This is a genomic window from Neiella litorisoli (assembly GCF_014773395.1).
Lineage (GTDB): Bacteria > Pseudomonadota > Gammaproteobacteria > Enterobacterales > Neiellaceae > Neiella > Neiella litorisoli.
In genome coordinates, this window is the sequence record NZ_JACXAF010000001.1 from 1 (window position 1) to 57,671 (window position 57,671).

A 57,671-nucleotide genomic window follows, 5' to 3' on the forward strand; every position below is an offset into this window, starting at 1 on the left:
AAAAAAGTAATGTGGAGATCAGATCGAAGTTCACGGAAAAAGTTCAAAAAAATCCCCGCCAATTGCTTAGCGGGGATTTGTGTATAAGAGACAGCCGAAACTCGGTGGCTTTGTTATTTCTGCCGCTGCAGATAAGCGTCATTCCATTGATTGGCATTACAAGTTGCTGGCATGACCCAATTGATTCCAAGCTTCTTGCAATTGCAGGCTGGAATTACGCAACGCTGGGTCACGGTGCAAGCCGAGAATTTTAATTAGCGAATAATCAGCGCCTCCTTGTAGCTGCCCAGCCGAAAACCAAACTTCAGTTTGGCTGCCAGCCAGCACTCGCTGCGGTAAGCGCCGCATGTAAGTATGCTTGCCTTTGCGGAGCCCGACAAAAGGGGCGTAGGTATCAATTCGGCCAGTCGCCACTTCTACCCACTGCAATCGGCGCAACAGGGTTTCTTCGGCATTAATATCTTTGGTGACGTCGTTTTGCAGCAGTGGCATATAACCCAAATGTTGCCGCATTGATTCTAACAATAAGCACACTTCGCGTTGCGGCAGCGCTGGGATACTAACCGGTGTCACACCAAAGCGAAGTTGCCAATCGGTTTTAGTGTGTAGTTGAGCAATCCGCCCACAGAGCAAGAAAAACGCGAGCACATCACCGTCATTGACCGAAAAAGAAAAGCTAATTTGTGGCGAGGACAACCCGTCCCACTCAACGACGCCGCCATTCCAACACTCAAACAATGTAATCATGGTGTCACCCATATGCTTTGTCAGTTCCATGACAAACTCTCCATCCATACAAACCAGAAGCTCACCGGCCTTTTAACTGTAGCTAAGATCTCCATAAACACTACAGCGACCCTACAATTTGTGGGGCAAATTAGTCGAAACATGGACAACTTCATATTCTGACAAAAGTCGTAGGAAAAATAGCCAATTTATGCTGTCGTAAAACCGTCATCTGGCTTTGCTAACGTTGTCTCGACCAAGCTAAGAGTAATCAACATGGAAACAGCAATACAAGTCGAAGTAGAGCGCCGCGGTAGTAGCGCTGAGGTACGCTTAACTAAGGCCCAGCAAGTCAGCTTCGAAGCCATGCATAAATTGGGCTGGGATCTGTGGTTTGTTCGCATGACACAGCGCGGTCCGCTGGCCGTTTTGTGTCGTGGCGAAGCTTTATGTACGGTCGATCACATCGGCAACGCCAGCTTCACACCGGCGATCAGTTTACGCGGCAAAAACTAGTGGCTGTTATTCGGTCAAGCTCGATCCACCGGAAACGCGACCACTTGCGAAATATCACCCGCGCCAATCTTCAGCATCAATAGCCGGTCGACTCCCAGCGCCACGCCTGAGCACTCCGGTAAGCCATGATCTAGCGCGGCAAGGAATCGCTCATCGATTGGCGCCTGCGGCAAGCCGTTAGCGGCACGCCAAGCACAATCTTGCTCAAAGCGGCGACGCTGTTCGGCGGCATCTTGCAGCTCGCGAAAGCCATTAGCCAATTCAATACCTTTGAAATACAATTCGAAGCGATCAGCAACTCGCGGATCCGCTGTATTTAACTGCGCCAGCGCGGCCTGAGATGCCGGAAAACCAAACACAAAAACAGGCCTGTGCTGGCCAATTTGTGGCTCAATGACCATGCTAAACAAAAGCTGCAATAGGGTATCTTTATCGGTTTCACGCACGGCTAAATCGCGACAACTATCGGGCGCCACCTGCTGGAGCTGAGTCACGCTGGCAACCAATGGATCAATCCCTAAACAGTCCATAAAGGCTTGCTGGTAACTGATCCGATCGCAATCCTCGCAAGCCAAAATCAGCTGCATCAGCTCACTCATTTCGGTCATCAGCTGGTGATGGTCAAAGTCAGGGCGATACCATTCGAGCATGGTAAATTCTGAGTTATGAAAGCGGCCTAGCTCCTCATTGCGAAACGCCTTACTGAGCTGGTAAATGGCTCCGACATCAGCACACAGCAAACGCTTCATGTGAAATTCAGGCGAGGTCGATAAAAACAGCGGTAATTGCGCGGGCTGTCCGGGCGCCGCCAAATGGGTAACAAATGGCTGCAGGTGAATATCGGTCACCGATGCTTGAGACATCGCGGGGGTGTCCACTTCCAACACATCGCGCTCGGCAAAAAACTGGCGAATGCTGGCCAACATTTTGGCGCGCGCGACCAATGCGTCACGGCTGGCAGTAGGGCGCCAATCTTGTGGTACTGATTTTGTCATGCTCAACTACTAACGATTAAATTCCAGCGACCATGGCAATCGGCGCAGTCGAACGACTGAGCACCGCATAACGCCTTGGCGGCAACATCACTTCAAGATAGCGGCCATGACTTTGCACTTGCCTTGGGTGTCCCAATACCAAATGCCAATTTAAGTCGCCATCAAGTTTGACTGAGCGCGGCAGCTTACCGCGATTAATCAGCACTTGCACTTGCTGGTCGGGCAATTCGCGGCGAAACCCGAGCACATCGGCCGGTAAGTCGCGATCGAAACTCAGCCGCCCCGTTCGCAGCGGCTGGAATTTATGACGCAATTGCACCACGGATCGGACAAATTCAAGCATGCCTTGATCGACAAGCTCCGGCTGATGCCAAGGGTAGGCCCCGCGGCAGTAGGGATCATCTTTGCCCGTCATGGCAATTTCGTCGCCATAGTAGATGCAAGGTGCACCGGGCATGGTCATTTGAAATAAAAATGCTTGCTGTAAGGCATAGCGATCTTCTCGCAGAATCCACAGCGGCCGCGCCATATCATGGCTTCCGAGCAAGTTAAATTGGACCTGAGTGACCTGCCAGTCTTGGGCCGCAACCATGTCTTCAATCGCGCTAATAAAGCTTTTGGTGTCAATCGCTTGCAGCGGCAAATTGTTTTTATGGTAGTCATCGCGCAAGGCCTGATGACCAAAATAGCTCAGCGTTAAACTACAAAATTCATAGTTCATGGTGGCGTCAAACATATCGCCTTGCAGCCAATGGGTGGCGCGTTGCCAGATCTCACCACAAATATAAGCATTGGGATTGATTGCTTTTACCCGCCGCCGGAACTCGCGCCAGAACTCATCATCATCGATTTCGCCAGGGACGTCCAAACGCCAGCCATCAATACCAAATTTGAGCCAGTATTCGGCAACATCAAAGATGTATTGGCGCACACCGGGATTCTGAATATTGAACTTAGGTAGCGCCGGCAGCCCCCACCACGACTGGTAGTTGGGCGGATTCGATTCATCGGCATGATACGGGCGCAGCGGCCAATCATCGATGAGAAACCAGTCTAAATAGGGCGAATCTTTGCCATTTTCCAGAATATGATGAAATGCCCAGAAGCCGCGACTGGCATGATTAAAGACGCCATCGAGCACCACTTTAATGCCGCGCACATGGGCTTGGTCAAGCAAAGCGCGAAGCGCTTTATTGCCGCCGAGTAGCGGATCAACTTCAAAGTAATCGTAGGTGTGATACCGATGATTGCTGGCAGAGCTGAAGATTGGATTGAGGTAGATAGCATTGATACCGAGCTCGGCCAAGTAATCCAGCCGATCACAAATGCCGTAGAGATCGCCGCCTTGGTATCCCTGCTCGCCGGGGCAAGAACCCCAAGGCTTTAACTTAATGCCTGCGGGTAAATGGTCGCCGCCGAAGCGTGCAAACCGGTCAGGAAAAATCTGATAGAAAACCGCGTGTTTGACCCATTCTGGCGTCTCAATCATAAACTGCCTCGCATTCCGTTAGCGGTTAGCAGTAGCTTAATTGGTGATGACCAAAGGCCGATAAGCGTTGGAGAAGTTAGCGGCCCGCTAATGCTGTGATTTGTTCAACATAGTCAGCGACGGCAAGTTTGTCAGCCTCGCTCACTGTTGCAAAACGTTCGGCCAGTTGTTGGGTGGTTTGCAAAAGTTGCAACATTGCTTCTTTTTGTTCTGCGGTCATGTTGGGATCATTTTTTATGTCAGCAATTTCCTTGCTAAAGTCCTCTTTTACCGATGCCTGTTGGATGGCACCGTAAGCCAACATGATTTGTTCACCAACCTGCGACCACTGAGGAGCCGAGTTAAAGCCATATTTGGCCAACACATCGAGCATACTCTTGTAGAGCGCAGTGTTGGTGACGTCTTGATTACCATCGCTAAAGAACGCTTGTGCATCCAATGCCAGCAGCTCATCCTGATGCGCCGCAGACCATTGTTGGATCGCCTGATAACTCGCCAGCCATTGGCTCACTTGGTTTTTCGACAAATCGGCAGCACTAAGCTGAAAACTCACCACAAAACACAAAGTAGCGACTAACTGAACAAATCTCGACATGCTCTTTCCTTTGGTAACCCAAGCTGCGCCTGCAACGGCGCAACTCTTCTTTCTGATCGAATAGCGCTGCTCGAACAGCTTTATTTGACCCGAGAAACGTATTCTGCGCTTCGCGTATCAACTTTGATCACTTCACCAATTTGAATGAACAAGGGCACGCGAACAACGGCGCCAGTGCTCAATGTTGCAGGCTTACCGCCAGTACCGGCAGTGTCACCTTTCAAGCCTGGATCGGTTTCAGTCACTTCCAGCTCGACAAAGTTTGGTGGCGTCACTGAAATCGGTGAACCGTTCCACAATGTCAGGGTGCAAACATCTTGCTCGACCAACCACTTTTCATTGTCGCCAATGGCTTTCTCATCGGCCGCCAATTGCTCAAAGGTGTCATTATTCATGAAGTGCCAGAATTCGCCGTCATTGTAGAGGTACGCCAGCTCCACATCCATTACATCGGCCGCTTCCACGGTTTCACCTGACTTAAAGGTTTTTTCCAGCACCTTGCCAGAAATAAGCTTACGGATCTTAACGCGGTTAAACGCCTGACCCTTTCCAGGTTTGACAAATTCATTCTCGATGATGGAGCAAGGTTCGCCATCCAACATTAACTTCATGCCAGAGCGAAACTCATTGGTGCTAAACGTAGCCATGGATACCTCAAATCAGGTTCAAAACGAAAACGCGCCAATCATACAAGAAATCTAGGCTGCTGGCAGCTATTGGCTTGCATTAGTCGAATATCAGTTTTAAGGTTCGCGTCATGAAATCAAGCCAACACTCCGACATCGCCAGCCAACCACCGTGGCAATGGCAACTCAAGCATGCCATCAACAGCCCACAGCAATTACTCCAGCGCCTTAACTTAAGTGAATCAGAGGTCGGCAAGGGTGACGCCAGAAAGCTTTTTCCGCTGCGGGTGCCACATGCTTTTGTCGACAAGATGGCCATTGGCGATGCCAACGATCCACTGTTCAAACAAATCTGGCCTGCCGAGGCCGAGTTTCAGCAAGTTGATGGCTACCTAACCGATCCGCTGCAAGAACACGATGCCGCGGTTCCTGGCTTGATCCACAAATATGAAAATCGGGTGCTGTTGTTGGTTCGGGGCGGCTGCGCGGTCAATTGTCGTTATTGTTTCCGGCGTCACTTTCCTTATGGTGACAACAAACCAACCGAGCATCATTGGCAAGCAGCGCTTGATTACATTGCCCAGCGCCCAGCGATTAAAGAAGTGATTTTTAGCGGTGGCGACCCGCTAATGGCAAATGATCAGCAGTTAAGTGAGTTAATTGCCAAAATCGAACAAATCGACCATGTCACGCGACTGCGGATCCACACCCGATTGCCAGTGATGATCCCCGAGCGGTTGACGCGAGAATTGTGCACTCGACTCGCCAGTTCGCGCCTGAAACCAGTCATCGTGCTGCATATCAATCATGCTAACGAAGTGGACCAACGTTTATGCGATGCCCTTCACCCTTACCAACAAGCGGGAATTTGGTTGCTCAATCAAGCCGTATTGTTGGCTGGTATTAATGACCGTGTTGAAGCCCTGTGTGAGTTGAGCGAAGCTTTGTTTGACGCCGGCATTCAACCCTATTACTTGCATGCCTTTGATCCGGTCGCCAATACCGCTCATTTTGATGTCAGCGACCAAAAAGCACAGCAGCTGATGCGCGACTTACTGCCTCGGCTACCCGGCTTCTTAGTGCCAAAACTAGTTCGTGAAATTGCCGGCGAGTCGAGCAAAACCCCTTTAGATATTAGGAGCACCGAATGACCACCACCAATCAAGAACAAGTGATTGCTCGTCTGCAGGAGGAGTTAAAAGCGCTGTATCGGAAATGCGTCGATGCCGACCAGAAATTGAGTCAGTTTCGTACCCAGGGCATGGCCAAATTCACCGCCTTGTTCGGCACTGATTCGCCATTTGATGTGCAAGCTAAAACCTTTAGCGACTACCTTGCTGAAGCGGCGGCCGATCTGGATGCATTAACCAAGCTTCCCGAACAACCGGCCCAGCAGTGGCAAGATCACCTCAACCAATTATTAATCAAGTTGCAAGCAATCCACCAACTGCTGGCGCGCTTTAAAACCATCTAACTACTGATTTAAAAGATGGTTTTAGTGCTGCCAGTTTGTCACATTAAAGGCTTCTGGCAGCCAATCACGTAACTTACCCGAGACATCACCAACAAAGCATACGCGGCTGCGATCTTCGACTTTTGCCAGCGCCAACTTGATCTCGTCAATCAAGGCCTCACGGCTATCTGACCCCAGCACAAACATCTCAATCCCCTCACGGGTTTCGGCATCAATGCGGCTTAGCGCATCGAGGGCACCAACACCCACGGGCGTCAGCTCTACTTTGTTGTCAACAACATTGCCACCAGACCAGCAGCAGTACAGTTGCTTATTGTCGAATTTGGTTTCAAACACCATGTACGACACCTGACCTGATTCTGGGTTGTCCATGCCTAGTATGTCCAACACAGCTTCAGTACATTCGGTGCTGGCGGTGTTATCAATCAGCTCACTTGAAATCATAATTTTCTCCGATTGTTGAGGTGTCAAAAAATCACCACAAGGCAACCCAAACAAGATCTGTACCAACCTCCAACAATTGCTAATTTCGGGCCGCCAAAGCAAGGCCGCGATCAACCTCTCAAAGCACTATATCAAGGTCGTTTCCGCTATCGATTTAGTCCTTAGCATGTCATTCTATGGACCGGATTATTCAAGCAAGGAATCACTCAATGACCACACCTTTTCGTTGGGGCCTAATCGGCCCAGGCCGCATCGCCCACCGTTTTGCCAAAGGATTGCAGCATCCAGAGTGTGGGGTTTTACACGCCGTTGCGAGCCGCAATGAACAGCGCGCCATTGAGTTTGCCGCCGAATACCAAGCGCCCCGCCACTACAGCAACTATGACGACTTGCTGGCAGACCCTGAAATTGACGGCATTTACATCGCAACGCCGCATAATTTTCATTTTGACACGGCCAAAGCCTGCCTTGAGGCCGGTAAACCTGTGCTGTGCGAAAAACCATTGACGGTCAGCGCGAAACAAACCGAGGAGCTAATCACGCTTTCCAAGCAACATCAGACCTTTTTGATGGAAGCGCTATGGACTCGGATGTTGCCGGTCTATCAACAGGTTCGACAATGGCTCAACGCCGAATTAATTGGTGATGTTCGACTCGTGCAAAGCAACTTCGGTTTCTGCATTGAGCGCAATCCTAACGATCGTTTACTCAACCCAGACTTAGCTGGCGGCGTGTTGCTCGACATGGGCGTCTATAACCTATCGATGAGCGACTGGGTGTTTGGTCGCGGCCCTGAGCAAGCTCAGGCAACCGGCTTAATTGGGGATACTGGGGTTGACGAACTCATGGCGGTTAACCTCGATTATGGCAACCAACAATATGCTCAGTTCGTTTGCAACTTCATCAGCAAAACAGAAAATCACCTGACCATCTACGGCAGCAAAGGCCATATCAAAGTTGAGCAGATGTTCTGGGATACCGGCTGCGCATCGGTCGTAGTGGGCGAGCAACAAATCGATTCGTTTGATGAGCCTTTTGCCGCAAGTGGCTTTGAATATCAAACCATGGAAGCGGAACGCTGCATTCGCCAAGGCTTGCTGGAATCGCCAGAAATTCCACACCAAACCACATTGCGTACCATGAAGCTGATGGATCAATTGCGCCAACAGGTGGGCCTAGTCTAAGCCGAAGGTTAAGTCTTAAGTTGCAGCGACTCACGCCGGATTAACTCAAAATCAATGACGTGGCGATTACTCGCTCGCCGCTTGCTACGCTCGTCATTGAGTTTACCGGAACGGATCAGTTCAATCGCGGCTTCTGCCATTTCAGCAATAGGTTGGCGAATGGTGGTTAACGGTGGCCATAGCGTCGACGCCAATTCGACATCATCAAAGCCAACCACAGAGACATCGTCCGGCACGCTCAAGCCATGGATATGAGCAGCCGAGGTGACCGCCGCCGCCATGTCATCATTACTGGCAAAAATGGCGGTCGGCCGGTTCGCCAGCCCCAGCAACTTGGTTGCGGCTTGCAGACCCGATTTATAGGTGAAGTAGCCTTGCTCGATATACTCAGGAGGAAAGTTAATACGATTTGAGCGCAGCGCATCCAAAAAGCCCTGATAACGCAACCGGCTAGCGCCCTGATTGGGATGCCCAATGATAAAGCCTATGTCACGATGCCCTGCTTCAATGATCTCATTGGTCATTTCGTACGCCGCTTGATAGTCATCCATACAGACATAGGGCGACGCTTCCAAGTCAACATCGGGCGCAATGCGGACAAAAGGAGTACCGCTTTGCTTGAGGGTTTCGAGCACTTCTGGTACATCGCACAGCGGCGGCAACAGAATCACGCCATCAACGCGAGTGCTATTAACAAAATCTCGAGTTATCCGGACTTTGTCTTTCAGCTCCCCTTGGCATTCATCCACCACCAGATGATAGCCAGAAGCTCGGCAGCGCTTTAGCGCCCCCAACAAAAACTGGCTGACATAGCCTTGGCTTGGGTTATCGTAGAGTAAACCAATGAAATAGCTTTTCGAGCCAGCCAATTGGCGAGCAGAGATATTAGGCCGGTAGTTAAGATCTTGCACTGCCGCCATCACTTTGGCTCGGGTCGAATCACTAACCTTACTGTCATGATTCAATACCCGAGAAACGGTCATCTTCGAGACTCCCGCTCGCTCGGCAACATGCTGGATAGTAATATTCTTCTGCTCAGACTTCATAACAACCACTAGTCCTTTCGATAATGCAATTTCAAGTCAGGTTCATGTTATCGATAACAGAGAAAACCAGACTAAAACGATTTCATCTCAAACTGGCGACAAGAATAACGCGAAATCGACATGGAGCAACACAACTATTTCATAGCAAATCGCAATATTCTTACAAAACCACAGCCAATTTCCGCTAATTCTGGCTCGCCATCATAAATTGAAAATCAAACTCGAGTTTCGCCAAAATCGAGTCAGTACCATCATCGATGACTAATGTGACAACGAAATGGTGGTATTGGACATGAAGTGGTTATCTATATCTTGCGCATGGCTAAAGCAAGGAATTGTTTTAACACTAACTTTATTTGTTACCGGATTTGTTACCGGCGCCTTCGCCACAGATACAATCCGCTATCTGCCGGTCAAAGAACCCAAAGACAAATACCCTTTTGAACTGGTTCAATTTGTCCTTTCGAAGCTCGATAAAAGCTATGATTACACCGCGGTTGAGTTTGAACAGATGTCCGTCAATCGGCAGATTTCCGAGCTGAACAGCGGTCAGATTTCTTTCGTTAACTTTGCAACCAACGAAGATATTGAATCGCAATTGCGGCCAATTCGCATCCCTATTTTAAAAGGCTTGCTCGGCCATCGGATCTTCATTATCCGCAATGGCGATCAACATCGCTTCGCCAACATCAATTCGCTGACCGAACTCAAGCAATTATCAGCAGGCCAAGGCCGTTTTTGGTCAGACACTAACGTACTCAAAAGCGCCGGTCTGACAACGGTTGATCCAGTGAAATATTTTAGTTTGTTCCATATGCTCGAAGGGGGCCGTTTTGATTATTTTCCCCGCGCAGTCCACGAACCCTTCTCTGAAATCGCCTCTCGCCCAGAGCTAAACCTAGCGGTGGAGCCCAAACTGATGTTGGTTTACCCGCTACCCATGTACATTTTTGTGTCAAAAAACAACGAACAGTTGGCTCAGGATATTGAACAAGGATTTGAAATGGCGATTGCCGATGGCTCGTTCGATCAATGGTTCTTCGCTCACCCGTTGATTCAGGATGTGCTAGATAAGGTCAAGATTGCAGAGCGCACAGTTCTGCGCATTAATAACCCACACTTACCGGCGGCAACACCGTTACACCGAAAAGAACTCTGGCTAGATACCGAGACGCTGTAACATCTGGGCGTAACAACAAACAAAAAAGGGGGCATCTCAGATGCCCCCCCAAATTCATCATGAAACTGAAGTTTCTTGCGCTTATTTGCAAAGCACCTTGTTGACGACGTTTTCCAGATACTCTTGCTTACCAGAAACGTGTTTCGGATCGATTTCGTTGTCGAGGGCATATTTAGCAATGCTCTCTAGCGACTGATCACCTGCCAGAATGCTCTTGCCAAAATCTTGGCTCCAACCGGCGTAGCGGTCTGCAACATTCTGACCCAGCACGTCGTTATCCAACAATTCGGCAGCGCGCTCAAGTGAGTATGCCAACGTATCCATCGCTCCCACATGACCGTGGAAGAAGTCTGCTTTATCAACTGATTGACGACGCAGTTTGGTATCAAACATGCAGCCCCCCGTGGTGAAGCCACCCGCTTTTAGGATGTCATACAGAACTGGAGTCCACTCTTCAACGCTGTTAGGGAACTGATCCGTATCCCAACCCAACTGGTAGTCACCACGGTTGGCATCAATAGAACCAAACAGACCCAGAGAAATCGCAGTGGCAATTTCGTGCTGGAATGAGTGAGTCGCCAGCGTTGCATGGTTCACTTCGATGTTTACTTTGATTTCATTTTCCAAGCCAAACTGCTTGAGGAAGCCGTAAACAGTCGCAGTGTCATAGTCGTACTGATGCTTAGTTGGCTCAGCTGGCTTAGGCTCAATCAACAGCGTGCCGTCGAAGCCAATCTTGTGCTTGTGCTCAACAACCATTTGCATGAAACGACCCAACTGCTCACGCTCTTGGCGCAAGTCAGTGTTCAGCAGTGTTTCGTAACCTTCACGACCGCCCCACAGCACGTAGTTTGCACCACCAAGATCTTTGGTTGCATTCATCGCGGTGAATACTTGCGTTGCCGCATAAGCAAAGACTTCTGGATTCGGGTTAGACGCAGCGCCGCTCATGTAACGAGGATGAGAGAAGGCGTTGGCCGTACCCCACATCAATTTCATGCCGGTTTCTTCTTGTTTCTTGGCCAAGTAATCCATCATCACGGCCATGTTGGCGCTGTACTCTTTGATGGAGTTGCCTGCCGGCGTTACGTCAACGTCGTGGAATGAGTAGTAAGGCACGCCCAATTTGGTGAAGAATTCAAAGGCTACATCGGCTTTCGCTTTGGCCATTTCTATTTCGTCGCCAGGTTGCAACCAAGGACGATCGAAGGTGCCAGCGCCAAAAATATCAAAGCCGTTCCAGCAGAAGTTGTGCCAGTAACACGCTGCAAAACGCAGGTGTTCTTTCATGGTGCGGCCTGCAACGACTTTGTTTTCGTCGTAAAAGCGGAACGCTAATGGGTTTTCAGTCTCCGGACCTTCGTATTGGATTTTGCCAATACCTTCAAAATATTCGCTCATGATTAACTCCAGGTAGTTTGGGTCCAAAGTCTTTGGACGCGTTTCGTGAGGCTATATTGGTTGGCGGGACTGGTTCTCGCAATTACGTTATTTGCAGGCATTGTTGTGTAATTTTTTATTTTTGTGTTGAGTTCACAAAAATGTTCTCAAAGCCCTCTGTGATAGGCGTTTCATGGATTTAATCCATAATGAATATTCGTAAAATCAGCTTCGAAGTTTGGCAAATAACATAATCCGATAAGAAGGCTGACTTTGGCTAACTCTCCTAAATAGCTCGGTGCACTGATTGAAAAGTCAGGCTTCAGCGAGTATCGGTGCGTTAGGCAGCAGGGACGCTGCCTGCCGAGCGCCCCATGGATGGGCTCGCAGCGTCAGCGATAATTGTTGAGGGCTGGCTTTAGCTTTCGCTCATAACCGGAACCCATCGAGCAGCCAAAGCGATGAAAACAAGACGCCGTTAAATCTTCCCTGATGGCTCTACTGCCGCTTCCCTGCGGCAGAAGCTTGTATTCCTAACTTTGACAACTCTCCTAAACAGCTCCATGAACTGATTGAAAAGTCAGAATTCAGCAAGTATCGGTGCGTCAGGCTGCAAGGACACTGCCTGCCGAGCGCCCCATGGATGGGCTTTCAGCGTCAGCGATAATTGCTGAGGGCTGGCTTTAGCTTTCGCTCATAGCCGGAACCTATCGAGCAGCTCGGTGAACGGTTTGAAAAGTCAGGCTTCAGCGAGTATCGGTGCGTCAGGCAGCAAGGACGCTGCCTGCCGAGCGCCCCATGGATGGGCTTGTAGCGTCAGCGATAATTGCTGAGGGCTGGCTTACCAACCCGCTAAGTCACAACAAAAAAGCCCAGCGTCAGCTGGGCAAATAGAGGAAGAGCATCAAACTCTAAAACAGATCCTGTACTCGCGCATACAACGTCTTGAAGGTCCCTCGGCGGGCTTGATAGGTGGCCACATCCGCCGCCACAGGTTGATGGGTTTCCACCAGTTCTGGTACGGGACAAATCTCTTCAATCGGCGTCTCTGGATTCATCGCCAATCGCGCCAAACGAGCAGCACCGAGCGCCGGACCAACATCGCCACCTTTACGGTAGACCAGATTCTGCTCCAAAATGCTCGCCAACATTTGGCGCCACCCAGGGCTACGAGCACCACCGCCAATCAAGCTGACTTCTTGCGGTTTCACACCACTGGCATGAAGCGCATCAAAGCCATCAGCAAACGCAAAACCGACGCCCTCAAGCACAGCTCGAGTCATCGCCGCACGGTCAGTTTCGTGAGTTAAACCAAAGAACATGCCCTTGGCATTGGGATTATTGTGTGGTGTACGCTCACCCGACAAATAAGGCAGGAAGAACGGATCATCGGCTTTCGGGCTAAAGCGGTCCAGCTCATCAAGCATTTCTGGCACCCCAGTCTTACCGGTTGCGTTATCCAACCAAGCCAAACAAGATGCCGCACTGAGATGTACCGACATCAAATGCCAAGTTTTCGGAAGCGCATGACAAAAAGCATGAACCGCTGAATCAGGGTTCGCGCTGAAACCATCGCTCACGGCAAAGTAAACACCGGAGGTACCAAGCGACAACATCGCTTGCCCCGGCTGGGTCAAGCCAACACCAACGGCACCAGCAGCATTGTCACCACCACCGGCAATGACCGCTACTTTGGCCAAGCCCCAGCGTTGTGCTAACTCATCGCTCAGATGACCAGTGATTTCACTACCTTCATACAGCGCAGGCATGTGCTCACGGGTCAAGCCACAAGCGTCCAGCATGGCGTCGCTCCAATCTCGGGTCGCCACATCCATCCAACTGGTGCCCGCAGAATCCGACATATCAGAAGCGAAGTCGCCGGTCAGTTTGAATCTTAGGTAGTCTTTTGGCAGCAGTACCTTATCGATTTTGGCAAAAATACTGGCCTCATGGCGCTGTACCCACAACAATTTCGGTGCGGTAAAACCAGGCATCACAATGTTGCCGGTGATCTCCCGAGCATTGGGCACTGCCTTTTCGATTAGCTCACATTCTTCAGCACAGCGGCCATCATTCCACAGAATTGCTGGGCGCAGCACATCACCGTTTTTGTCTAACAAAGTCGCACCGTGCATCTGACCACTCATGCCAATGGCTGTCACCTGACTTAAGTGACCACCGGCTTTTAATGCATCCACGGCTTGTACGGTGGCGTCCCACCAATCTTGAGGGTTTTGTTCCGACCACAGTGGATAAGGACGAGAAATCGGCAAGCTAACGGTTTCTGAAGCGACCACCTGATCCTGATCATTCAGAACCACCACTTTCACCCCGGACGTGCCTAGGTCGATGCCAATGTACATGCTGTTCTCCTTTGAGAAATCTGTTCACTTGATTGGGTTCGCAGCGCATTAGCATTGGTGTATCACCAAGACACAACTGCGGTTTTATGGTTGGCAATCGTGGTTGGCAATGGCTTTTTAATCAATGATGAAATTTATTAGTCCCTATTCTCGTTTTTGGTCATTGTGAATTGTCTCACATTGATTTCAACGCTAGCGTACAGCTCCATGTGCCCGTTAACATTGGGCTGTAACATTGCCTGCAGTCACAGCAAGAGGTCGACAGTGTTCTCAAAGCGATATGGCATTACTTTGCTTTTCAACGCCAATAAAGTGTATGACCGCCAAGTCATCGAAGGGATTGGCGAATACTTACAAGCCTCGCAAGCCGATTGGGATATCTTCTTTGAGGATGACTTTCGCTGTCGCATTGATCGCATTCGCGATTGGATGGGTGATGGCATTATTGCCGACTACGATGATCCTGAAATCGTCGCTGCCACCAAAGATCTCGACATTCCCGTGATTGGCGTCGGCGGCTCTTACCATGATCCCAGTAAGTACCCGAATATGCCGTATGTGGCGACCGATAATGCTGGGCTAGTGAAAGCCGCTTATGAGCATCTAAGAGAAAAAGGCCTTGAGCAGTTTGCCTTTTATGGCTTGCCGGAATCGCCACAAATGCGCTGGGCACAAGAGCGCGAATTAGCCTTTAAAGAGCTAGTGCAAGCCGACGGCTACAATGGCGAAGTCTACCGCGGTACGCTCACTACACCAGAGAACTGGCGTTATGCCATGAATCGCATTGCCGATTGGCTACAGCGCTTGCCTCACCCGATCGGCATCATTGCAGTCACCGATGCCCGCGCTCGTCATCTGCTGCAAGTATGTGAGCGCCTCGGCTTGATCGTGCCGGATAAAGTTGCTGTCATCGGCATCGACAACGAAGATTTAGCGCGCTACCTGACCCGAGTGCCGCTGAGTTCGGTCAATCAAGGCTGCAAAAACATGGGCTATGAAGCGGCCAAGTTGCTCCATCGCGAGTTGCAAGACAAGCCGGTGAAACGATCGCGCATCTTGATCCCACCGCAAGGCGTGGTCGAGCGCCAATCAACCGATTTCAAAGCACTGAAAGACGCCTATGTGATTCAAGCCATGCACTTTATTCGTCACAACGCCTGTAAAGGAATTAAAGTCGATCAAGTGCTCGATTTTGTTGGCATTTCTCGCTCAAACCTAGAAAAACGGTTTCGCGATGAGCGCGGCCATTCCATCCACACTGAAATCCATGAATCGAAGCTCCAGCGCGCCCAGCAACTGCTCCGTAGCTCAGAATTGCCAACCGCCGAAATTGCCAGCTTATGTGGTTATCCGTCGTTACAATATATGTATGCAGTGTTCAAAAAAGATCTGGGCCAGACTCCCAAGGAATATCGCAACAATCGCAGTGATGGCACTTTAGATCCGGACGATACCCAAGACGAAGTATTACTCGCTGATGATGGCTAAACGAAGCTGAACCTGCGCTGAATCAATTGGTTAATCAAATTGAACAAAGGCTAAACTCAGTCTAACCTTTAGCTATCAAACGGTTAAGGTTAAGGGGTTCAGAATGTTAAAGCAGGTTCGTACAGTGATTGTTGCTAGCGTGTTGTCACTGACGTCATTCGCTGCTCTCAGCGCATCCGTAACGCTGAAAGATGGTCGTGTTATTGAAGGCAATGTGGTCTCCCAGCAGGGCGATCAACTAGTGATCGACAGCAATGGCATTGAAATCAAATTGCCAAAATCACAAGTGCAAAGCATTGACATGACCGGCACGGCAACCCCAGCTGTCGCTCCAGCCACAGCGCCTGCACAACCGCAAGCGGCCGCCCCGGCTCCGCAAGCGCAACAACCGGCAATGGTTCCAGCTGGCACCTCGTTTACCATTCGCACCACGCAAACCCTGTCGACTCGTCAGAATGGCAATGGCCAACGCTTTAGTGGCGTACTGGAGGCTGATTTGGTAGCGAGCAACGGCACCGTAATGGCGCCACGTGGCTCGCAGGTCTATGGTCGCGTGGTCAACTCCCAGAGTTCAGGTCGAATGACTGGCACCGCGTCGATGTCGCTGGAAGTCACAGAAATTATGGTCAACAACCAAATGAAAGCCGTGGTCACACAAACCTTAAATGCGACATCGGGTCAAAGTGAAGGGCGTCGGACGCTGGGTCGAACCGCAGGCGCAGCAGCAATTGGTGGTTTGATTGACGGTAGTGACGGCGCTAAAACCGGTGCAAAAGTTGGTTTGGGCGCATCGTTGCTGACTCGCGGTAACGCGGTTGAGATCCCAAATGGCACCCTGATGGACTTTCAACTGCGCGCGCCATTCCAAGGTTTATAAAACCTCACTTTGGTAGTAACTGCCGAACTAACGCTCGAGTTGGTTCGGCGGCTTCACTGGGCATCACCGCCCAATACCAGCAATAACACATCACTCGATACAAACAACATGCTTGGTCTAACTGAGCTTTGGTCACGCTGGCGCCATACCGCTGTTCGAACGAGGCTTTCAGCTCAGGCCAATCGCTTGCCGAGACTAAACCGCTCCGTTGCAAACTGGCTAATTCCAGCGGCATTTCACTCAGCGCCAAGTATTCAAAGTCAACCAGATAGGCCCGCTCTGGGGTCATTAACACATTACCCCGATGCCAATCGAGAAAAGACGGAATAACCGGCCAGCAATAGCGGCTTAGTTGCGCCAGCGCTTGCTCGCCAAGCTCAACTATTTGCTCAAACTCAACTTGCAGCCCGGCCAGTTGCGCGCCAATTCGTTGAGAAATGGCCTTCCTCGCTTGGGTTTTGTAAACCGCTAAACGTTGTTGTTGATCCATGGTCCGGCAGACCGGCAGCGTTGCCACACCTTGGGTCAGCTCAATCAGTTGCTGCACCGATGGCTGCAGCGCAGGTTGTTCAGTCACATACTCCGATAGAAAAAAACGCTGCTGTTGATCAACATAGTAGAGTTCAGGAGTAAGTCCTTGCTCACTGGCTGCCACAAGGCAAGCATGCTCATGTTGACGATCAACCCAAGGTTTACTCTGGGGCCGGTCGATCCGCAAATAACGAGTTGTGCCATCAGTTAGAATGAGCTGAAAACTGCGGTGACTTAACCCTTGCTGCAATGGCCGACAACTGCGCAGCGGGCTAAGATAGGCCTGCGCCACGCAGTCTTCTGGCGTGAGTAATTCAGGCAAGCTGGGCACGAGCTGGTTGCCATAAACGGGTTCGCCACAGCCAATAACTAACCGCGGCGAGCACCACATAACCAACAAACAGCAGGCTGGTTAGCATCAAGCCTTTTTCCATGTAAAGGTAAATCGAAGCAATATCAATCACCACCCAATACAGCCAGTTTTCCAGCACCTTATAAGCGAGCATAAAGGTGGTAACAACGGCAAAGCAGGTGGTGGCGGCATCGAGGTATGGCATGGCCGCATGAGTATAGGTGGCCATGACATAGCCGACTACTAGCGAAGCCACCGCTGTAGCGAGAATCACAACGAGGTGGCGGCTCAAAGTCCAGCTATGGACTTCAACCCCCTCATTATCGAGCTTGCCACCCCAGCGCCATTGCCAATAGCCATAAACGGCCATGACCATGTAAAACACATTGAGCACCGACTCCATCAACAGCGCGACATGCCAGAACAGCAAGGTGTAAATCAGGGTGCTGACAAAAGCCGCCGGCCAGCACCACAGGCTGGCTCGCATCGCCAGCAGCAAGTAAGCAATGGCCAACACCACCGCAACCGCTTCCCACGCGGTCATTACCGACAATTCGCCGAGGGCAGTGCTCAAGGCGTCACTCATTCATTTGCTCCTGCGGTATGGCCGCCCTTGCCAAAGTGATCTTGATAATCCAATTCGCGCTCACCAGGCAAGAATTTGCAGACGAATACGGCTTGACCAAAGTGCTCATGGGCCGCTTTCATTTCCTTGCTGAGCATGGCCATCACTTCATCATGGGGACCACAAATCTGGGTCGCCAAGGCATTGGTTTTGCGCTTGATGTTGGGGTACGTCGCCAAGCGCTCAATAAACCAAGTGATTGGTGTAATGAAATCATCTTTCAGTGGATACATCGAAATATCAACGGTCAACATGAGCATTCTCCATTTAGTCGAGATCAACAGTCAGGGTTAAACCAACCTGACGAGGATCGCCGTAGCGTACGTACTGCTTAGCAGCCCAGTCCAGATCCGGCTCATTACCGAAGTAGAAGCCACGTACACCGTATTCTTCGTCAGTCAGGTTACGCCCCCACAATGCGACGCTCCAGTGCTCCGCTTCATAGCCAACGCGAGCGTTGAACAAGATGTAATCATCACTTTTAGAGTCGTGCGAATCTGAGTAATAGAATTCGCCTTTGCCATTGGCATTGACGTTGGCAAACCAGCCCTGCTCGGTCAAGTAGGTTGCCCCTAAGCTGTAAGTTGTTTTTGGCGCATGGGCCAAATCACGGTCGCTCAAATCAATGGTTTCATCGGCATCAACTTGATATTGGTAATTGTCATACTCTGCGCTGAGCAAACCCAAACTACCATATAAGGTCAAACCATCAGTGGCTTGCCAATTGAGGTCCCACTCCAAACCGTAACTGGTAGAGCTGGTGGCATTGGTGGTGAACAACCAAAAATCGCCGGAACCCGGCTCTTGTCGCGAGCCCTCAACCTGCTGATCTTGGCGGTCCATGTAAAACACCGCAAGATTACTAATCAAGCTGTTGTTCAGCAGTAAACTCTTGAGACCAATTTCGTAGTTGTACAGGGTCTCTTTATCAAACTCTTTTTCATCGGCTAAATCATCCGGTAGTGCCATATTGAAGCCACCGGCCTTGTAGCCTCGCGCCGCTTTGGCATAGCCCTGATGTTGAGCAGAAAAGTCTTTGTGAAGCGCAATATGGCCGCCCCACATGGTTTCTGACGGATCAAATTCTTCGCCGGCGGAATCACTATAATCGGCATCGCGGTATTCAATGCGAGCACCTAGCGATAACTGATAGCCATCACCCAAGTCGCTATCGAGCTGGGCAAACGCAGCCAAGTTTGTCGCTTCGTATTCTGAGTCAAACAATTCGCGCCATGCCGGGCCGCCGTTGTATTGCTGGTCGACGGTCAGATCATTGGACTCATCAAGGTTCATGGCGTAAACACCCACCAACCAATGACTGGTGTCGGCAAAGATTCGGCCTTGTTCAGTGGAGGTGAGGCGAACTTCCTGAGTCCAAGTTTTGCGATTGCCGTCTTTGTCCCACCAGTAATCGTAAACACAAGGCTCAGTACCGATGACATTCCAATTTTCATCGTAGGCCGCACACGCTTTGCTGGCCCAATATTCAGGGTTGGCCCAGTCGCCATCATAGGCATGTCGGTGGTCACTATCGGCATAACTGGTAATGCTGGTGACATCGAACGCGTTGGCATGGCGGAACGTCATTTTCAACGAAGCGGCAGTGGTGGTTTGGGAATCTTCACCTGGCTTATCGGACAGCGTGTCGAAGCCGTTATTATCCAACGTCCAGGCGTCATAACCATTGTCAAAATCAGCATGGAGCAGGGTTAGATCGATGGTTGTGTCTTCATCAGTCAGCCAACGCAGTTTGGCACGTGCGGTCAGTTCGTCACGCTCGTTGGTGTCATCTTTGCCGAGGTATTTGTTATCGCGATAGCCATTTTGCTGCAACTGCTGCAATACCACTCGATATTGCACCGAACCACTGTCATTGACGGCGCCAGCGCTGTAGCCGGCGAACTCTTTTAGATCATCATCACCAACTGATAGTTTGGCGCCATGTTCGGCAATATCGGTTGGATCTTTGGTTTTGACGTAAATCAGTCCGGCCAATGCATTGGCACCATACTTGGTCCCTTGCGGCCCACGCAGTACTTCAACTTGCTCAACATCGAACATGCTGGCGGTCATCCCCAAACCAGACAAATCGATGTCATCAACAATAAAGCCAACAGATGAGTTCGGCGCACCTTGATATTCGGCTTGTTCGCCAACACCACGGATTTGGAAGTAACGAGGCCGAGATGTGCCACCAGCCCAGTTGAGGTTGGCGATGCTATTGAGTACATCTTCGAAGTGATTGGCGCCTTCATCTTCCAGCTGAATGGCGTCAATGACGCTGATGCTGCCGGGCAACTGCTCGACGGCACTGGCGCGGAAGTCGGAATGAACGACGATGCGCTCGGTCGGGTCTTGGGCATCAGCATGGGCAGAAGGTAATGCGGAAGCGGCTGCAAGAGCGAGGACTAAGGTTTTAGTTTTGAATTGGTTATCGCAGTGTGTCATGGGATCTCATTATGGTTATTGAGATCCGGTAGGAGCTGAACAATCGTCAGCCTGCAGTAAGAACGTGTGGGAACAAGTCGTTCGTGTCACAGCCATTCCTCCGCCGGTACCAACCGGATCAGGTTCAAAGGGTCCATCAAACGATGTCTCAGTTGCGGTGTCTTGCCACAACGCCCCTTGGCTTTTCGAGCATTATACGCAGTTACGTAACTGGAAGCGATTTTAGTCACAGATGTTAAAAAAGAATTGGTTTTGCTTGCAAAATGGACAGCAAAGCCAGCCATTAGCAATTATCGCTGACGCTGCAAGCCCATCCTTGGGACGCTCGGCAGACAGCTTCCCTGCTGTCTGACGCACCGATACTCGCCGATGCCTAGCTTTTCGACTACTCGGTGGACTTGCAAAGAGAGCGGTCAAAGCAACGAACACAAGCTTCTGCCGCAGGGAAGCGGCAGTAGAGCCTCCATGGAAGGATTTACGGCGTCTTGTTTTCGTTGCTTTGGCTGCTCGACAACAACGGACGAGTCTGAGTTAGAAGCAGCTAATTCGCCTTGATGACCAAAATGGACAGCAAAGCCAGCCATTAGCAATTATCGCTGACGCTGCAAGCCCATCCTTGGGACGCTCGGCAGCCAACATCCTTGCTGGCTGACGCACCGATACTCGCCGATGCCTAGCTTTTCGACTACCCGGTGGACTTGCAAAGAGAGCGGTCAAAGCAACGAACACAAGCTTCTGCCGCAGGGAAGCGGCAGTAGAGCCTCCATGGAAGGATTTACGGCGTCTTGTTTTCGTTGCTTTGGCTGCTCGACAACAACGGACGAGTCTGAGTTAGAAGCAGCTAATTCGCCTTGATGACCAAAATGGACAGCAAAGCCAACCATTGGCAATTATCGCTGACGCTGCAAGCCCATCCATGGGGCGCTCGGCAGACAGCTTCCTTGCTGTCTGACGCACCGATACTCGCCAATGCCTAGCTTTTTAGACTATCCAGTGGACTTGCAAAGAGAGCGGTCAAAGCAACGAACACAAGCTTCTGCCGCAGGGACGCGGCAGTAGAGCCCACATGGAAGTGTTTACGGCGTCTTGTTTTCGTTGCTTTGGCTGCTCAGCAGCAACCGAAGAATCTGAGTTAGAACTAGCTAGTTCTTCTTAATCTCAGAGAAAGCCAGCCTTCGACAATTATCGCTGACGCTGCAAGCCCATCCATGGGGCGCTCGGCAGACAGCTTCCCTGCTGTCTGACGCACCGATACGCGCCGATGCCTAGCTTCCCAACAGTTCACGGGGCAACTCGACAACAACAGACAAGTCTGAATGGGAACCAGCAAGCTCACCTTACTTGCTCAAATGGCCAGCTTCCAAGCAGTTCACGGGGCTTTGCAAAGCAAAATTTTCAGCGTACACTTGTTCGCTCAACTAACGAGGAACGCCACTGTGTCCAATACTGCTGCCTACTCAACTGCTGAAGAATGGCTCAATAGCCTGACTCACCTCATCGGATTTGGCCTCAGCATTGCGGCGTTAGTGCTCATGGTTATGGTATCGGCCGAGCAACAAGACACGTGGCGCATTGTCGCCAGCAGCATTTATGGTGCCTCGTTAATCGTCTTGTTTGCAGCATCCAGTTGCTACCACGCAGTCCCTTGGCCACGAATTAAAAAGCACCTCAAAGCATTCGATCATTGCGCCATTTATCTACTCATCGCCGGCTCCTATACCCCGTTCATGCTCATAAGTATGCGAGGAACATTGGGCTGGTCGATTTTCGCTGCCGTGTGGGCCATGGCCATTATCGGTATCACCCTAAAGCTCGGATGGCCGAATCGCTTCAAAGCACTTCGAGTGATTAGCTACCTAGTGATGGGTTGGCTTGTGGTTATCGCCATCAAGCCGCTATCTGCAGCGCTGGGCGAGCAAGGTATGTGGTGGTTAGCGGCTGGCGGCCTTTGCTATAGCGTTGGCGTCATTTTCTATTTGCTGAAAAAGCTGCCGTTTACCCACGCGATCTGGCATCTGTTTGTGGTTGCAGGTGGTCTCTGCCACTTCTTTTCCGTGTGGTGGCATGTATTGCCGATGCCCGAACTCAACGAACTAGCAGGGCTTTAGCTTCACTCCTGCTGGCTATTTCATCATCATGTAGATCAACTGGATGATGAGAGAAATAAATACCAGCGGCATGATCCACTTGCTCATTGAGCGTGCTTGTTCCATCGACTTTTCTTTGCCGGTGCGCTCGGTCAGCTTAATCACAATAAACAAGCCCACCGCGAGCAACGCCAAAATCGTCAGTAACGCCATGCTATTCCTCCAACCACGGTAATTCAGGCAATTGCTTTAAACTGTTGGAGTAACGCTCCAGATCAAAAGTGCCGTTATGTTCAGCGATGGCGGTAAATTCCACGCTCAGTGCACAGCTTATGAGCTCCAGTGCTTGCTCGCGACTATGGCCCGTCATCATCAACCGCATCAGGGTTTCTTTGACGATGAGTGGCTCTCCATCTGCGATTTGATTCTCGACGACTTCCAGTAAATCTACGGCATTAAATTCAGTTGTCATGGGGTATTAAAAGCATCGGATTGATAACCGCAGTTTGAGCAATTTAGCTGCCGGATGCCAGTTCTTTTAGTTATCCGGATCGGCCCAATGAAAATCACAAAAATGAAAGCCAATGCACCACCAAGGATCAAATTCAGTGCCGGTTAAATCGATCCGTTTGCACCGAATGATCGCACCAAAGAAGTGCTTCGCCCTATTATTGCCTTATAAATACAACATTAAAAAATTCACAAAACCTTTCAAATAACCTGCCCAACAAGCTGATTTAAATAGATTTAAACCATTATTTAACAAATGGGCATGGAGCCTGCATTGTCGTGTCCATAACAAAAAAGACCAGACCGAGAAGAAGTAATGACCGACGTTGCCAGCCCAAAAGCAGCGCATTTCGCGACTCCGGATCAGAGTAAAACTGGTTCGGCAGAGACCAAACAAGCCGTTGGCGTCTATGACCCAATATCGGCTCAGATGGCTCGTCGTGTGTTGGTGATTGGTTCTGGACCTGCCGGCGTTCGTTTCGCCCATGAAATGCTCAAGCGCGAGCCCAATGCAGAATTAACCCTATTCGGTAATGAGCCTTACGCACCCTACAACCGCGTACTGCTTTCAGCTCTGTTATCTGGCGATGCCAGCTATCACGATATTCAAACCAGCTTGCCCGATCAGGAAAAACACGTTGGTTTTCGGCAGCTGATCGCCACCATCACCCATATCGATCGCGAACAGAAAGTCGTCACCGATAATCAAGGTGTCCGCTATAACTACGACCAACTGGTTATCGCCACAGGTTCTCGCCCCCACATCCCTAACATTCCCGGCGTACAACAAGCAGGCGTTTACACTTTTCGCAATTTAAAGGACGCCGAAGCGCTATCAGCTCGAGTCTCACGTTGCCGTCATGTAGTCGTGGTCGGCGGCGGTTTATTGGGCCTTGAAGCTGCCCGCGGCATGCTTAAATTCAACACTAAAGTGACGCTGGTGCAGCAAGCGACACGCTTGATGAATCGCCAGTTAGATGACGACGCAGCGACCCAACTCAGAACAAAAGTCGAAGATCTCGGCATTCATGTCGTCACCGAATCTGGCGTTCGCGTCATTCATGGCGATGAAGGCCGAGTCACCGCCGTTACCACTCGGACTGGTGAGCAAATTGAATGCGACACCGTACTGCTGTGTACTGGTGTGTCACCCAACACTCGGCTGGCCATTCACGCCAACCTGAAAGTAGCGCGAGCAATCGTGGTCAATGATCAGCTGCAAACCAGCGATCCGGATATTTACGCCATCGGCGAATGTAGCGAGCACCAAGGTCAAGTCTATGGCTTGGTCAATCCCGGTTTTGAACAAGCCGCGATTGCGGCGGATGTCATCAGTGGCGGCGCTTCAGCTTACCTGGGCTCGCTCGAAGTCAGTCGTTTGAAGGTGGTTGGCGAACAGGTCTGCTCAATGGGAGAAGTGGCAGAACTGCCTGAGCGTCCGTTCCAATCTGAATTGGTTTACCGCAATAAAGCACAAGGGATCTACCGTAAATTGGTGGTCCACAAAGGCAAGCTGGTTGGCGCCATTGGCATCGGCGAATGGCCTGAATCTCGCCGTATTCAAGAAGCATTTAAGCAACAACGAACCATTAGCAAGTGGCAGCAGTTGTGGTTCCGACTTGGTGGCAAACTGTGGTCAGAATCCGATACCGATGATGTCAAAGCGTGGCCAGCTGACGCCATGGTGTGCCAATGCAACAACATTAGCCAAGGCCAATTGGTCGAAGCCGTCGCCGCGGGGGCAGATTCAATTGCCGCGCTGCAAGCCACAACCGCCGCTGGCACTGTCTGTGGCTCATGTAAACCATTACTGAATCAGCTGATTGGCAGCAATGAACCTGCCGCAAAAGAAAAAGGCTGGCTGACGCTCATGGTCATGTCGCTGGCCGCCGTATTCGTGGTGTTAGCCATGTCGCTGATGCCAGCCCTAACCGTGGCCGACTCAGTGGTGGAGCGAGGCTGGTTTGAAGGAATTTGGAACGACAAGTTCTGGAAGCAAGTCACCGGTTTTACCCTGCTCGGGCTATCCGTTATTGGCCTGTTGATGTCACTGCGTAAGCGACTGGGCTGGACCAAGATGGGCGACTTTGCCTACTGGCGCCTGCTCCATGGCGTACTCGGTGCAGCCTGCGCCGGACTGCTCATCGCCCACACCGGATTTCATCTTGGCGCCAACCTTAATCAGCTATTGATGATCAACTTTTTAGCCGTGTTGGTGTTAGGTGCCAGCGCTGGTGCCGTGGTGGCGTTCAGTCATCAGTTTAATCCAATGAAAAGTGCAGCAATTCGACAGTTTTGGACTTGGCTCCACACGCTGGTGACCTGGCCATTGCCGATTCTGCTGAGCATTCACATTTTAACGGTGTATTACTTCTGATGAGCATGAAAAAGTTACTCTGGCCATTGTGGATTTTACTCACCCTGCTCATCGGTGGGTACTACAGCTATGTGCTGTTCGCCAGTGAAGACAAAGCGGCCTTGCTAATTGGTGATGCTACCCATGGTCACTACCAAATCGAATTAGAATGCGACAGCTGCCATACCGACGCATTTGGCGGAACCGAAGTGCTGCAAGATGCCTGTACCAGCTGCCATGCTGCTGAGTTAGAAGACGCCCACGACTCCCACCCGAAAAAGAAATTTACCGATCCGCGCGAAGCCTATCGCTTGGAAATTATTGACGCCCGTTACTGTGTCAGCTGCCACACCGAGCACCAAGAAGAACAAACGCGTGCCATGGGTGTTACCTTGCCGGATGACTATTGTTGGCACTGTCACCAAGATGTCGGCGACGAGCGCGAAAGCCATAAAGACTTAGCATTCGACAGCTGCGCTTCAGCCGGGTGTCACAACTATCACGACAACCGCGCGCTGTTTGAAGATTTTCTGGTGGATAACGCACATCAGCCTTGGTTATTAACTCAAGGTGAGCAATTACCGTCGCTGGATATTCGCAACGCTGCCAAGCTGTACGCCAATAAAGAAGTGGCCATCGATCCGCAGCAAGATGCCAAACATATGGCCAATCATCCAGCTGAGACTGAGCATTGGCAAGATACCGCCCACGCCAATGCTGGCATCAGCTGCACCGGATGTCATGCTCCAACCGATAGCGCCCAACAAGGCGATGCCGATTGGATTAGCAAGCCTGGTATTGAGGTGTGTGCGTCTTGCCACCAGCCGGAGTTTGATGGCTTTAGTGCCGGTAAACACGGCATGCGCTTAGCCGCAGGTGCCGCCACCGCCATTAGTCCAGCTGAAGTGCAATCTGACTTAGTCTTTGACCAAGACAACCTGCACTTGCAGCAAGGCTGTAACAGTTGTCACCAGCCACATCAATACGACACCGATTTTGCCGCCACCGAAGCGTGCTTGACGTGTCACCAAGATGAGCACTCGCTGGCTTTTGAAGCCTCTCCTCACGGCCAGCTTTGGCAGCAAGCAACCGCCGGCGATCTGCCGGTCGAGCAAGCGGTCAGCTGCGCCAGCTGCCACATGCCTCGTATCGCCAAGAAAAAGCGCGGCGAGCAAGTGGTCAGCGTGCAACATAACCAGAACTATTACCTACGACCTAACGAGAAAATGATTCGTCCGATATGCATGCAATGTCACTCACTTGAGTTTTCCATTGATGCCTTGGCGGACCCCGATTTAATCAGAACTAACTTCGCTGATAAACCTGGCATTCACATTAAATCCATCGACTGGGCGCTGAAACGAGCAGAAAGATAACAGCCACAAAACCAGTTAATTAAACGCTTATTCAACTTATTTGAACTACGTAAATTAAAAAGGGCAGAGAGATGATCAAAAAAGTAATCGCAACAGCAGCCGTTGCTGCAACCGCCGCTACCTTGATCGGCTGTGGAGAAGAGAAAGCCGCTGGTATCGATCCCAAAATCTACACCGATTCATTGTTTGCAGTGATGAAAGCTGACCGGACCAACTACACCAAGCTCATCATCAAGCGCTTGGGCCCAGCCGGTGCTGGCGCCATCAAGCCAGACGAGCACTGGAAAGAATATGACAATGGCGCGCTGTTGCCTGCGCAGATGTTCCGTGCCGGTGCCGAAGCGGTTGCCGAAATGACCGATGACTTTACTTACTCGCTGCAGTCGATCTGGCCAATCAATGCCCAGAACGCACCGAAATCACCAGTCGAGAAAGAAGGCTTGGAGTACATCGCCGCCAATCCGGGTGAGAACTTCTACGGCACCGAAACGCTGGGTGATGTCACATACTTCACCGCGGTTTATCCAGACGTTGCGGTATCCGACGCCTGCACCTCATGTCACAACGAACACAAAGATTCGCCACGTACCGACTTTAAAGTGGGTGAAGTGATGGGCGGCGTTGTGATTCGTGTGCCGTTGTAAGCCAATCCCCCATTACGCAAACATGGAGGCAACACTATGAATCATACCCATAGCCGCAGCCATCAGTTTGCTCTCAGTGCCACTGTGATCTCAGCAGTGGCGCTGATGGCAGCCTGCTCGGAACAACCTCCGGAGCCATCAGCCGGTGAACTGGTTTACAAAGGAACCTGCAAGGTTTGTCACGCCCAAGGCATTAATGGCGCGCCGATTGTAGGTAACAAAAAAATGTGGGGGCCGCGCATTGAGCAAGGTATCCCAACCCTAGTCGAACACGCTTCCAATGGTTATGGCCTGATGCCAGCCAAAGGTGGCAACACAGACTTAACCACCGAGCAAATTACCGCCGCGGTGGAATACATGGTCTCTCAAGTTGAGAAATAGAGCGGCCGACGACACAACAAGGAATTGATTATGTTTGGTTTATTCAAGAAAAAAGAGAAAGCAGCACCTTCGCCAGAAGAAAAAGCAGCATCGGTATTCGACAAATTAGGCGGTGCCGCTGCGATTGATGCCGCGGTCGATATTTTTTATCGTAAGGTGCTGGCCGATGATCGCATTAGCCACTTTTTCGATACCATTGATATGGAAGCCCAGCACGTGAAGCAAAAGGCTTTCCTGACCATGGCCTTTGGTGGTCCCAACAACTACAGCGGCAAAGACATGCGCGAAGCACACAAGCACATGAATTTGACCGAAGAACACTTCAACGCTGTGGCCGAGAACTTAGTTGGCACCTTGCAAGAATTGGGCGTCAGTCAGGAAGACATTGATAGCGTGGTGACGATTGCCGTTAGTGTTAAAGATGATGTCCTCAACAAATAATTGGTTGGCCAAGCTCTTTGCTAAGAAGAGCGCCAACACCATTCGATTTGCCGATAGTGAAGTCGCATTGCAGGACGGCGAATCCGTACTGGATGGCCTGCTTCGAGCGGGTCATTCAGTTCCTTACGGCTGCCGCGGCGGTAGCTGTCAAAGCTGTATGATGCAGTGCACGGACGGCGACGTTCCGCCTCAGGCGCAACAAGGCCTGACAGCCGCCCAGCAGGAGTTAGGCTACTTTCTCGCATGTAGCTGCCACCCGAGTGAATCGATGTCGGTAGCACTCAAGCCGGCAGCAGAAAAAATCATTGCGCCTGTGATCGACAAAGCGCAGTTAACAGCCAATGTCGTTCGCTTGCGGATCAAAGCGCCGCTCAATTATCGCGCAGGCCAGTTTATTAATCTATTTCGCAATGGCGCGGTATCGCGCAGCTATTCATTAGCCAGCGTTGTTGGCGTCGACGATTATATCGAATTGCACATTAAGCGAGTCGAAGGCGGCAAGCTCAGCCCTTGGGCTTACGATGATCTGAGTGTTGGCGATGAAGTGGCGATAGAAGGGCCGAATGGCCAGTGTTTTTACACCCCAGGCGATGCCCAGCAACCCATGTTGCTGACCGGTTTAGGCACGGGATTAGCGCCGTTATACGGCATCGTTCGTGATGCATTGGTAAACCACCAGCACCAAGGGCCAATTCAATTGGTAGTCGGCAGCAAACACAGCGATCAACTGTATTTATTCGACGAGTTGAAAGCCCTCAGCGACAATTACCCTAATCTGAGCGTGTCGTTTGTCGCTCAGCAAAGTACCAATCCTGCAGTCACTGAAGCCGATATCTATCAGTACTGTAAAGAGCTGGTGCCCGACGGCAAGGGCTATAAAGTGTTTCTCTGTGGCGCAGAGTCGTTCGTCAAAAAAATGAAGAAGCAATGCTTCTTGGCGGGCACCAACATGGCCGACATCGCCGCCGATGCCTTTGTACCCAGCGGCAGTTAACGCCAACCGCTGGTCTGTTTCAGTTCGTCGTTATTCGATAGGGAGCTGATCATCCGCTCCCCATTCTGTCCACGAACCATCATACAAACACAAATTCTGATAACCCACCTGCGCCGCAGCGAGCAGTACAATGCAAGCGGTGATCCCCGAACCACAAGAAGCAATCAACGGCTGCTGTTTGCTGTTTAGTTGATCATCGAAAATCACTTCGAGCTCAGCCAGGGGCTTCATCTGCCGCTCATGTAATAGTTCAGCAAAATGAATATTGACTGAGCCAGGAATATGGCCGGAACGAAGCCCTGCTCTAGGTTCTGGCGCAGAGCCTTGGTAGCGCCCAGCAGAGCGAGCATCCACCACCATTGAGTCACTATCGGTCAATTGCGCCAACACCGCCGCCGCGTCGCAGACTCGCTGGGGCTGATAGGCGGCTTGCAGCGTGCCTTGATTGGAGTCGAGTAAATAAGTCGTGGTCGTCGCTCGTTTCTCGGCCAACCACTTGGGTAAGCCACCGTTAAGCACATACACGCGGTCAACGCCCATGACCTTCAGCAGCCACCAAGCTCTTGGCGCACTGTAAATGCCCTGATTGTCATACACCACCACAATGGATTCGGCACTTAGCCCGACTCGCTTGGCAAATGCATTGAACTGAGCTGGCGTAGGTAAAGCATGCAGTTGAGAAGAGCTGAGATCGCACAGCTCCTGTTCCACATCCAGCTTGTAGCTATTTGGGATCAGCGGTTGCTGATCGTATTCAATGGCTTCAATACCAACCACAGTCGCCATACTGGCATCAAACAACACCAAGTCATCGTCTTGTAGATGTTCACTCAGCCATTCGGTGGTCACTAGCGATGACCTCTTGGCCTCCTTGCTCACTTTGTTCATCAGTTGTTTGCCGCTTGGTGTACCACCCGCTGTGGGAACGGGATTTCAATGTTTGCCTGATTAATGGCATCAAGTACTGCTTTATTTATGGCGTATTTGCGCTCAAAAAAGTTCAGGCTTGGTACCCAAACCCGATAGCCAATGACAATGGCGCTATCATCGAAGCGGTCGATCCCCACCGCGACTTTGACATCATCCAAATCACCACAGGCGCTTTCAATCGCCTGGGTCACCGTGGTAATCGCTAAGTCCATATCACTTTGATACGCCACTCCGACTTCCGCCTCAATAACTCGGCTAGCATCCGAGTTATGGACAATCTCACCAACGATGTGCTTGTTGGGGATCATGATCTCCTCGCCATCTTCGTTTTCCAGCAAGGTATGGGCGAGCTTAATGTCTTTCACTACGCCGTAAACGCCTTGTACTCGGATGGTATTGCCAATGGCGAACAAGCGCGTGAGGATAATCGTCAGGCCGGCAGCATAATTTGAGAGCAAGCCCTGAAAGGCTAAACCAGCACCCAGCGACGCCGCACCAATTGCCGCAATAAATGGGGTAATGGCAATGCCGAGCTGGTTGAGCACCATCACCAACACCATCACCACGACAATAATCTTCACCAGATTACTGAGGAAATTGGCGAGAGTGACATCAACTTGATGGCGCAGGCAGAGATTATTCACCCAGCTGGCAATGGCACCCGCAATCCACAAGCCAATCAGCAGCAGCACCACTGCACCGAGCAGTTGGAAGCTGTAGTTCACCAAAAAATCGACAATCAGATCGTAATACTTTTGTACTTCAGCAATATTCTCGTCCACACCATTCCCTCACGATGCATTGTTAGCTGTTTAAGTTAATTCAGGTTCTGCTTATGCGACAGTGGCTAAACTGAATCAACCCGCTACTTGCTTACTGCTGGCCAAATCATTTTGCATTTCTTGCGCTAATTGCTTCACTTTAGGAATGAAGTTCATCATGAGCTGCTGAGAAATTGCGGCCGAGTCCTGCATGATCAATGGCATCTTTTTCACTGTGCTTTGGCCAATGTCAGACTCGTAAAATGTAATTAATCCTTGAATCTCTTCCTCAGTAAAGCGGTTGGCATAAATTTCGATCATCGGCGATCTTAGCTTGTCCCAACTCATCTCTTCTTGCAGCAAATTCGCTAATTTACGCATGTATTTATCGAACGCCGGTTGTTGTTCTTCGGTCAGCTCTAGCTGCTTCGACATGCCACTAAAAATAGTGGTCATTTGCGCATGCATGGCATCCATCATTTTAGGGACTTCAGTAAGCTCCATTAGCCGCTCGACGGATTCGGCTGAGGCTTTGTCACTTGCATGGACATTGAGTGACAACAACAACGTGAATAACAAAATTATCGATTTTTTCATTTTCATTCCTTGAGAATATGATGTGTTCTTTTGCGACAAACCTAGCCGCAATTGGTTTTGCGCAGGATACGCCTATAGTTCGAGCAAAAACTTCAACGCTTCAGAAGACTTAGAGGGTACCATTTCGGTTATCTCATAACTGGCAAGCTGCTCACGATAAAACGGGTCTTGAGCAAGAATTTGTTCTAAATCAGCTTTACCCTTTACGGTTGCGAGAATGACCCCGCCGGTCCGCGGCTCTTTCCGTCCGGACAGTTGAAAGTGGCCCAACCGGTATTGCTCATCTAAAAAAGCGATGTGCTGTGGTATCAATCTATCCACCTCTTCTAGAGGCTTGCAATAGGTTATAGAAACAATAAACAAAGCAACTCCTTTTTGGTAAGGGGCTCGAAAGAACATAGCAGCATTTGCAAACTAGTCACCTTTTCCCTCGGCCATCAACGAGCGTTTGCTTGGTGCTGGCGCTGAACAAGTGTTCAATTGGGAATTTATGCCACATACAATGGTCTTTAGTTTGTGGTTAGCTTTTTTGCTTTGCGGATAGGAATAAAACATTGGATTCAGTCACTCAAATCGCCCTTGGCGCCGCAGTTGGCGGTCTGGTTGCTCACAAACAGTTGGGTTGGCGCGCTTACCTAATTGGCGCTGGCCTCGGCACCTTGCCCGATTTAGACGTACTAATCCAATACGACAACGCCGTTGATAATGTCACCCGTCACCGTGGTTTCAGTCACTCATTGTTTGTCCTAACCGCTATCACGCCAATACTTGCTTGGCTATGCCAGCGCTGGGCGAAATGGCGCCAACATTCGCTCAGTTGGCCAAGGACCATGCTGCTGATTTGGCTGGGGCTTATCACCCATCCATTGCTCGATTCGTTTACCAGTTATGGCACCCAGCTGTGGTGGCCGCTAGCGCCGCCGCCCACCTCTTGGTCGAGCATATTTATCATTGATCCGCTTTACACCTTGCCACTGTTGATCGGGGCAATTGTTGCTATGTCTCGGCGCAAGCGGCATTCACCTGTTCGTGGCTATGGCAGCAACCTTATCGGATTCATCATTGCCAGCAGCTATTTGGCGGCTGGCTTTGGTTTGTCCAAATACGTTCAGCAGAAAGCCGCAGCGGCAATGACAGCGCAGCACATCGAAGGCCGAATATTCGTCAGTCCAACTCCGTTTAACATCGCTTTGTGGCGCATCGTTGCGGTCGACAATAACTATTGGTATAGCGCCTATGTTAGCGTGTTTGATGATGACAAAACGCTCAGTTTAAGCCGCCAGCAGCCGTTGCATCACGATCAAGGAGCGCAGATGGCTGATGTCCAACGCCTAGCATGGTTCACCCACGGTTTTTATCAAGTCGACGCTATCGACAATCAACTGGTGGTGACCGACTTGCGTTTGGGGGTTGAACCCGTGATGCCATTTCGCTTTGTTGTCGCCGAACGTCCGTCAGAGCAGCAAGAGTGGCAACCGGTGCGTTCTGAGCAATTGACCACACAGAGGCCTCGGCGCGATCAGCTAAGTTGGGTGTGGCTGCGAATGCGCAGTCAAACCCAACTATCGCCCCACGAATTTATTCAACAACAAGGCGCAGAGTTCACCGAATAAAGCAGGGGATGCATTACAAATACGCAGATTTACAATCCACAGCGAGCTTGATCACGGCCCAAATTTCCCCCGAGTCAGTTAAGGGAATTGAATCAAGTTGAATCGTATCCTTTCCGCGCAAAGTGCAAGCGAGTTGTTTGACTCCAGTTCATAAGACGATTAGCGTCGCTGATTGGGATCACTTATAATCGCTTGCAGGTAGGAGACAAAATATGGCCAGAACAGCGACTAAAAGCGACAAAGTCGTGGAGCGAAGATTTACCACGAAGCCAGCTAACTTCAAAATAAGTCTTCAATATGAAGGTATCCAAGTGCGTAGTGATAACGTCGGCAAATCGATTAGTGAGCTAAAGCTCAAGTATGCCCGATAAGTATGGTGTTGAGCAGGATCATTACTGCTATCAAGGCTCAGATGTTCTGATTAACTTGCTCAATATAACTGACCCGACCGAACTATCAGAAGCTGAAGCTGCATTCTCTCTCGCCCGATACGAAGCCTACGAGTCACAAGGTTTAGCCCTAGAAGACTTCGATTTAGCACATCTACAAAAACTACATCACCACCTCTTTCAAGATCTGTACACATGGGCAGGCAATATTCGAACTGTCGATATTTCTAAAGGCGAAACTCGGTTTTGTAATTGCCAATTAATTGAAAAAAATGCCTCAAAACTACTCTCTCAAATTCCCTTGCTAGTTAACCTGACTAGCACCTCGGAGCAAATAAAATTGCTTGCAGAATTGTTTTGCGAGCTCAATGTTATCCATCCATTTAGAGAAGGTAACGGCCGTGCTCAGCGATTCTTCTTTGAGGAGTTAGCGTTTACGCTTGGCTTGTCGGTCATATGGCCAGACATTTCGAAAGAGAAATGGGTTGAGGCCAATGTGCATGGCTTTTACGGTAATTTGAAGCCGCTAGAAAACATATTTTCTGAAGCGATATCCGAACTCGACTGACTTTCAGATCAAATACAGAAACTGATTAGTAGCCCTGAGGGCCATAGCCGCAAGAGCCCAAGGGGCTCTTGCGCCAACTTACTCCAACCCTTCTGATTTGTAGATCTCGCCATCTTTCATCACGAAAGTGACGTTTTCCAACAACTTGATTTGCTCCAGCGGGTCGCCGTCGACAGCCACCAGATCCGCCAGCTTGCCCGCTTCCACCGAGCCTAATTGATCATCGATTCGAAGTAGCTTGGCTGCGTTGAGTGTTGCGCTCTCTATTGCAGCCATGGCTGGCATGCCAGCTTCCACCATGTAGCTAAACTCGCGCGCATTCAGGCCGTGGGGGAACACCCCAGCATCGGTGCCGTAGGCAATCTTAATTTTGTTGCGATAGGCTTTGGCGAAGGTATCTTGAATCTGTGGCCCAACAGCCGCAGCTTTGGGCTGCACGACTGGTGGATAGTAACCGTCAATGGCGGCTTTTTCGGCCACCCATTTGCCTGCGGTAATGGTTGGCACATACCAAGTGCCATGCTTGCGCATCAGCTTCATCGCTTCTTTGTCCATGTAGGTGCCGTGCTCGACGGAATCGACACCAGCTCGAATCGCGCGCTTCATTCCTTCTGCACCGTGAGCATGAACAGCCACAACAAAGTTATAGTCCTTCGCTGCTGCCATAATCGCTTCGAGCTCAGCGTCGGTAAATTGCGGATTTTCACCACTTTTGGCGAGACTCAGTACACCGCCAGTGACGGTCAACTTAATCACATCAACACCGTTTTTATAACGTTGGCGAATCGCTTTATAGGCATCCTCGGGGCCATTGATCACCCCTTGCTTTGGTCCGGGGTCGCCCTGCAACGCAAAATTACGACCATTGGTTGGATCAGCATGTCCCCCCGTTGTCGCAATGCTTTTGCCGGCGGTGTAAACCCTTGGGCCGATGACCCAGCCCTTGTTGATGGCGTCGCGCAAACTGGTGGTTAGGCCTGGCGAGAAATCGCCTAAATCACGCACTGTGGTGAAGCCCGCCATCAGGGTATCTTTAGCATAACCGACCGAGCGAAAAGCATAGTCGGGCGGATTCATGACAAATTGTTCACGGTAAAAGGAGCGGCTGATAATGCCCGACAAATGAGTATGCATGTCCATCAAGCCCGGTAATACCGTCTTGTCTTTGAGATCCAATAGCTGCTCATCGTCGGTTGGGCTCTGGTAGCCACGCTCGACCGCCGTGATTCGATTGCCTTCGATGCGGATCGACACCTCTCGTTGAGGGCGCTCCCCAGTGCCATCGATTAATGTTCCGGCATGAATCAAATAGTTGTCTGCCCACACTACATTTGCCAGTAGTGCCAGCACAATTGCGATCGCACGCATAGCCACATTCCATCTGTTAGAGAATTCTCTGTCAGACTAGCGCTAAATAGGCTGAATGGACAAACTTGTAATGCCAGCCGCTGCAGTTTTGCGCGGCGGCTCGCTAAATCATTGTTTCGTAGAGTTGTTGTCGGCTATCGCCAAGACAGCGATTGACCTCAATAGAGACATGAACCAAAGCGGGATGCTTGGGTAGGCGGTCCTTGTAGACCTGAGGGGGCAACGGATCGTGAACCACAATAGCCAATACCAACGCATAGCGATTGGGGCCAATCAGCCACAAGTGAAGGTCTGCCACCCGAGCATCGTCCACTTCTTCAATGCCTTGGCGAATTTGCTCGCGCAACAATTTATCGCCCTGACAATCAAGCAGCACCGAACTGGTTGCTCGAATCAAACCAACTGACCACCACGCCACCAGCAGCGCGCCAATGATCCCCATGACAGGGTCCATCCACACTAGGCCGAACCATTTGGCAGCGAACAGCGCGACAATCGCCAAAATCGAAGTCAGCGCATCTGCCATAACGTGTAAGTAGGCCGATTTGAGGTTGTGATCGTGCTTGTGGCTGTGGTCATCATGGTCATGTTGGTGTTCGTGATGATGATGATCGTGATGACCATGACTATCATGATGGTGATGGTGGTCATGACCATCTTTACCCAAAATCCACACGCAAATACCGTTGACCAACAGACCAACCACAGCAACGATTATCGCTTCGTTAAAGTGAATTTGGGTTGGATTAATCAGCCGGTCGATACTTTCCCACGCCATCATAAGGGCGAAAATAGCCAATAAAATAGCGCTGGCAAAACCGCCCAACGCATTGACCTTGCCGGTGCCAAATGAAAAGCGGCTATCAGCGGCGTGGCGACGAGCATAAATATAGGCAAACGCGGTAATAGAGAGGGCAGCAGCATGAGAGCCCATGTGCAGACCATCGGCCAGCAGCGCCATTGAGCCAAACAGAATGCCGGTGGAGATCTCTACCACCATCATCACCGCAGTAATGGCAATGACGATCAAAGTCCTTGTTTCGCCTGACCGCTTTTTTTGCTGGTCAAAGCTATGGTCGTGAAGCCAAGGACTCAGATCTTCTGTATGCATGGGCTAACTATCCGCTAGATGGCGCTCAAACAAAATCAGCGCTACAAAAATTTAACGATTGAGAGGAGATATTAATCCAGGATCAGTATGTGACCAAGATCTAATTTACTTAGAAATGAAACGATTTGATTTTTCTTCTGCCGCCAACACCGCTTTCGCCGCGGAATAACTGGACACACAATAGGGCACGAGGTAAGTCAACAACACTTGCCAGAGCTGGCCTAAGTATACGTGACCACTCAGAATTGCTGGACCATGATTAATCACAACAAGCAACGAACCAACAACCAGTGACACTTTTACTGCGGTTGCCACAATCGAAGGCCGCATGGCCGTCATCACCAACTTGACCACTGTTGTCATTCCCCAATCTAATGAGCCTCGGGTTATTAAACCACGAAATGACAATCAGTGAACAACGCTACCACCTTGCATCAGTGGCAGCGTACTCGCTGCTCGCAGCTATTTTAACTCGCCGAAACGTCGTTGATACAAGCTTTCATTGACTGCGCGAGCTGCATCAACCAGCGGTTTGTAAGGCGTGTCGGTGACGCTGACAAATCCAACATTATAGTTTTCGCCATCGTAGGCTCGCCCGCTGACCGGAGAGTCGGTGTACTGAAACCAATGAGCACCAACGAAGTACGGATTATCAATCACAGTGTGCATGTAATCGACAAACATTTGGCCACGGTCATGTTGCGACCAAGCATGAACTAAGCCCGGATTAAATACACCCGCATCCATTCCGCCCATGTGGAACTCACCAATAATGCTCGGCATGTCCAACTCATCAAGGAAGGTCCAGTGATCAGGGTGCAGCACTTCTTTGTAGTAGTTGTAACTCATCACATCGACGTGCTTAGCCGCAGCGCGGCGGATTTCAGGCGTCATTCCCCAATCGGCAAACCGCACGCCCATGTACATGTGGTTCGGCAGATAGTCATCCAAGGTATCAGCAACAACAGCGAAGTAAGCACTTGCATAGTGCTCAAGCATCAGACTGAAATCTTGCTCCTGCGCGGCATTGAATTGGTTTAGCTCAACGCCGCCGGCAAACTCATCCCAAGAGGCCAAATTGATTTGCCAGCTGTCATTGAGCTGCTCAATGGTCTGGTACTTTGCCTGCATTAGCTTAACGAACTCCGCCTTGGTCGGGCTCTCCTCGGCAGCGCGCGCTAGAGTGTTGATCACCACACCAAACTGGCTGTCGACCGAACCCATCGCACCCCAGCTCTTTTCGTTGTCGATAAACACGCCCACACACCACGGGTTGTTTTGCACTTCAGCTGCAACCACTTCAATGGTCGCTTTCGCTCGTTCGGCGAATAATGGATCAAACGGGTCTGGCAGCGGACTCCAATAGTCGTTGCCGCTACTCACGGTTTTGAAATCACCAATGATCCAGCCATTGGCGAAATAAGGGATTTTATTGAGCTGATAGAAACTTGGGTCAATCCAGTTACCGAATGAGGTAAAGCCCCAATCGAGCATGCGATTGACAGTGACTTCGCGCCAGTCATCCATAAATGACTCAGGGCTGGATTCGCCATACTTACGTTCCAAGTTCGCCCGATAGAAGCTATAGGTTTCGCCCTTTTCTACCGCACCGGAGTGAACTGAGCGACGGTAACCAAAATGATTGCCGAGCGGGTCATCATAACTTGGTAACCACTGAAACATTTGGCTTCTGATGGCCGAACTTTCATAGCGAGTGTGGCGAATACTTGGCGGCACAGGGTTAAGGCCTAGAGAGTCCTCCGGTGTCACCCCTTGCGCATCGGTAATGCTGCTGCGATCAAAGTCATATCCGGTAATGGTTGAGGTATTGGCTAATCGCACATTGGCAATGCCAGTGGAGAAGAACAAGTGACCGTCGGGATCAACCAATGCCCACTTACCGTCAACCTTTTCAGTGCGGAAATAACCCGTCGCTTTTAGCTGGGGGCCATCGGCCCAACCACCAAAGCGTGAGCGGCCCGCAAGTGGCGTGGTCCGCAAAGCGGCGCGTTCCGCTTTGCCTAACTCGACTAATTGCTCATCACTATGGATCTTGCCATCAAATTCACGTTTGGCGTTTTGGCCATAACGGTCGATGATAGCCACCAGATAGTCAGGATCGGCTTTGGGCGTTAGTAGCAGTTCCACATCATCAATCAATAGTTGGCGATCACCCGCAATGCCTTGCACCCAAAAGCGAACTTCGCTGATTTGCGACAAATCGAGTTGCTTCTGGCCCCAACGCCAGATAAACGCCACATCATCACTAGGCCAACTTGGTGGATTGGAGCGAATGCCCGATTCCACCGCCAAATCCTGACCTTGCAACTCAATGTAATAGCGACTATTTGATTGTGCCGGAATAGCAATGCTGCGGGTATGAACGCCACCATTGGCATCGCGCACTTGGCCAAAGATATGCACACTGCGCGATTGCGGATTGGCAATACCCATATACAGCGCACGATTGGCTTCGCCAGACCAGTCTTGTGGTTGTGGCGGCAGCCAGCTAAATCCTGCCTCTTTATGGGTCGCCGCCTGCAAGGTAATAGCCAATTGTCGATTACTGGCTTGGCTTTGATCGGTCACCAATTCGGCTTGGGCATGATTCAATTGCCAATTTGAATTGAGATTCGGCGCATTAAAGTCATCAACAGTAACCAGCAGATTGCTTGATTCAGCTGCCTCTTGGCTAGACGGCTGCGAGGGCGTGGATTCTGGCGCACAACCACTGAGCAACAAAGCGGCAATGACGCTTGATGAAACCGCCGTACGGCTAAAAATATCTCTCATTCGGCTTTTCTGGGGTAGGTCCATCGGTCAGTATCCTTCAAACAATATTGACTACTGTTAACAATAAAACAAAAACAACATAGTGGCGGATTCACTGAACCAATCAAGTCAATCAGAGCAAATTGCTGGATTGGTCATGCCATTTTTTGATATAGCCAACACTTTTTAACCGAACAAGATTTAATCAGGCGACGAACTATCATGGCTTGAAGTTATGCCGCCAATCGATGGCGACTTGATCCACAACAAGCCCAGTTTGGTCACTCTCCATACAATGCCGCCCCATGCAAGCAGACCAGTACTACTTCACCTTTGGCCGTTACCTGAAACAAACTTGGGGCCGCAAGATCCGTAAGCTTTCGCTTCACGGTAGTTTTACTTGCCCCAATCGCGACGGCACCTTGGGCCGCGGCGGCTGTACGTTCTGCAACGTCTCATCATTTGTGGATGAGCAAGCCAATGGCCAAAAAATATCGGTGCAATTAGAGCAACGTCGCCGCGAACTAACTCGCAAAGCCGATGCCTATTTGGCCTATTTTCAGGCCTACACCAGTACCTATGGTGAAGTTGAACAGCTGCGTCGCCTCTATAACGCGGCACTGCAAGAGCAGGATGTGATTGGCCTAAGCGTCGGTACTCGCCCAGACTGCGTACCCGACGAAGTACTGCAACTATTGGCCAGCTATCAACAACAGGGCCAAGAAGTGTGGTTGGAGTTAGGCTTGCAAACCGCCCATACCAATACGTTAAAACGAATTAATCGCGGCCATGATTTCAGTGCCTATGCCGATGCAGTGAAACGAGCCAGAGTTTTGGGGTTAAAAGTGTGCTGCCATTTGATTATGGGGCTTCCCGGCGAAACTCAAAGTCATGCTGAGCAAAGCCTTGAGCAAGTGCTGGAAGCTGGCGTGGATGGTTTGAAACTACATCCGCTGCATATTGTCACCGGCAGCACCATGGCCAAAGCTTGGCAAGCGGGGCGACAGCCCGTGATTGGCCTTGATGAATATGCCGACACTGCCGCTCAGTTAATCCGCATGACACCAGCCGATGTGGTGTTTCATCGGATCAGCGCTCATGCGCGACCACCGACATTACTGGCACCGGATTGGTGTCAGGACAAATGGTTGGCACCGCGCCACATTCTGCAGCGTCTCAGTGAACAAGGGGCGCAGGGCAGCCTCACCAGCTCACCTTATCAACCCCAATAGCGGTTTATGTCGGTAAATTCGCACTGAGCAAGCACTTACTGTATCCTTCCCGGCCCCCTATCGGGCACTACACTAATCTGTAGACATTTCGAGTCAACATTCCGTGCAGCCAGACAGCTGCCAAGCACAAGTGAGCCGTTATCATGCAATTTAGCGAACTGGAACTCCATCAAGCGCTGTTAGACGCGGTGGCCGAAGCGGGCTACCAAACGCCGTCGCCAATTCAGGCGCAAGCTATTCCAGCTGTGTTAGCGGGCCACGACGTAATGGCGGCGGCGCAAACTGGCACCGGAAAAACAGCTGGGTTTACCTTGCCGATTTTGCACAATCTGGCCAAAGGTCAGCGCGCCAAGCCCAATCATATTCGCGCCTTGGTGCTGACTCCAACCCGTGAACTGGCTGCACAGGTCAGCGACAGCGTCACCACCTATGGTAAAAAGCTGCCTCTATCGAACACCGAAGTGTTTGGCGGCGTGGGCATTAATCCGCAGATGATGCGGCTGCGCAAAGGCATTGATGTACTGGTGGCAACGCCAGGCCGCTTGCTGGATTTATATCAGCAAAATGCGGTGAAGTTCAGCCAATTGGAAGTGCTGGTGCTTGATGAAGCCGACCGCATGCTGGACATGGGCTTTATCCACGACATCAAAAAGATCCTCGCGCTGCTACCTGCAAAACGGCAAAACCTACTGTTTTCCGCGACTTTTTCCGATGAGATCCGCCTGCTCGCCAAGGGCTTGGTGAGAAATCCAGTGGAAATTTCAGTAACGCCAAGGAACAGCACAGCAACAACGGTTGAGCAATGGCTCCATCCGGTCGATAAGAGCAAGAAATCAGCGGTTCTTTCCAAGCTCATCAAGTCCAATAACTGGCAGCAAGTGCTGATTTTTACCCGCACCAAACACGGTGCCAACCGGCTGACAAAGCATTTGGAAGGCCGCGGTATTGAAGCCGCCGCGATTCATGGCAACAAAAGCCAAGGGGCTCGGACCAAAGCGTTGGCCGACTTTAAATCTGGAGCCGTTCGAGCCTTGGTGGCAACCGACATTGCCGCCCGCGGCTTGGATATCGATCAGCTGCCGCAAGTGGTGAACTTCGATTTACCGAACGTCGCCGAAGATTATGTCCACCGTATTGGCCGAACCGGCCGTGCCGGAGCCAACGGCCAAGCAGTGTCCTTAGTTTGCGCGGATGAATTCAAGCAATTGAGTGACATTGAGCAGCTCACTCAAAAGCTTATTGAGCGCAAGCCACTGGCGGAATTCGAGCCGGTCCACCCGCTACCGGAATCGAAACTAAAACCACCGAAGAAGCCGAAAAAACCGAAGAAACCGAAAGCCAATAAAACTGGCGACAGCCATCAGCCGAGCCAAGGCGAACGCCACACACCGTCGCGTTCCGGCAACGGCCCAAGTAGTCAAGGTAAAAACGGTAAAGGTCAAAACGGCAACAACAAAAATCGACCGAATGGCAATCGTCGTCGCGCCGGCACCAGTGATGGCAATCAACCGCGCCGTCCGCGTCGCCGCCCAAACAAACCAGCGGCACAATAATTTCAGCCGCCGGCAGGCGCAGTGGTGCGGACTTAGTCGCTAATATCGGGGTTATCGAGAGCGCGCAAGCACAACTGATTAATCTCGTTGGCAATGGCGCTATTGACGGCATAATTGCTTTGCAAATAGCTGAGCACTGCCAACGCCGATTGAGCATTCGACTGGTATCCCTGAATCATCCCTGCCAGCCATAGCGCTGAGTGCAGGTGGCGCATTTCAAAGCGGCGCTCAATGCTAAAGGCGTCACGCTCACTCAGTGCTCCGGATTGTGGCGCAGAGTCATGGCGCTCGACTAAATCAAGCACCCGATCGACGGCATAGTGCTGGATGAACCGCATCGCCGATAAGGTTTCGCCACGCAGATCGCGCTGCATGCCAACCAGCAAATTAGTCAGCGCCTCACCAATCAGCCATTCATCAGAGCCATTGTTCGCCGCAGCCCCTGACTTGTCGGGCCTTGGATTAAGTTGTGTCGTGTCGACTTCGGGGCGTGCCCAGATAACTTGGCCAGCAGCAAAGGCAATGTCCGCTAACTCCGCCATCTCGAACACGGCAAATTCGCAAAACACGCCATCGTCATACAGCGCCTTGCAACCATCCGCGGTATTAAAGAAGTGAAATGCCAGCGGCGCAGGGCCGGATAACCAAGTTAAATCATCGAGCAAGGTGCGCTTACCGCCAGGCGCAGCAATCACGAAAAAGTCCAGATCGGAAAACGGGTCGAGTCGCTCCCGCTCGGTGCCAACCGAGCCAAGTCCCAGCAATGCAATGGCATCAGCACGCTGTTGCAACGATTCTGCGAGCTGATCTAAACGCTGCAGTAATGCGGTCACGCTTGTCATGTCAACATTCCCCAAGATGATTGAGTGAGTTGTTGAATAAAGATAAAGGAAGGATGCGGAATTGCGACTACATCAGCCGCAAAATGTCGGCTTTTTTATGCTCGTCGATTTGGCCGAGGCCCATGTCCTCAAGTGGCGCGAATATGTCCTGCACCACAGATTCCATCGGTAAGCCGGCGAAAATAACGGCATACACTTCGCCGTTTTTCATCAGAGGGAAATAACAGGCGATATAGCTGTCGCCGAATAACGTCACGCGATTGGAAAATTCGTTACCAGCCATCAGGTTACGATAACCGGCGTGCTGATGACCCAAAAACGAACCGACAGCTCTAGAGCCATCATCGCGGCTCAGGGTGGTGGCCACGCGAACAAAATCACGCCCTTCACGAACAAACACGGTGGCATGACTGCCGGTTTTTTCGAGGAAGCGATCAACCATTTCGAGGTTGGCACTGACCGGCACGCCGTTGACCAGTAATTGATTAACCTCAACGCCGTCAACCAGCTCGCGTCGTTGTGTGGCCGATAAATTGATCAACTCGTGCTCGCGCCAACCCTGCAATTGTTGGCGGACCCGATCTAGCGTCGCGCCATACTCCATTGAGCCATTGAGCTGCGTTGGCTGCTCAACCGGACAAGCGGCGCCGACTTCAGTCTCATCATCGAGATGATAAAACTGATCAAACACCATGGCGGTGGTGGCAGCAGTAAACAGCATGATCAGCGACATAATCGCTAACTTTAATTGCTGAACACTCGACAGTTGAAGTAGTTGCTGAACCATGACTCGCCACAAGCCCAAAACGCCTCTCGGCACCAATGGCACTATGCTAACGAGTCACAGCCACAGTTTTTTTGCTTTAAAACAACAAAAATGCAACAAGCGCGCACTGCGCTTAACATTCATCTTATGAGAAAAACGCCACTTGCTGATTCAGCGAACGGGCCTCGGCCGACACCGACTGGGCATGGCCAACCGTTTGCTCTGAGCCAGCAAGATTCTTGGCACTTAGTTCTCGCACTTGGGTGACGCCTGCGGCCAGCTCATGACTAACATGAGCCTGCTGCTCCGCTGTTGCTGCAATACTCTGGGTCATCTCAGAAATACGACTGATCTGCTGACTGAGCTGGGCAATTGCCTCGCCGGTGTTATCGGCCGTTGCTCGCACTTTCTCGCCTTTAAGGCGGCTCGCTTCCATTGTCGATACGGCATTGTCACTGGTTTGTTGTAGTTGCTCAACACTGGCGATCACCTCTTGCACCGAGTTTTGCGTGCGGTGCGCCAGCTGCCTGACTTCATCGGCGACCACCGCAAAACCGCGGCCATGTTCACCGGCACGAGCCGCTTCAATGGCAGCATTGAGGGCCAGCAGATTGGTTTGCTCAGCAATATCATCAATCAGCTTGGTAACGTCCTGAATTCTGGCACTGAATCCCGCCACTGCCTGAATCGCTTGCGATGAACTGGCCAAATCGTCTCCCAACTCACTCATCTCTGACACCATATGGCCGATCGCATCGGCACTGTCAGCAGTTTCTGATTCAGCGCCTTGTACCTGTGCGGCAATCGATTCCGCTTGCTCGGCGACCGAGCTGGCAGAAGCTGACACTTCTTCAATGGCAGTAGCCAGCTGATTAGTTTGCAGATCGAGCTCCGCCAACTGCGAGCGACTGTCGCCTGCGACATCCTCAAGGTGTTGAGCGGTATTCTCAAGTTGGCCACCGGAGTTGCGCAGTTGCTTGACCATATCGAGCAAATTGCTGCCCATGTTGGCCAAGCCTCCGGCAAGATGATGGATTTCGTTGCGAGAATTATGTTCAACATCGGCAATCTTCTGGCTGATGTTGCCGCGCCCAAAATCACCCACTCGGGCGGTAAGGTTCGCTAGCGGCGACAAGGTACGGTTGAGGATCAGGGTCAGCAAGCCGACCGTCAGCACTACGGCAAACAGTGCAATCAAAGCGATATCACCGAGCAACACTTTGCTTTGCGCGGTAATTTCTTCAACAAATGTGCCGCCCAACAGTACCCAATTCCACTGTTCGATAGTGGCATAGGCGACGGCTTTTTGGGCATCAATGCCGTTATGGAGCCAAGGATATTGAATGACACCTTGCTGCTGCGCCAGTAGATCGGCAAATGGCAGCGAGCCGTCGCTGGCTTTAAGCGTCAACATGCTGGTGCCAACCAAACTGTTTTTCGGGTGAAAGAGCAATTCGCCATCGCTGCGATCGACCACCATGCTATAGCCGGTCTTACCCCAAACCACTTGCCCTAGCGAAGCGAAGATATCGCTCATCACCGCGCTCAATGGCATCCCAGCGAATGCAATGGCATAGACCCGACCATTTTCCATCAGCGGCATGTAGTAGGCCAAATAGCGCTCGCCAAATAAGGTCACGGTATTGTTGAAGGCTTTGCCCGCGATAAGATCACGATAGCCCGGATGATTGGTGCCGAGCATGGTGCCAGTAGCACGATTGCCATCGCGTTTTTTCAACGACGTGGCAACTCGCAAGAAATCATTACCTTGGCGCACGAAGATAGTGGCATGACTGCCGGTGCGCTGACGGAATTGATCGACCAGCAAAACGCTTTCACTCACCGGTCGGCCATCAAGCAACAATTGCGGCACAGTGAAGCCATTGATTTGCTCGGTTTGACCTGACGACTGCAGGCTTTGCAGGCGGTAGTCGCGCCAGATATGCAATTGGTTTTTGACCACATCCAAGGTCGACTGATAACGCCCCTCGACAGACTGAGCAAGGGCATTGACCTGACTTTGCTGGGCAGCTAAGAGATTATCGAGCAATAATTTGGCCGCTTGCTGATAGACAAACCAAGCGGTTAAAACAAATGCAGAAAGAATTAATATGACCGTCGTCAGTTGGATCTGACGACCAATTCGCATCCTACGAAACAAAGAAATCATCCTGAATACACTCCGTTAAATAATACCAATCCATGTTGACGGTTGCTCCGCTCAGAGCGAAGCCAACATAAATAGGTATAGCAATCACTCTCGCTTAAGCAAACGATCGTTAGCGGATGCTACAACAGACAATTCCTCGGATATTGCGCCAGAACAAAGTGATGAAACAAAATGATTACATTTATGACAAAAATTATATCCACGGCCAGACAGATATAATTTTATCTTATAAATCAACAAATTAACTGGTAAGACCAAAACCTTATATGAATCAATAACTTATTTCACTGGTCAAAATAACCACATCTAACACAGCGAAAAAAGGCGCTTTTTTGCACCGCAGCGCACAAAAATCGATGGCGCTGCCAAGACGTACTTATCCATTTGGCCATGGTTTGGCATCACACCACCAAATAAGCGCTGAGTAGTTGTTTGCCGGTGTCAGCATTCAGAGGTTTGAACACAAAGCCATGGGCACCCAGCGCCTTACAACGCTCGACGGTATTGCTGTCGGTCACTGACGAGAGCATCACCACCGGTGTTTTCACTCCTAGCTCACGCATTTGTGCTAGCGCATCATCGCCGTTAAGGCGTTTCATCACCACATCCATGAAGATAAAGTCAGGCTGGTGTTTTTTCATGGTCTCAATGGCACTGTCGCCATCATCGGCAGTAATGATATTGCTGTAGCCCATTTCGGTTAGCAGCCGGTGCATTGCCCGCCGAATCAACGAACTGTCATCAACACTCATGATCAAAGCATCTTTGGCAACAGGCGTGCCGCTAGCTGGCGGGGCGATCAGATAGGCGTCAGAGACATTATCAACCGGATCGAGCTTAGCCTCGCGATTGGCATCGCGAACCAGCAAGTTGAAGTAATAACGGCCTGCATCTTCAATATGCACCGGTACCGTGACAATTTCTTTCACGCCACGTAAATACGGCCCCATATCTTGCAGATCCAACGCCACATGGGGGCTGGCAAACTCAAAGCCGAGATTGTGTTTTTGCAGCATATGCGTCGCTCGGCCAACAATGGTATTGCCCCACTCCGCCAATGCGGCAATCAAGTCTTCGTCCAGCTCGCCATTAATATTGCACTCACCAACCAGCGCCTGCTGTACCGCCTGTCCGACAGCAACTGCCGTTTCTTCGTAATGATGCATCAGCACCACGCCATCGAGCTGGCCGGTCATATCAGAGCAAACCGCATAGCCTTTAAAGCGAAAATCCTCCACTTGATCAATAAAGGGATCGCCAGCATAGCCATCGAGACCTGTCATCGCCTTTAAGCTGGCAAGGGACTCTTGAATGAACGGATGGAGGATGACTTTATGGAGTGTTTCAACGGACATAGCGACTCACCAGCAGGAAATACAACGGCCTGAACCCTAGGAACAAGCAACATAGGAGAGCCTAACTTATTGAATAGATTAGCAAGGAGCAATTTGAGGATTGCAACAGTGAGAGATGCACTACAGTTTTTTAGCGACTGGAAGCGAGCCAACACTCATTGTGACCGGGCCAAAGTAGTCGATTGACACTGCTCTGACCCAGTGATTCAGCATGCTGTCATTGCAAGTGGTAACAGCCATCTAGCGTTTGTTCAACTCGTCAATTTGATCCGCTAGCTCAATGGATTCATCAAGTAATCTGGGTTTCGCGCCTTCCACCCAATCACCTTTACTCGCTTTGATCTTCTGCAGGTTGAGTGCTAGCTGGCCAATTACCTGCTCCATTTGTTGCTGCTGTTGGAGTTGTTGCGCTTGTTGTTGGTCCAGTTGCTGGCCCCAAAACCAATGGGTGACTGCCCATCCTAAAATCAGACCAAACAGAACCATGACAGTTGCAGATGCGTAATTCGGTTTACGACGGTCCATACTGTACTCCTCGATTCATCAGTGATCCTCATTATTAAGAGTGGCTGTTAACAGTCAAGTTCGCAAAAACAATACCTAGCATTTGCGGACTTTCTCAAGCTTTTCAGTATGAAAACGTTGCTCATTTTTAATTCGAGCAATTGTCATTCTTGGCTTATAGTTGGTTTGGTTTTGTCAATAAATAGCAGGGAAGATGCGATCGATCAGATATTGGCCACTGTGGCTATTTTGGTGTTGTTTTGCCAGTCTCGGTGAGCCGATTCCGTTATCACAGTCGCTCATCAATCAGGGCCTGACAGGTTACGCCGAAGTGCTCGAAGACGAAACCGGCCAGCTAACTTTCAGTGACATTCAACAGCCCCAGTACCAAGCTCAATTCCAAGCCTTTACCCCTGCCGATATTAATCGCGGCATTACCCGCAGCCACTATTGGCTCAAGTTTGCCATTCGTAACGACAGTCAAACCCCGCTGGTTTGGGTATTAACCCCAGAAACCAGCTACATCGACGATTTGGACCTTTATGTTGGCCACAATGGCAGCTGGGTGCACCAGCATCGCTCCGATCAGCAACCCTTTTCAATGCGCGACCTGAGCTATCGATTACTTAATTTCCGCGTCAATATTGGGCCCAACGAACAGCAGTATGGCTATCTGAAGATCAGCAACCGGACCTTAGAGACGGTCAGCATTCAAACTTATATTTCTGAGCAGAGCGCCTTTTCCGACTACTTAATCAAAGAGAATCTGCTGTTTGGTGTGTATTACGGTTTGTTTTTTGGCATGGCAATCTTTGCGTTTTCGCTATGGCTTTATTCCGGTGTCAGAACTAGCCCCTATTACGGCTACTTTTTTATCTATCTGAGCTGGTCAATGTTGATGTGGGGCTCGCTCAACGGCTTTAATTTTCAGTTTTTGTGGCCCAATCATCCGTGGCTATTCAACCAGACGTTTCACCTGATTTATTTGCTGGTGGCGATTTTTGCCTTTCAATTTAGTCGCCATTTGTTGGGCACCAAAACACTGGTCCCGAAACTCGATAAATTATTACTGGCGCTCATCGGCATTTATTGCGGTGCTTTTGTATTGCGCTTGTTCGGCGAATACGAGTTGGTGCTGTACGTCTCCTTTTTCAGTTTACTGAGTATGGCAATTAACCCAATCGTCGGCTGGTTGTGCTATCGACAAGGCAATCGTTACGTCATTTTTTACATTGCCGCTTGGGTGCCCTACTCCCTGAGTTTGGTGGTCAGCCTGACGTCGGCATCGAGCGATGGCTGGTCTCGCTTTGGCATGAGCACATTGCATCTGACTCAAGTGGCCGTGTTGTTCGAGTGCATTATGTTGATTCTGGCGATGCTGACCAAAATGCGCCACTCGTCGCACCAGCTGCAGGCAGAAGCTGAGCTATCGATGGTTGATCCGCTGACTCAACTGAAAAACCGTCGCTTCATCGAGCAGTGCACCGAGGAGTTCAAACACGCTAAGGAGCAACACGTTGAGCTTTGGGTATTGCTGATCGACTTGGATTATTTCAAACGAGTCAACGACGAGCATGGTCATGCTGTTGGCGATCAAATATTGGTGGAGCTGGCGCAAATACTCAAAAGCGAATGCCGCTCGGTTGATGTCGCAGCGCGCTGGGGCGGCGAGGAATTCATCATCATTTCGACCGTGGTCAACCATCAAATGGCTCACATCGTTGCTGAACGGATCCGCCGACTGTTTGCCAACCGAACCTCTCAAATTGGCAACAAGGACATTGCTCATACCCTCAGCATTGGCCTAGCCCAGTGGCATATCGACCACAATCAAGAGTTTGCTGAGTGCTTGCAGCAAGCTGACCAAGCCTTGTATCAAGCTAAGCAAAACGGCCGCGATCAAGTCGTTAGTTACAACGGCATCAAGCTCACAGCAAATAGCCCACAAACAAAAACGCCCTGACAATGCAGGGCGTTGTTTGAGTCAAAGGTGGTGTTAGTACGCCCTTACTTTGATGTATTGGCAGCCATTAGTCGGCACTAGTTTAAAGTTGGTGCCAGATAAACCGGTAAATGACTGATAGTTGGACGTTACAACAGCGCTCACTGCAGGGTTCGTCGTAGAGATAATCTCGCCACGGAAATCACAACTGGTGTTGTCGTCGCTATCCCAAGCTTGCAGTACTTCACCTGCTAAATCGCTGGCAAAGCTAATGCAGTTGCCACTAGCCAGTTCAACTTCAGTTCGGGTATCCCAGCTGATGTTTTGCGTCGCGGTGCAACTTGCTCCAGTTTGGGCTGCAACATCAACCATCATCGTCGTTTCACTGGTGTTGTTATTGCTATCCATCACCACCGCCTTAAAGGTGTGGCTGCCAACGGTTAGTCCCAGCAACTCGTGAGTGAAGGCTCCTAAGCCCCACGTGTAAGGTGCTTCATACTCTTCACGAATAAGGGTGTCATTGATGTACAAAGCCACACTCACCACATCAACTGATTCAGGCGTCGTGACATCAGCAGTGACTGAAAGCGACTCATATCCCTCGGTTAGCTCAATGTCGGATTCAACAAAATTGACAGTCGGCACAGATGAACCGACGACCGTCAGCGTCATTTGCGCTTCGCCTTGAGCACCAGCACTATCGACCACCACTGCCTTGAAAATATGAGTGCCTGCAGTTAGCGGGTTAGGGTTAATGCCATGGGATTCTTCCCAACCCATCGCGCCGGTTTCATGGGGCTTAGAGCTATGGCCAAACAAGTACGGTAGTGACGTATCGGTACGCACTTCCTCACCATTGATGAACAGGGTCACTGACTCAATGGTACGGCCGGCCACCGGCGTTGCCGCATCGAGGGTAATCGCCAGTTTTTCATAACCTTCGTCAACCGTCATCGACGATTGCGGGAAAGCAACGGTTGGTTTAGTCGCGGTCACTTCTAGCGTCATCGTGGATTCACCCGTGACGCCTTCGCTGTCGGTCGCTACCGCTTTAAAGGTGTGCGTCCCTGCCGCTAAGCCCAATAATTCGGTTGGCTTGCTGTTGTGCCCCCAAACAAAAGGATCAGCTGAGTCGGTACGAATAAAATTATCATCCACATACAGGTCCACTTTGCTAATGGTGCGGCCAGCCACTGGACTACTTGCCGCCACTTTGAAGGACAGCTGCTGGTAACCTTCTTCAACCGTCATCGACGATTGCGGGAACGAGACAACAGGTTGGTTGCCAGCACCATCGAGATCGAGGTCAATGATCTGCAAATACAGCGGTTGAGTCGTCGTTGTGCCTTTCTCCTGCAAGTAGTAGTAGAGCTTGCCATTGGCGATATGGACTCGGCCATGCTTAAACACCAAATCATCATCAGCTTGATAAACGCGAGTGAAGTCATTGGTACCACCGGCTGCTTTTTCTACATAGGGTTGACCGTTGTCCAAGCCAATGATGTAGATGTTATCGCCTGAGGTGTAAATATTGGTGGCGCCGGCAAAATCAGTTGAGTGAATAAAGTCACTGGCGCCAGCTGGCTTGTATGAATGCAAATACACTTCCTGATAATCAGCGCGATTGCGATCCGACGAGCGCGCAGCACTAATCATATGAAGATCACCTTTGGCCGTGACCGTCCAGTCAAAGTAACCGGAGATATACACCGAATTTGCTTCGGTATGTGAGATTAAGTCGCCCGGCTCATAGAATTTAATCTCATCGGAATTGACCAGCGGGAACGTCATGCTTTGGCCTTGGTGGTTTTTCCAGCTGCCGAAACCCTCTGGGTGATCCGAGTAGGCGTAGTACAAGCCGTTTTGATATTTGAAGCGATCGTTGTTGTCACTCGAGCGCTGCTGAAAACCAACCCGCAGCTTGCCATTGACATACTTCATGTGACCATAAAGGCCCCAGTTATAGGCATTGCCGTAGTTCTTGGCCGACACCACATTGAACTTGGTGAATTTGGACCATTTCTTTGTCGACGCATCATACTTGTTGAACACGTAACCACCGTTGTTGTTGCCGCCAGAGCGCATGTAGAGCAACAAGGTGCCATCGGTGTTGGTGAAAAAGGTCGGGTAAGTGAGGCTAGCAAAGTTGCTTTTATCGGCCAGACTGCCTGTCATGGTCAGGTGTTTGTAGTCGTCCGAACCTTGGCTCACACTGCTGGTGTCTTTGACGAACTTGCTCAAGGTGAATTGGCTGTCGCTGACTTCGGCTGTGCCAGGTACTGAATAGGAGTAGCGGAAGTAATCATCTTTGAATTTGCCGCCATGATTAGTGTCGTTGTAGCCGTGCATGTCGTACACCATATGAATGGTGCCATCGATGGGGCTGACTGCTAAACCGATGGTGTTGTGCGATTCACCAACCAATGGGTCGCCGCGGAAGCCAGTGTGCTGATGGGGAAATTCAATGTGTTTCACCACTCCGGTTTGAGTATTTAACCGAGACAACATCACGTGGCGATTGTCTTTGCCACCTTTGTACCAAGTCGTGAACACATAGTGCTTGTAGGTTTTGACGCTGTCGCCGTGGGCGGAAATTTGTGGGCCAAAGAAATAATCGTAGGTATCAGCGCTGGTGTCTGGGTTGCTGACGGTGCCGTAGTCATGATTGAAGCCGTTAAAATACAAACCTTCATCTGTAATTTTAATTTGTTGCTCCAGTGTGACGGCGGCATTGGCCGAGGCGACACCAAACATTGAAGCCAGCATCAGCAAGCCATTTAGCTTACCAATCCGGTTGGTTATTGAGCGTTTCATATGGTCTCTTTATCGTAATTTATAGTTGTGTGTTGTTGGGCAATAGAGCCTTACCCATGCTTCTCCTCTGCCAACTAGATTTACCCTAACTGCATCAAGACGCTCGGTTGAATACTCACAAAATGACTGAGTTACCGATAAAACAGCACTAGCGGCGACGCACTTTTCCTTCCCCAAAGATCCATTTATGACTCGCTCGAAAAGCGCACAGCGGACTATATAACGCGACAAAAACCACTCAATGTTAATCATTTGTGATCGTGACAAATCACACACAATCAAATTCGATAGTATTGAAAAATGAGACAATGATCTGAATAGGCAACAAAAAAGCCCCGCGAGTGCGGGGCTTGGTCAATTAGCTTGGTTAACAGGGTGTTACATCATCCCACCCATGCCACCCATACCGCCCATGCCACCCATATCAGGTGCAGCTGGAGCAGCATCTTGCGGGATTTCAGCAACCATGGCTTCGGTGGTGATCATCAGACCGCCGATAGAAGCCGCGAACTGCAGTGCAGAACGAGTGACTTTGGTTGGGTCCAAAATACCCATTTCCAGCATGTCGCCGTAGTTTTCAGCGCCAGCGTTGAAGCCGTAGTTGCCTTCGCCGTTCTTCACTTCGTTGGCAACAACAGAGGCTTCGAGGCCTGAGTTGGTAACGATTTGACGCAATGGCGCTTCCATCGCACGCAAGGCGATTTGGATGCCGTGGTTTTGGTCTTCGTTGTCGCCTTTGAGTTCAGCAATCTTGCTAGCAACGCGAACCAGAGCGGTACCACCACCAGGAACCACGCCTTCTTCTACCGCTGCGCGAGTGGCGTGCAGGGCATCTTCAACGCGTGCTTTCTTCTCTTTCATTTCGATTTCAGTGGCAGCGCCAACTTTAATCACAGCAACACCGCCTGCTAGTTTAGCAACGCGCTCTTGCAGTTTTTCACGGTCGTAGTCAGAAGAGGCATCTTCGATTTGCTGACGAATTTGCGCTACGCGACCTTCAATCGCTTCAACTTCACCTTCACCGTCGATGATGGTGGTGTTGTCTTTGTCAATCACGACGCGCTTCGCGGTACCCAAATCTTCTAGAGTTGCTTTTTCCAGCTCCAGACCGATTTCTTCAGAAATCACAGTACCGCCAGTTAGAATCGCGATGTCTTGCAGCATGGCTTTACGGCGGTCACCGAAACCAGGGGCTTTAACACCAGCAACTTTAACGATGCCGCGCATGTTGTTGACAACCAAAGTTGCCAGCGCTTCGCCTTCCAGATCTTCAGCGATGATCAGCAGCGGCTTACCAGCTTTTGCTAGGCCTTCGAGCAATGGCAGCAATTCGCGGATGTTAGAAATCTTCTTATCAACCAACAAGATGAATGGGCTTTCTAGCTCAACCGTGCCGTTTTCTTGGTTGTTGATGAAGTATGGCGACAGGTAACCGCGGTCAAACTGCATACCTTCAACCACGTCCAGTTCATTTTCCAGACCTTGGCCTTCTTCAACCGTAATCACGCCTTCTTTGCCAACTTTGTCCATCGCAGTGGCGATGATGTCACCTACAGCGGCGTCAGAGTTTGCAGAGATGGTGCCCACTTGAGCGATTGATTTGTTATCGGCACATGGCACCGAGATCGCAGCTAATTCTTCAACTGCAACAGTCACGGCTTTGTCGATACCGCGTTTCAGGTCCATTGGGTTCATGCCCGCAGCAACGGCCTTCATGCCTTCGTTAATAACGGCTTGAGCCAATACAGTTGCAGTGGTGGTACCGTCACCTGCGTTGTCAGAAGTTTTAGAAGAAACTTCTTTAACCATTTGTGCGCCCATGTTTTCGAACTTGTCTTCCAGCTCGATTTCTTTTGCAACAGAAACACCATCTTTAGTGATGGTTGGGGCACCGAAGCTCTTGTCCAGAACCACGTTGCGGCCTTTAGGGCCAAGTGTCACTTTAACGGCGTCAGCCAGGATGTTTACACCAGCCAGCATTTTGGTGCGGGCGTCATTACCGAATTTGACTTCTTTTGCTGCCATTTTCTTAAATTCCTATGTAATTCGTTATCAGAAGTAGCGCCAGTGATTGTTCGAACCAGCGCCTTCGCTTCAGCAATTAACCTTCAACAACCGCCAGAACGTTGTCTTCTTTCATGATCAGGTGCTCTTCACCAGCGATTTTTTCTGACTTCTCTACGCCGTGACCAAATAGCACTACGTCGCCAACCTTAACGGCAACGGCTTTTACTTCGCCGTTATCCAGTACGCGGCCTGCGCCAACAGCAACCACTTCACCTTTTGAAGATTTTTCTGCTGCACTGCCAGTCAGAACAATACCGCCTGCAGATTTAGTTTCGACTTCCAAGCGCTTAACCAGCACGCGATCGTGTAATGGACGAATGTTCATGAGTTAGATCTCCGATTCACGTTCCAAAATTATTTGTGAGTAGACGACCAATGCCTATGCCTCGGTCGGGATGAAAGAAAAATGGGGATGGTTTTTATCAATACAAGCGGTGAGCGAAAAATTTTTTGAAAAAAGTCGATCTTCTCGGAAAACGTGAAAGTGACTCTCGATACTGCGCGACTAACAGGCTTCCAAGCGGTCTTTGCCAGATTGCTTGGCGCGATACAAAGCGCGATCCATTCGTTGAAACAGCTGCTGTTTGGTTACTTCTGGTGAGGCTTCACACAAACCTATGCTGATTGACAATGGCTGACCAATGCTCAATTGCAGTTGCGTCATTCGATGGCGGACGCGCTCCATTAACAAGGCCGCACCGGCCAGCTTGGTTTCCGGTAGTACGAGTAAGAATTCATCGCCGCCCCAGCGGCCTGCCACATCGAGACTTCGCAGCGACTCCTTGAGCACTCCGGCAATGGCGATGAGCGCTTCATCGCCAACATTATGACCGAACGAATCATTGATCGTTTTAAAGTCATCAACATCAATCAGCGCCAAACAACAGGGTCGCTGATGGCGTGCCAGCCGCTCCAGCTCTTGATTGATCGTTTCATCGATTTTATGGCGGTTAGCCAAGCGGGTGAGCGGGTCGGTCGACGCCACAATCGTGAGTTGGTCAACTTTGTGCTGCAATGCGGCGGTTTTGTCATCGACCAATTCATGTAGGCACTTCAGGGTACTGATGGATGACGCTGGACCAGTTTTACCAGCACTGTGTTGATACACGTCTGGAGCCAACGCCTGCTGATCAATCCCCAGGTATTCCAGTGCTTGTGCAACGGTTGGAAACGCTTCGACGGCCTCGGTGGCAGCCTCTTGTAACCGTGCGATCAGACTATAGAAATCGCTCAACAACTCTTGCGACAAAGTGGAAAACACCACCGCGGCTTTGGTGCCCTGCGGGCATGGCTGGTGAAAATCATTACTCGCCTGAGCAAGCCCTATCAAGCCTTGCTCGGTGACATCGCATTGCCAGCCCTGATCCATTAACGCCAGCTCTTTGTAGCCTGGCCGCATGTCAGGGTGGTTGTATATGGTTTGGTAGGTCGCCAGCAGCTCTTGGTCCGATAACGAGCCGCTGTACTTGGTCACAAACAATCGTTGCTGTGGGAAAAATTCATATGAGATCGGCATACGGATCGTCACTCTTATTATGACCGCGGCACGAGGCGTCTCCATGACGACTCATTGTACTCAACGCGGTTTCATTCCTTCGAGTCATCAGATTAACCGAATAGAGTAAAAAATCCACACGCAATCAGATCAAAAAAGATCAACGTCAAGCAATCCGCTTCAAATAGCAAAAAACCAGCGAATATCGCTGGTTTTTAAAAATAACTGAATCAGTTAGCCGTGACTCAATTAGATACTGCCGCCGATATGTTGGTGGACGCGAATAGACAGGTTTTCACGTTTTTCATCGTGGTCAATTTTATCGGCAAAATCGCGCATCGCCTGATGCACTTCACTGATGAACTTGCCGTAGCCGTAGCTGGTTTTATCCGCTTTTGAAGCAATCATGATGAATTGGATCGAGTCCACCAAATTGCCCTTAGCGAAGTAACAATCAAAACCATTGATTGGATCTTTTTCATTAAAGTCGATGGTTTGTAACTCACCATTCTCAGCAATGTGGCTGTCGGCTTTACTCCGTACCACTGGGGTACGGTCATTGGCGGTCATGATGCCGCGATCCAAGCCTGCTGCTTTCGCGCTCTCGACAAACTTCTCATACAGCGATTTGTATAGATCCAGATAGGGCCAATCAGAGGTTTTATCGGCGGCCACCAGCTTCTGAACACGCTTATTAACGTGTAGATTGACCACTGCGTAGGTTTGCGAGTCCAACTCGTTCTCATCAATAACGACATCATGAGCGCGGAAACGATTAGCGATGGAGCGCAACTTATGGGCCTGAACGCCTTCTACGCCTTTTTCTTTGGCGAACAAATCGTAGGTCAGGTGTTGGTGATCACAGAGTCGAATGGCGCCAGGAGCCAGTTCCAGCAGTTGCGCATATTCCTTCACCGCTTCGGTCACTTTGGTGTGGAATTGAGCCGAATAGTGACGCAATTCAGGGCCGGTCGCCAAAAACAGCAGTTTAATTTTGCGAACTCGCTTCTGGTCGTTAATGAACTGGCGGCTACCGGTGTGGTATTTGGGGCTGTATAAAAAGGTCAGCTGCTGCTCAGATTCAACGGTGAATTTTTCTGGGCAGTAGCGCACCCGAATAAACTTATCATTGGCAACAAACTGGCCGGCATCAAGACCATGCTTGTCGCAAACGTCGAAGAACAAGTTGGCTAATTGCTGATAGCAGTATCCGTAGGGCGAATCCGCATCGTCGCCACCTTGCTGCGAAAATGCCGCTAGCAATTCATCTGTTAATTCAAATTTAGCCAGCAAATACTGGTTTTCGCGCGCATTAGAAGGGATGTATACCTTGTGCTGCAGGCCTCGATCTCTGGATAGCATGTTTTCTCCGATTATTTAATTCTTGTTTTCATAGCGTTAATCGGATTCTACAGATCTTTTAATTCAGCTAAAGAATTAAAAATCGCAACGGTGATCTGATACCAATCCGTGGCGGCGGGAAGGAAGGGATTAGCCTGCCGATAAGCTAATCGGCAGGTAGGACAAATTAATTCAGCCGATCGCGATCTTCTTTGCGTTCGAACTCACCATCAAAGGTATTGCCCTGCTGGTCACCATGCTGTGATTGGCCCTGTTGGAAAGGGCTCTGACCAAAGTGCTGAGTATGACCAAAGCGAATAAAGCGAGAGCTCAATACCGACTTGGCAAACTGC

At 50.5% G+C, this 57,671-nt stretch carries 54 protein-coding genes and 1 riboswitch (1 of these 55 running past the window's edge); of the genes, 20 read left to right on the forward strand and 34 right to left on the reverse strand.

Going from position 1 to position 57,671, the window contains the following annotated elements; genetic code table 11:
• Positions 1–156: 156 nt before the first annotated feature.
• Positions 157–777, reverse strand: coding sequence for a hypothetical protein (locus tag IC617_RS00005; RefSeq protein WP_191142938.1), 621 nt, complete (start codon positions 775–777; stop codon positions 157–159).
• A gap of 225 nt (positions 778–1,002) precedes the next feature.
• Here IC617_RS00005 and IC617_RS00010 point away from each other — a divergent pair, with 225 nt between their 5' ends.
• Positions 1,003–1,242: a hypothetical protein gene (locus IC617_RS00010; protein ID WP_191142939.1), complete on the forward strand. Its 240-nt coding sequence runs from the start codon at positions 1,003–1,005 to the stop codon at positions 1,240–1,242.
• 14 nt (positions 1,243–1,256) lie between these two features.
• On the opposite strand, the gene epmA is transcribed toward IC617_RS00010, so the two are convergent.
• From epmA to efp, 4 genes are all read right to left on the reverse strand, one after another.
• Positions 1,257–2,237 (reverse strand): elongation factor P--(R)-beta-lysine ligase, encoded by a 981-nt coding sequence (gene epmA, locus IC617_RS00015; RefSeq protein ID WP_191142940.1) that lies wholly within the window; start codon positions 2,235–2,237, stop codon positions 1,257–1,259.
• A 16-nt stretch (positions 2,238–2,253) separates the two neighbouring features.
• Positions 2,254–3,726 carry a glycoside hydrolase family 13 protein gene (locus tag IC617_RS00020; protein ID WP_191142941.1) on the reverse strand — a complete coding sequence of 491 codons (1,473 nt, stop codon included), beginning with the start codon at positions 3,724–3,726 and terminating at the stop codon, positions 2,254–2,256.
• Positions 3,727–3,802: 76 nt separating this feature from the next.
• A complete protein-coding gene (locus IC617_RS00025) occupies positions 3,803–4,321 on the reverse strand; it encodes a hypothetical protein (protein WP_191142942.1) in 519 nt (172 codons plus the stop codon).
• Positions 4,322–4,401: 80 nt separating this feature from the next.
• Positions 4,402–4,968, reverse strand: a complete 567-nt coding sequence (efp, locus tag IC617_RS00030; protein ID WP_087504021.1) for an elongation factor P — start codon at positions 4,966–4,968, stop codon at positions 4,402–4,404.
• Between the two features lie 110 nt (positions 4,969–5,078).
• Between efp and epmB the strand changes: the two genes are divergently transcribed.
• Together epmB and IC617_RS00040 are read left to right on the forward strand one after the other, a co-directional pair.
• On the forward strand, positions 5,079–6,098 hold the full coding sequence (gene epmB, locus IC617_RS00035; protein ID WP_191142943.1) for an EF-P beta-lysylation protein EpmB: 1,020 nt from the start codon (positions 5,079–5,081) through the stop codon (positions 6,096–6,098).
• The gene (locus tag IC617_RS00040; RefSeq protein ID WP_191142944.1) at positions 6,095–6,421 is read left to right on the forward strand and encodes a prephenate dehydrogenase; all 327 of its coding nucleotides are present in this window, start codon (positions 6,095–6,097) and stop codon (positions 6,419–6,421) included. Before epmB ends, IC617_RS00040 begins: the two co-directional genes overlap by 4 nt.
• Before the next feature lie 21 nt (positions 6,422–6,442).
• On the opposite strand, the gene IC617_RS00045 is transcribed toward IC617_RS00040, so the two are convergent.
• Positions 6,443–6,865 (reverse strand): hypothetical protein, encoded by a 423-nt coding sequence (locus IC617_RS00045; RefSeq protein ID WP_191142945.1) that lies wholly within the window; start codon positions 6,863–6,865, stop codon positions 6,443–6,445.
• Between the two features lie 209 nt (positions 6,866–7,074).
• Between IC617_RS00045 and IC617_RS00050 the strand changes: the two genes are divergently transcribed.
• Positions 7,075–8,049 (forward strand): Gfo/Idh/MocA family protein, encoded by a 975-nt coding sequence (locus IC617_RS00050; protein WP_191142946.1) that lies wholly within the window; start codon positions 7,075–7,077, stop codon positions 8,047–8,049.
• Positions 8,050–8,057: 8 nt separating this feature from the next.
• Here the strand turns inward: IC617_RS00050 and IC617_RS00055 are convergent, their stop codons facing one another.
• Positions 8,058–9,095, reverse strand: a complete 1,038-nt coding sequence (locus IC617_RS00055) for a LacI family DNA-binding transcriptional regulator (protein WP_191142947.1) — start codon at positions 9,093–9,095, stop codon at positions 8,058–8,060.
• Positions 9,096–9,387: 292 nt separating this feature from the next.
• Between IC617_RS00055 and IC617_RS00060 the strand changes: the two genes are divergently transcribed.
• Positions 9,388–10,275, forward strand: a complete 888-nt coding sequence (locus IC617_RS00060) for a transporter substrate-binding domain-containing protein (protein WP_191142948.1) — start codon at positions 9,388–9,390, stop codon at positions 10,273–10,275.
• 81 nt (positions 10,276–10,356) lie between these two features.
• On the opposite strand, the gene xylA is transcribed toward IC617_RS00060, so the two are convergent.
• Positions 10,357–11,676, reverse strand: coding sequence for a xylose isomerase (gene xylA, locus IC617_RS00065; RefSeq protein WP_191142949.1), 1,320 nt, complete (start codon positions 11,674–11,676; stop codon positions 10,357–10,359).
• 890 nt (positions 11,677–12,566) lie between these two features.
• Entirely contained in the window at positions 12,567–14,018 is a 1,452-nt protein-coding gene (xylB, locus tag IC617_RS00070; protein WP_191142950.1) for a xylulokinase, read from the reverse strand.
• 264 nt (positions 14,019–14,282) lie between these two features.
• On the opposite strand from xylB, the gene IC617_RS00075 reads away from it, so the two are divergent.
• Positions 14,283–15,506, forward strand: a complete 1,224-nt coding sequence (locus IC617_RS00075; RefSeq protein WP_191142951.1) for a XylR family transcriptional regulator — start codon at positions 14,283–14,285, stop codon at positions 15,504–15,506.
• A gap of 103 nt (positions 15,507–15,609) precedes the next feature.
• The gene (locus IC617_RS00080; protein ID WP_191142952.1) at positions 15,610–16,383 is read left to right on the forward strand and encodes a hypothetical protein; all 774 of its coding nucleotides are present in this window, start codon (positions 15,610–15,612) and stop codon (positions 16,381–16,383) included.
• Between the two features lie 4 nt (positions 16,384–16,387).
• Here the strand turns inward: IC617_RS00080 and IC617_RS00085 are convergent, their stop codons facing one another.
• From IC617_RS00085 to IC617_RS00100, 4 genes are read right to left on the reverse strand one after another with little or no spacing between them, the layout of a single operon-like run.
• Positions 16,388–17,236, reverse strand: coding sequence for a phosphotransferase (locus IC617_RS00085; RefSeq protein ID WP_191142953.1), 849 nt, complete (start codon positions 17,234–17,236; stop codon positions 16,388–16,390).
• Positions 17,229–17,852 (reverse strand): nicotinamide riboside transporter PnuC, encoded by a 624-nt coding sequence (pnuC, locus tag IC617_RS00090; RefSeq protein ID WP_191142954.1) that lies wholly within the window; start codon positions 17,850–17,852, stop codon positions 17,229–17,231. Before pnuC ends, IC617_RS00085 begins: the two co-directional genes overlap by 8 nt.
• On the reverse strand, positions 17,849–18,151 hold the full coding sequence (locus tag IC617_RS00095; RefSeq protein WP_191142955.1) for a hypothetical protein: 303 nt from the start codon (positions 18,149–18,151) through the stop codon (positions 17,849–17,851). The genes pnuC and IC617_RS00095 overlap by 4 nt, the downstream gene beginning before the upstream one ends.
• 7 nt (positions 18,152–18,158) lie before the next feature.
• Positions 18,159–20,339 carry a TonB-dependent receptor gene (locus IC617_RS00100; protein ID WP_191142956.1) on the reverse strand — a complete coding sequence of 727 codons (2,181 nt, stop codon included), beginning with the start codon at positions 20,337–20,339 and terminating at the stop codon, positions 18,159–18,161.
• A gap of 78 nt (positions 20,340–20,417) precedes the next feature.
• Positions 20,418–20,527: riboswitch (TPP riboswitch) on the reverse strand.
• Between the two features lie 663 nt (positions 20,528–21,190).
• On the opposite strand from IC617_RS00100, the gene IC617_RS18925 reads away from it, so the two are divergent.
• Both IC617_RS18925 and trhA read left to right on the forward strand, forming a co-directional pair.
• On the forward strand, positions 21,191–21,316 hold the full coding sequence (locus IC617_RS18925) for a hypothetical protein (RefSeq protein WP_255522904.1): 126 nt from the start codon (positions 21,191–21,193) through the stop codon (positions 21,314–21,316).
• Positions 21,317–21,775: 459 nt separating this feature from the next.
• Complete coding sequence (trhA, locus tag IC617_RS00105; protein WP_369410340.1) at positions 21,776–22,447, forward strand: PAQR family membrane homeostasis protein TrhA; 672 nt, start codon at positions 21,776–21,778, stop codon at positions 22,445–22,447.
• 15 nt (positions 22,448–22,462) lie between these two features.
• Here the strand turns inward: trhA and IC617_RS00110 are convergent, their stop codons facing one another.
• The gene (locus tag IC617_RS00110; protein WP_191142957.1) at positions 22,463–22,639 is read right to left on the reverse strand and encodes a hypothetical protein; all 177 of its coding nucleotides are present in this window, start codon (positions 22,637–22,639) and stop codon (positions 22,463–22,465) included.
• 1 nt (position 22,640) lies between these two features.
• Positions 22,641–22,898 (reverse strand): hypothetical protein, encoded by a 258-nt coding sequence (locus IC617_RS00115; protein ID WP_191142958.1) that lies wholly within the window; start codon positions 22,896–22,898, stop codon positions 22,641–22,643.
• Between the two features lie 354 nt (positions 22,899–23,252).
• Here IC617_RS00115 and IC617_RS00120 point away from each other — a divergent pair, with 354 nt between their 5' ends.
• The 6 genes from IC617_RS00120 to IC617_RS00145 all read left to right on the forward strand — a co-directional run bounded on the left by IC617_RS00120 (position 23,253) and on the right by IC617_RS00145 (position 29,128).
• The gene (locus tag IC617_RS00120) at positions 23,253–25,313 is read left to right on the forward strand and encodes an FAD-dependent oxidoreductase (protein ID WP_191142959.1); all 2,061 of its coding nucleotides are present in this window, start codon (positions 23,253–23,255) and stop codon (positions 25,311–25,313) included.
• A gap of 5 nt (positions 25,314–25,318) precedes the next feature.
• A complete protein-coding gene (locus tag IC617_RS00125; protein ID WP_191142960.1) occupies positions 25,319–26,668 on the forward strand; it encodes a cytochrome c3 family protein in 1,350 nt (449 codons plus the stop codon).
• Between the two features lie 71 nt (positions 26,669–26,739).
• Positions 26,740–27,312, forward strand: coding sequence for a Tll0287-like domain-containing protein (locus IC617_RS00130; protein ID WP_191142961.1), 573 nt, complete (start codon positions 26,740–26,742; stop codon positions 27,310–27,312).
• 36 nt (positions 27,313–27,348) lie between these two features.
• The gene (locus IC617_RS00135; RefSeq protein ID WP_191142962.1) at positions 27,349–27,693 is read left to right on the forward strand and encodes a c-type cytochrome; all 345 of its coding nucleotides are present in this window, start codon (positions 27,349–27,351) and stop codon (positions 27,691–27,693) included.
• A 30-nt stretch (positions 27,694–27,723) separates the two neighbouring features.
• A complete protein-coding gene (locus IC617_RS00140; RefSeq protein ID WP_191142963.1) occupies positions 27,724–28,134 on the forward strand; it encodes a group I truncated hemoglobin in 411 nt (136 codons plus the stop codon).
• Positions 28,115–29,128, forward strand: a complete 1,014-nt coding sequence (locus tag IC617_RS00145) for a 2Fe-2S iron-sulfur cluster-binding protein (protein WP_191142964.1) — start codon at positions 28,115–28,117, stop codon at positions 29,126–29,128. Before IC617_RS00140 ends, IC617_RS00145 begins: the two co-directional genes overlap by 20 nt.
• Before the next feature lie 30 nt (positions 29,129–29,158).
• Here IC617_RS00145 and IC617_RS00150 read toward each other — a convergent pair whose 3' ends face one another.
• From IC617_RS00150 to IC617_RS00165, 4 genes are all read right to left on the reverse strand, one after another.
• Positions 29,159–30,016, reverse strand: coding sequence for a sulfurtransferase (locus IC617_RS00150; protein WP_191142965.1), 858 nt, complete (start codon positions 30,014–30,016; stop codon positions 29,159–29,161).
• Positions 30,016–30,840, reverse strand: coding sequence for a mechanosensitive ion channel family protein (locus tag IC617_RS00155; RefSeq protein WP_191142966.1), 825 nt, complete (start codon positions 30,838–30,840; stop codon positions 30,016–30,018). Before IC617_RS00155 ends, IC617_RS00150 begins: the two co-directional genes overlap by 1 nt.
• Positions 30,841–30,915: 75 nt before the next feature.
• Entirely contained in the window at positions 30,916–31,416 is a 501-nt protein-coding gene (locus IC617_RS00160; RefSeq protein ID WP_191142967.1) for a DUF2059 domain-containing protein, read from the reverse strand.
• Positions 31,417–31,488: 72 nt separating this feature from the next.
• Positions 31,489–31,779 (reverse strand): YciI family protein, encoded by a 291-nt coding sequence (locus IC617_RS00165; protein WP_191142968.1) that lies wholly within the window; start codon positions 31,777–31,779, stop codon positions 31,489–31,491.
• Between the two features lie 191 nt (positions 31,780–31,970).
• Between IC617_RS00165 and IC617_RS00170 the strand changes: the two genes are divergently transcribed.
• Both IC617_RS00170 and IC617_RS00175 read left to right on the forward strand, forming a co-directional pair.
• Positions 31,971–33,029 (forward strand): metal-dependent hydrolase, encoded by a 1,059-nt coding sequence (locus IC617_RS00170; RefSeq protein ID WP_191142969.1) that lies wholly within the window; start codon positions 31,971–31,973, stop codon positions 33,027–33,029.
• 360 nt (positions 33,030–33,389) lie between these two features.
• Positions 33,390–33,986: a Fic/DOC family protein gene (locus tag IC617_RS00175; RefSeq protein ID WP_191142970.1), complete on the forward strand. Its 597-nt coding sequence runs from the start codon at positions 33,390–33,392 to the stop codon at positions 33,984–33,986.
• A 78-nt stretch (positions 33,987–34,064) separates the two neighbouring features.
• Here IC617_RS00175 and IC617_RS00180 read toward each other — a convergent pair whose 3' ends face one another.
• From IC617_RS00180 to IC617_RS00195, 4 genes are all read right to left on the reverse strand, one after another.
• Complete coding sequence (locus tag IC617_RS00180) at positions 34,065–35,354, reverse strand: metal-dependent hydrolase family protein (protein WP_191142971.1); 1,290 nt, start codon at positions 35,352–35,354, stop codon at positions 34,065–34,067.
• Between the two features lie 103 nt (positions 35,355–35,457).
• Positions 35,458–36,465, reverse strand: a complete 1,008-nt coding sequence (gene dmeF / locus IC617_RS00185) for a CDF family Co(II)/Ni(II) efflux transporter DmeF (RefSeq protein ID WP_191142972.1) — start codon at positions 36,463–36,465, stop codon at positions 35,458–35,460.
• A gap of 105 nt (positions 36,466–36,570) precedes the next feature.
• Positions 36,571–36,828, reverse strand: coding sequence for a nitrate/nitrite transporter NrtS (gene nrtS / locus IC617_RS00190; RefSeq protein ID WP_191142973.1), 258 nt, complete (start codon positions 36,826–36,828; stop codon positions 36,571–36,573).
• A gap of 99 nt (positions 36,829–36,927) precedes the next feature.
• Positions 36,928–39,282 (reverse strand): beta-galactosidase, encoded by a 2,355-nt coding sequence (locus tag IC617_RS00195; protein WP_224745690.1) that lies wholly within the window; start codon positions 39,280–39,282, stop codon positions 36,928–36,930.
• A 260-nt stretch (positions 39,283–39,542) separates the two neighbouring features.
• Between IC617_RS00195 and mnmL the strand changes: the two genes are divergently transcribed.
• Both mnmL and IC617_RS00205 read left to right on the forward strand, forming a co-directional pair.
• Complete coding sequence (gene mnmL, locus IC617_RS00200) at positions 39,543–40,469, forward strand: tRNA modification radical SAM protein MnmL/YtqA (RefSeq protein ID WP_191142974.1); 927 nt, start codon at positions 39,543–39,545, stop codon at positions 40,467–40,469.
• A gap of 143 nt (positions 40,470–40,612) precedes the next feature.
• Positions 40,613–42,022, forward strand: a complete 1,410-nt coding sequence (locus tag IC617_RS00205; protein WP_191142975.1) for a DEAD/DEAH box helicase — start codon at positions 40,613–40,615, stop codon at positions 42,020–42,022.
• Positions 42,023–42,054: 32 nt separating this feature from the next.
• On the opposite strand, the gene IC617_RS00210 is transcribed toward IC617_RS00205, so the two are convergent.
• The 5 genes from IC617_RS00210 to IC617_RS00230 all read right to left on the reverse strand — a co-directional run bounded on the left by IC617_RS00210 (position 42,055) and on the right by IC617_RS00230 (position 47,680).
• The gene (locus tag IC617_RS00210; RefSeq protein ID WP_191142976.1) at positions 42,055–42,864 is read right to left on the reverse strand and encodes a hypothetical protein; all 810 of its coding nucleotides are present in this window, start codon (positions 42,862–42,864) and stop codon (positions 42,055–42,057) included.
• Positions 42,865–42,931: 67 nt separating this feature from the next.
• Positions 42,932–43,651 (reverse strand): Cache 3/Cache 2 fusion domain-containing protein, encoded by a 720-nt coding sequence (locus IC617_RS00215; RefSeq protein WP_191142977.1) that lies wholly within the window; start codon positions 43,649–43,651, stop codon positions 42,932–42,934.
• Between the two features lie 124 nt (positions 43,652–43,775).
• Entirely contained in the window at positions 43,776–45,800 is a 2,025-nt protein-coding gene (locus tag IC617_RS00220) for a methyl-accepting chemotaxis protein (RefSeq protein WP_191142978.1), read from the reverse strand.
• A gap of 401 nt (positions 45,801–46,201) precedes the next feature.
• Complete coding sequence (locus IC617_RS00225) at positions 46,202–47,155, reverse strand: response regulator (RefSeq protein ID WP_191142979.1); 954 nt, start codon at positions 47,153–47,155, stop codon at positions 46,202–46,204.
• 240 nt (positions 47,156–47,395) lie between these two features.
• On the reverse strand, positions 47,396–47,680 hold the full coding sequence (locus tag IC617_RS00230; RefSeq protein WP_191142980.1) for a hypothetical protein: 285 nt from the start codon (positions 47,678–47,680) through the stop codon (positions 47,396–47,398).
• A gap of 193 nt (positions 47,681–47,873) precedes the next feature.
• Here IC617_RS00230 and IC617_RS00235 point away from each other — a divergent pair, with 193 nt between their 5' ends.
• Positions 47,874–49,622, forward strand: a complete 1,749-nt coding sequence (locus IC617_RS00235; RefSeq protein WP_191142981.1) for a sensor domain-containing diguanylate cyclase — start codon at positions 47,874–47,876, stop codon at positions 49,620–49,622.
• Positions 49,623–49,655: 33 nt separating this feature from the next.
• On the opposite strand, the gene IC617_RS00240 is transcribed toward IC617_RS00235, so the two are convergent.
• The 6 genes from IC617_RS00240 to IC617_RS00265 all read right to left on the reverse strand — a co-directional run.
• Positions 49,656–52,415, reverse strand: coding sequence for a BNR-4 repeat-containing protein (locus tag IC617_RS00240; protein WP_224745691.1), 2,760 nt, complete (start codon positions 52,413–52,415; stop codon positions 49,656–49,658).
• A gap of 378 nt (positions 52,416–52,793) precedes the next feature.
• Complete coding sequence (groL, locus tag IC617_RS00245) at positions 52,794–54,440, reverse strand: chaperonin GroEL (RefSeq protein WP_191142982.1); 1,647 nt, start codon at positions 54,438–54,440, stop codon at positions 52,794–52,796.
• Between the two features lie 76 nt (positions 54,441–54,516).
• Entirely contained in the window at positions 54,517–54,807 is a 291-nt protein-coding gene (locus IC617_RS00250; protein ID WP_087504063.1) for a co-chaperone GroES, read from the reverse strand.
• Between the two features lie 180 nt (positions 54,808–54,987).
• Positions 54,988–55,998 (reverse strand): GGDEF domain-containing protein, encoded by a 1,011-nt coding sequence (locus IC617_RS00255; RefSeq protein ID WP_191142983.1) that lies wholly within the window; start codon positions 55,996–55,998, stop codon positions 54,988–54,990.
• Between the two features lie 228 nt (positions 55,999–56,226).
• A complete protein-coding gene (locus IC617_RS00260) occupies positions 56,227–57,339 on the reverse strand; it encodes a DUF3083 family protein (RefSeq protein WP_191142984.1) in 1,113 nt (370 codons plus the stop codon).
• Between the two features lie 166 nt (positions 57,340–57,505).
• On the reverse strand, positions 57,506–57,671 hold the end of the coding sequence (locus tag IC617_RS00265) for an FxsA family protein (protein ID WP_191142985.1). Its footprint extends 311 nt past the window's final position; the window shows 166 of its 477 coding nt (coding positions 312–477); its start codon lies off the right edge, out of view; its stop codon occupies positions 57,506–57,508.

Coding starts and splice junctions, on each gene's coding strand:
- IC617_RS00005 (WP_191142938.1), bottom strand. CDS start 777: ATGGAACTGACAAAGCATATGGGTGACACCATGATTACATTGTTTGAG.
- IC617_RS00010 (WP_191142939.1), top strand. CDS start 1,003: ATGGAAACAGCAATACAAGTCGAAGTAGAGCGCCGCGGTAGTAGCGCT.
- epmA (WP_191142940.1), bottom strand. CDS start 2,237: ATGACAAAATCAGTACCACAAGATTGGCGCCCTACTGCCAGCCGTGAC.
- IC617_RS00020 (WP_191142941.1), bottom strand. CDS start 3,726: ATGATTGAGACGCCAGAATGGGTCAAACACGCGGTTTTCTATCAGATT.
- IC617_RS00025 (WP_191142942.1), bottom strand. CDS start 4,321: ATGTCGAGATTTGTTCAGTTAGTCGCTACTTTGTGTTTTGTGGTGAGT.
- efp (WP_087504021.1), bottom strand. CDS start 4,968: ATGGCTACGTTTAGCACCAATGAGTTTCGCTCTGGCATGAAGTTAATG.
- epmB (WP_191142943.1), top strand. CDS start 5,079: ATGAAATCAAGCCAACACTCCGACATCGCCAGCCAACCACCGTGGCAA.
- IC617_RS00040 (WP_191142944.1), top strand. CDS start 6,095: ATGACCACCACCAATCAAGAACAAGTGATTGCTCGTCTGCAGGAGGAG.
- IC617_RS00045 (WP_191142945.1), bottom strand. CDS start 6,865: ATGATTTCAAGTGAGCTGATTGATAACACCGCCAGCACCGAATGTACT.
- IC617_RS00050 (WP_191142946.1), top strand. CDS start 7,075: ATGACCACACCTTTTCGTTGGGGCCTAATCGGCCCAGGCCGCATCGCC.
- IC617_RS00055 (WP_191142947.1), bottom strand. CDS start 9,095: ATGAAGTCTGAGCAGAAGAATATTACTATCCAGCATGTTGCCGAGCGA.
- IC617_RS00060 (WP_191142948.1), top strand. CDS start 9,388: ATGAAGTGGTTATCTATATCTTGCGCATGGCTAAAGCAAGGAATTGTT.
- xylA (WP_191142949.1), bottom strand. CDS start 11,676: ATGAGCGAATATTTTGAAGGTATTGGCAAAATCCAATACGAAGGTCCG.
- xylB (WP_191142950.1), bottom strand. CDS start 14,018: ATGTACATTGGCATCGACCTAGGCACGTCCGGGGTGAAAGTGGTGGTT.
- IC617_RS00080 (WP_191142952.1), top strand. CDS start 15,610: ATGTTAAAGCAGGTTCGTACAGTGATTGTTGCTAGCGTGTTGTCACTG.
- pnuC (WP_191142954.1), bottom strand. CDS start 17,852: ATGAGTGACGCCTTGAGCACTGCCCTCGGCGAATTGTCGGTAATGACC.
- IC617_RS00095 (WP_191142955.1), bottom strand. CDS start 18,151: ATGCTCATGTTGACCGTTGATATTTCGATGTATCCACTGAAAGATGAT.
- IC617_RS00100 (WP_191142956.1), bottom strand. CDS start 20,339: ATGACACACTGCGATAACCAATTCAAAACTAAAACCTTAGTCCTCGCT.
- IC617_RS00110 (WP_191142957.1), bottom strand. CDS start 22,639: ATGGCGTTACTGACGATTTTGGCGTTGCTCGCGGTGGGCTTGTTTATT.
- IC617_RS00115 (WP_191142958.1), bottom strand. CDS start 22,898: ATGACAACTGAATTTAATGCCGTAGATTTACTGGAAGTCGTCGAGAAT.
- IC617_RS00120 (WP_191142959.1), top strand. CDS start 23,253: ATGACCGACGTTGCCAGCCCAAAAGCAGCGCATTTCGCGACTCCGGAT.
- IC617_RS00125 (WP_191142960.1), top strand. CDS start 25,319: ATGAAAAAGTTACTCTGGCCATTGTGGATTTTACTCACCCTGCTCATC.
- IC617_RS00130 (WP_191142961.1), top strand. CDS start 26,740: ATGATCAAAAAAGTAATCGCAACAGCAGCCGTTGCTGCAACCGCCGCT.
- IC617_RS00135 (WP_191142962.1), top strand. CDS start 27,349: ATGAATCATACCCATAGCCGCAGCCATCAGTTTGCTCTCAGTGCCACT.
- IC617_RS00140 (WP_191142963.1), top strand. CDS start 27,724: ATGTTTGGTTTATTCAAGAAAAAAGAGAAAGCAGCACCTTCGCCAGAA.
- IC617_RS00145 (WP_191142964.1), top strand. CDS start 28,115: ATGATGTCCTCAACAAATAATTGGTTGGCCAAGCTCTTTGCTAAGAAG.
- IC617_RS00150 (WP_191142965.1), bottom strand. CDS start 30,016: ATGAACAAAGTGAGCAAGGAGGCCAAGAGGTCATCGCTAGTGACCACC.
- IC617_RS00160 (WP_191142967.1), bottom strand. CDS start 31,416: ATGAAAAAATCGATAATTTTGTTATTCACGTTGTTGTTGTCACTCAAT.
- IC617_RS00175 (WP_191142970.1), top strand. CDS start 33,390: ATGCCCGATAAGTATGGTGTTGAGCAGGATCATTACTGCTATCAAGGC.
- IC617_RS00180 (WP_191142971.1), bottom strand. CDS start 35,354: ATGCGTGCGATCGCAATTGTGCTGGCACTACTGGCAAATGTAGTGTGG.
- dmeF (WP_191142972.1), bottom strand. CDS start 36,465: ATGCATACAGAAGATCTGAGTCCTTGGCTTCACGACCATAGCTTTGAC.
- nrtS (WP_191142973.1), bottom strand. CDS start 36,828: ATGACAACAGTGGTCAAGTTGGTGATGACGGCCATGCGGCCTTCGATT.
- IC617_RS00195 (WP_224745690.1), bottom strand. CDS start 39,282: ATGGACCTACCCCAGAAAAGCCGAATGAGAGATATTTTTAGCCGTACG.
- mnmL (WP_191142974.1), top strand. CDS start 39,543: ATGCAAGCAGACCAGTACTACTTCACCTTTGGCCGTTACCTGAAACAA.
- IC617_RS00205 (WP_191142975.1), top strand. CDS start 40,613: ATGCAATTTAGCGAACTGGAACTCCATCAAGCGCTGTTAGACGCGGTG.
- IC617_RS00210 (WP_191142976.1), bottom strand. CDS start 42,864: ATGACAAGCGTGACCGCATTACTGCAGCGTTTAGATCAGCTCGCAGAA.
- IC617_RS00215 (WP_191142977.1), bottom strand. CDS start 43,651: ATGGTTCAGCAACTACTTCAACTGTCGAGTGTTCAGCAATTAAAGTTA.
- IC617_RS00220 (WP_191142978.1), bottom strand. CDS start 45,800: ATGATTTCTTTGTTTCGTAGGATGCGAATTGGTCGTCAGATCCAACTG.
- IC617_RS00225 (WP_191142979.1), bottom strand. CDS start 47,155: ATGTCCGTTGAAACACTCCATAAAGTCATCCTCCATCCGTTCATTCAA.
- IC617_RS00230 (WP_191142980.1), bottom strand. CDS start 47,680: ATGGACCGTCGTAAACCGAATTACGCATCTGCAACTGTCATGGTTCTG.
- IC617_RS00235 (WP_191142981.1), top strand. CDS start 47,874: ATGCGATCGATCAGATATTGGCCACTGTGGCTATTTTGGTGTTGTTTT.
- IC617_RS00240 (WP_224745691.1), bottom strand. CDS start 52,415: ATGAAACGCTCAATAACCAACCGGATTGGTAAGCTAAATGGCTTGCTG.
- groL (WP_191142982.1), bottom strand. CDS start 54,440: ATGGCAGCAAAAGAAGTCAAATTCGGTAATGACGCCCGCACCAAAATG.
- IC617_RS00250 (WP_087504063.1), bottom strand. CDS start 54,807: ATGAACATTCGTCCATTACACGATCGCGTGCTGGTTAAGCGCTTGGAA.
- IC617_RS00255 (WP_191142983.1), bottom strand. CDS start 55,998: ATGCCGATCTCATATGAATTTTTCCCACAGCAACGATTGTTTGTGACC.
- IC617_RS00260 (WP_191142984.1), bottom strand. CDS start 57,339: ATGCTATCCAGAGATCGAGGCCTGCAGCACAAGGTATACATCCCTTCT.